Consider the following 53,660-nt stretch of genomic DNA (forward strand, 5'->3'; position numbering starts at 1 on the left):
CCCGCCGTAAAGGCGGAAGGCGCCGGCAGCAGCCCCACATGAAACGGATAAGCCCAGGACGGATAAGCCCAGGATAGTGGGCTAATCCAAAAACTTCACAAAGATCAGCTCCGAATCATCCAGATCAAGGTTCTCTATCTTGCCGCTGCGCTGGTACCCAAGCTGTTCCAACAATTGCCGCATCGGTGAATTGGACCTGTTGGTTGAAGTGAAGATCCTCTTGCTAGCGGTGCACGCTTCCAGGTGAGCAACGATTTGCCTGCCGGCCCCCGAACGCCGGTGAGCGTCCGAGACGACCACCAGCGAGATAAACCACTCCCCGAAAAAGCGCTTATCCAAGCAGCCGTAGCCGATGGGAACAAGGGGATCATCTGCCGCACAGGCCACCCAGCATTCGTGAGTAGCTACTGCCTGTTCGATTTGTACCCGGCGGCCAACTTCCTTGGCAGCTATGGGGTCCAGGCTCACCAACTGTTCAATATCGTTCAAGACAGCCTGGCGGATTTGCCATTTCATGCTTGCACCCCTTTGCTCAAGCCTGAATGTCTAACTGCATTCACCCATTCCCCGTGAGACTCACGCCGTAAAGAATCCCTCGGCATCAAGGCCGTCAGCGTTCAGCCAGCGCCGCGGATAACCCGCCGGGCCGAGGCTGTCCGGCGACATCGCGGCGGCCAGGTTGGCGGTCGCCTTGAACGCCACGCCGACGGAATAAACCGGCCAATCGCGCATCAGCAACGGCGCCATGCCGAACACCTGCACACCCTGTTCGCGCCGGGCAAGGCGAAACGAGGCATAGCCGAATGCACCGAGAATACCCGCATCTGCTGCCGGCCGCAGTCGCGGGTCATCGGCCTGGTCGATGCTGGCACCAGCGCAGAGCCCATAGCCAGCCCTCTCAAACGCGGAAATCAGCGATCCATCCGGGTGCTGTCCGTCCAGGCTGAAGGACGCCCAGTCGGACAGGCTGAACAGATGCCCCAGCGCTCCCGACGCATCGAACACCTCCAGTTGCCCGCGAATCCAGCGCACCGAGTAGGCCCGAGGGTGGCTCGGATCGAGGTCGCCGGCATTGTCGATCCGCCACTGGCGGTCCAGGTCAAGGGTGGGTGCGGCCCCCAGTGGATAACCCGCCTGGGCGAACAAGGGGGCTAGCCCGGCAATACCTTCGCAACCAAGCTCCTCCCACACCGATAACGGCAAGCTGAACAAGGGCACCCCCTGCTCCAGCGCAACACCGGCACCCACTAGCAGGGCACCTCCGAGGACGCTACCGCTGAAATCGACGCCCTGGATCTGTGCGCCCTCCAGGGACAGGCTACGCGCCGAGCCGTCCGCCAGTACGGTACAACCGGCGATCCGCGCATTCACCAGCACGCTGTCGCTCAGGTCGGCGCCGTTCAGAAAAGCCTGAGACAGATCCAGCGACACCAGCAGGCTGCCGGAGAGTACCGCCCCTTCCAGGTCGGCGTGATCGAGGGTGGCCCCGGCGCCACACCATTGCACACCACGCAGGTCGGCGCCGGCCAGGTGGGCACCGGATGCCCGGGTGCCAATGCAGATGGCCCGGTGCAAGACTGCCGGACGCCAGGGCTCAGAGCCGGCCTGATGAACCTTGGCATCCAGATGCGCCTGGCTCAGGTCGGCGGCGGAAAAATCCGCCGCGGTGAAGTTGGCATTGCTGCCCAGGATGTTTTTCAGCGAGCACTTGCGCAGGTTCGCCCGCAGTGCGAAGACATTCCTCAGGTCGGCGCCGTCCAGCATCGCGCCCTCCAGACAACAGCCCTCCAGGCGAGCATCGGTCAGCCGGGCCCCGGTAAGTTGCAGGCCGCTCAGGTCGGCCTGGCTGAAATCGCCAGCGCCGAGGTTGGCTTGGGTGCAGTCGAGGCGGGCCGACGGACTGCCGAGGATCGCCCCCCTGGCCCGGCAATGACTCAGGTCGATCTCCCGGGCACTGCGCGGCGCACCCCAGCCGGGTGCGCCAAGGGTCGCGCCAGAAAGGTTGGCGCGGTCCAGCAAGGCGCCGTCGAACAACACCCCGTTCAGCCGGGTACCACGCAGATCGGCATCGCCCAGCAGGCATTTGGACAAGTCCGCGCCTTGCAGGCTGGCACCGCTAAAGCGCGCGCCGGTGAAGTCCACCCCCACGGCGCTGGCGCCATCCAGCACGACATCGGTCAGGTCCACGCCACGGCCCTGCCCGCTGGCCACCAACGCTGCCAACGATGGCGTGACGATCACCGGTTCGAATCGCGACGCAGCGGTGTTGCCCCGGTTGGTGGTGAGGATCGCCTGTGCCGTTTGCGGGTAGAACACCACCGGTTTCCAGATATCCCCGACCTGCACTTCCCAGCCCTGCCCCAGGGGCTCGCCCGCCAGGCGCAGCGTTGCGGCGTCCGCCACTTCGCTGTTCAGGGTCAGGCAGCCCGCCGAGCCGGCGAACCCTATCCAGCGCTCGTCGAGGCGCAGGCGAAAACTGCTGTCGGGCAAGCGATAGACGCTGACAAGCCCGGGCTGCTCGACGTCGTCGCGCGCGATCATCGCCGGGAACCAACTATAGTCCTGGTCGCCACCCTGAAGCCCAAGGGCTGCCAGGCACTTCACCCCTGCGTGGAAGGTGAACTTGCCCATGAACTCGCCCAACGCTTGCGCCCTCACAGGTGCACCTTGGCCTTGATCGAGACGAAGCCCTGTTGGATGCTGAGTTCCGCCTCCTCGAAGACGAAGTGGAACATCTGCATCATCGGCAGGGGCACGCCTTCCCCGCCCATCCTGCGCAGGCAGTCATCGTATTGACTTTCCACCACGGTCCAGAGGATCTTGCCGAACGGCTGGCCAAGTTCCTCGTCAAGGTCCGGGACGGTGGTGCCGAGGAGCGTCGTAGTCGAACTGTTTTTCTGGTAGTCGAACTTCAGTGTCTGCGCCGTCGACGCCGAGGCAACGCCCAGGCGCAAGTTGGTCAGAAGGTCGATGCGGCTGACCGAGAACTCAAGCTTGGGCGGTGTCTGCTCGCCGGTATCGAGGAACACCGTGAACTGCAGTTTCTGGCGCATGACCATGCCGCTTTGCCTGGCACAGTTGACGATGTCGGCGATCAACGTCGGGCTCACTTTTTTCGTGGCCAGCGCGTTCTCCAGCGCCTTCTGCTCAAGATAGGAATAGCCGCGCAATTTCGACACGACGGGCATTGCGTCAGTGATGCCAGGGATCGTCGCAATTCGCACCAGCGTCGCATCGGTCATTTCCCAGACGCTCTGGAACTCCGTCGTAGGCGCATCAATAGAGACGATTTCGGCATACATGTCGGTGTTGTCGTACCTGCCCAGGGCCTCGACAGCAGCGGCATAGGTGACGCAGCGCAAGGCTTCCGGATTGGGGATGTTGCCCGTGGTCGCCGTGGTATGCAGCAATCCCGCCTTGAAACAGGCCCATTGCAGCCCATTGATGCTGTAGCTCGACACGTAGGTCTGCAGATAATTCGGGTCGGTTGCCTGCGGGATCGGTGGTAGCCCCAACGACGCGGGCACAAGCGCCGGATAGGCCTCGCCCTTGTAGAGGACCCGCCCGGTCACACCGACCTGCAATCCGTTGCGCCCTGCGCTCGTGTCAAAACCCAGGCCGGAATCGCCGAGACCGAACTCGAACAGAATGTCGTGCCCCAGGTTGCCACTGGATGGAATGCTGCGCAGCGACGCCGGCATGATCTGGTTGATCAGGGCAGAGAAGTCGAGCCCGGACACCGCTTCACGGGTGGTGGCGCTGACCTCGGTGGTGGTGCAGCCCTGGATCTCGTTGCGCACCACGCTGCTCGACGGAATATTCGCGCTGACCTCTCCCGGCGCCGCCACGCAGCGGTGCTCGACCACTTCATAGGTATTGCTCGCGGGGTTGAACTGGAAGGCGGCAGTGACCTGAACCTGCAAACCGGAAAAGCTCGGCGTATAGCCATAGGTGTGATCGATGTTGTGGGACTGGCACACCACCGACCCCGAGATGCTCTGGACGCACTCCTTGGACTTTCCGGTCTCGTGCCACTGGTACTGCGCGCTGAACCCGGAAGCGACGAACTCGAGTTTGAACTCACTGCCCGCCGGGGTGCCGGAAGCCAGCTGGGTGACCGAGTTGTAAACCGGATTGAACCCCTGCAAGTGCCCCGAGCTCAGTTGCACTTTGACATTGGAGTAGTCGGTGCCCATGCCCGAACCGGAGCCGTGGAAGCTGCCGACATCGATCAGCCGGTCCGGGACCGGCATCGAGCGGATCAGGTCCTGCAGGCGCGGGGACAGGAACTGCCGGCAAAAGAAGTCGATACCGACCTGGCCGATTGCGATGGTTAGAGTCTGCATGATGAATCCTCCGTGAACTCAGGCCTGGACCGCATAGACGTGGATGCTGTCGGCGACGCGATAGATGTGGTACGTCGCCGCGACGTCCTTGATACTCCAGGCGCCGTTGGGGTCGATGACGTCGATAAACGCACTGGGCGTCAGGTTGATCCCGTGCTTGTCGAACTGGATCTTCACTTCGCCGATGTTGTGTTCGTTGAGCCGCGGCTGCTGGCTGACCGGCATGTCGAACAGTGGCGGCGTTGGCATCCAGTGGCCGATGCCCGGCTGGGTAGTGCCGGAAGGTGACTTCAGCGTCTCGAACATCAGCCCGTAGACATTGCGCCACAGATCCACGGCCAGCTTCCCGGCAACCACGTTGTGCGGCGTGCGGGTCAGCGATGGGTCCGGCGAGCGGGAGAGGAAACTGCCGTCCGGTGCATGGATATCCAGCAGGTAGTCACTGGCCTGGCTGCCATCGCCGGTGTACGACAACACGTAGACGTAACCGCGCGCCTCGACCGCCATGTCCAGGTAGGTCACGTTCAGGCCGCGAGCGCCCTGCAACGGGAAATAGGACAGCGACCAGTACACCAGCGACTGCCGGGGCTGGGCCGTGGATGGCCGGATGCGCCAGGCCTGGCCGGTGCTGCCGTCGAGGATGTGCCATTCACTGCCTGGGGCGATCACCTCGACCCGGGCACGGCACGGACGCTGGTACACCGCCAGCACGCCATGGCGCAAGCGCACTTGCCAGCTTGATCCGCGTGGATCGTCGAGGGTCCACTCATGGCCCGGCTCGACCACGTGGATCTGCGCGCTAGCCGACCGATCGCCCATGGCTTGCGGGTCGTAGGCGAGAACCAGGCCATGCAGGTTCAAGGTCTTGAGCAACGGATCGCTCTCGGCAGCGAACGACGCCTCGTCCAGTTGCTTCACGAAACTGGTCGAAAGGGAGAACAGATAGCCTTGCTCCTGGTCGACCAAGGCCTGGATGAACGCCTCTGGGACAACGCCGTCATTGAGTGCCGCAGCAATGGCATTGCTGTCGATCGACAGCAATGGCTTGAACGGGGTGAAACCCGGAACCGCATTGCCCTTGGTGTCAAACGCCTGGACCCGATGGTTCTCGGTTTCCAGCACCAGGATCCGTCCGTCCGGCATCACCGAGATGGCTTTGGGGCCGCGCAACAGTCCCTGGCGAATACCCTCCCCGGCCACCATTGTCGCCATCGGTGCCTCGCTGTCGGGCGAACCTTGCGCCGGTAACGGCAGGAACATCAGCTTGCTGTCCTTCCACGACGCGGCCAGAACGATACCGTCAGGGTGGATGGCCAGGGCGTCGATCGTGTTCAACGGAAACTGTCCCCAGCTTTGCAGGCCCCGCTCCCCCAGGCCGAAGGTCGATGCACCGTCGCCCAATATCACCTTGCGCAGGTGCATGGCGCTGCCGCGCGGGTCGAGAATGAAATTGTCCTGCTCGATCCGCTCGTGCTGGTTGTTTGCCTGCGACCAGGCGATACCAGGCCGATTGCTCAGGCCGATATCGGCAACGATCAGGCGTGATTGCGGGTCTGCCAGTACTGACAGGTTCTGCAATACGTACTGCTGCGCATCGGACTTCGCTGCTGCGGTCGAGTCCGTCGGCAGATGCTGGCCCGACGCACGCCAGGCATAGCCGATCTGGTAGGCGCTGCTGTTCAGGCTGATGTCCACCAACTCGCAGAGCGTGCCGTCACTGCCACACGCCAGCGATGCATGGGTGGCTTGCGGTGGCGCACCTGCCTGCCAGACATAGCGCCCCCGCTCGACGGCGATACGCTCCTTGAACACGTACTGGGTGTCCGGGCTCAGCGGTACCAACTGCTCGACGATATTGTGTGCGCCCAGCTCCAGGGTGGTGCCGTGGTTGGCCTGGGCGGTCATCCAGTCGCTTTGCCAAGACCCGGCCAACCAGCCGTTGTCGCTGTACAGGCCGACCAATACACGGAACTGGCCGCCGGCCGGCACATCGTCGAAGCGCAGTGTCAGTGGGGTGCTGCTGGTGACCTGCGGCATGCTGCCGGTCAGCTTGTGATTGGTGCCGCCCTGGTATTCGAGATAAGCGACGTAATTGCTGGCCACCGCCGGCCATACCGCAGTTTGCGGATTGCCAGCCTCGCCATGGACGGGGTCCGGATGCAGGCTCAGGCTCACGTCGATCGCCCGGGATACCATCACCTTGACGCAGGACGGCGATGACAGCACTTCCCCCGTGGTCACCGCCATCTCCTCGATGCTCATCAGGGTCGCGGCGGTACGAAACACCCAGCCAATCGGCCCCAGGCACGAGCCGAGTACGCCAGTCGTGCACTTTCCGGCCAGCCACTTGCCAAGGGCCTCCATGCCTTTGCGCAGGATCAGGCCGACGATCACATTGGCGCACTTCACCATGACTGTGCGGGTACTGAGCACGGCGGACGCGGTGGCCAGGCCACCGCCGAGCATGGGCAGGCCAATGGCGAGGGCGGCCGCGGTGAGTTGACGGTCGTTGACGATCCGGTTGAATTCCCGATGGCCAGTAATGTAGCTGCCGCAGGCCATCAGCACGGTCGGCACCCCGTATTGCCAGAGGCCGGTCAGCAAGGCGCCGCTGGTGCTGAAGTCGTCGTCCCAATCACTGACCCCGAGGCTGGCGAAATACAGGCGCACGCCGGAGGCACTGCCCATGGGGATGTCCAGCGTGCTCGGCTGCGTATCGCATGGAATGCCCAGGATCGAGTTGGTCGCCGATATCGACTGCAGGCGTACCTTACCGCCCAGGGGCTGGCCGGTGGCATCGAGCAACTGGTAGCCGGCGACCAGGGTGCGCAGGTAGGTGTTGCTGACATCGATCGACAACTGGCTGTCATGGTCGATGTCGATCGACCCCGCGTCGACCAGGATGCCGTGATGCACCGTGCGCTCGTTGACGGTCCATCTGTAGCGGCTCTCACCGCCCCCAGCCGTTTCAGCGCGCACCGCGGCTTCATCCGCCGCACGTTCGCTGGCGGCGAAGGTCGTGCCGCTGCTCGCCGCCCAGGTCTTGTCCATCAAGCGCAAATCGTTTGCCGCCGAGCGGTTGGCGCCGGCCAAACCGGCGCCCAGATGGCCGTCAAGATCTTCGTGCACGCCATAGGTGTACAGCGCCTGGCCGGCCTCGATCTGGCCGGGGAGATCGTACTCGGCCACCAGCGCATTGCCGTCGGCATCCTGGCACGCCACGATGGGCGACCAGTCCTGGCCGAGGCTGCCAATCTGCGCCGCGAGCAATTGCATGCGGTTGTACTGCTCCGGATCGACCTCCGGGCTGGGCAGGATATGGTCGTTGAGCACGATCACGCTGGTGCTGGGCTGAATACTGGCCAGGCCGGGGTGATGTGACACCAGGGCGGCTGCGGTATCCAGCGGCGTGACCAGGGTCTGGGACTGGACCAGGGCATCCAGGCGAGCCGATTGCCCGTCGGGCAGCGAGCGTAGCCCCAGGTGGGCCAGGCGCGCGCAGTGAACCTTGGGCTTGCGCGCCACGGTATGCCGATGGAACGCTCGCACCTGCTGCAAAGGCTGCTGATAGCGCTCCAGGCGCTCTTGCCAGAACACCCGCAGATGATCCTCGGGGATGATCACGCACATCGCCACCACCTGCGGCAAATGCACGCCATCGCGCTCGGGGATGACCACCTGCAGGTAGCGTGAATCGGTGTCGGTGAAATGCGCCTTGTCGATTGCCGCGAAGTGGCTGAAGCGCTGCTGATGCTCGCTCGGCAACAGCGAAAGCGCGCCATGGGTCGTGCCAGCGGATTCGAGACTCTGTTCGCTATGGAGACTGAGTGGGTAGCGCGCGCTGCCGACACGAACTTCCAGCGTTTGCGTGCGCTCGACATGCCGCAGGTCGAAATGCAGATGCTTCATTGCCACCTCCTTGGTAGGGGGGCAGTCCCCCATGCGCTGTCCAAAATAGGCAACGCGAAGGCTTTTTGTCTGCATTGGGTTTCTGAGGGAATCTGAGCGCCATGCGGTGATGGTGCTGCGGGGTGATGCTGGGCGCGCCGCAAGCCCTAAAACGTGTGCATGATCATGCAGCAACAATCACATAGCGCACCGCGTTGTATTCGAACGCCGCTACTTCGCGCAGCCCCATGCCCCCGTGGGCCGTTCGTGACCCCTGGTTGTCCTCGCGGATAAAGGCCATGACAGCGGATTGATTCATATGTGTTCGCTGAGCATCAAACATTGCAGCCGCGATGCCGCGCCGACGAAAGTCCCGCCCGACGCAGATTGGGCCGTGCAGGTAGGCTCCGGGATTGGGATAGGCGCTGAGCATTGCCTGGATGATCGGTACATGGCCTTGCGCTTCGCGGGATGTGAAGGCAACGTAGCCGGCAACACACTCAGCGCTGCGCGCAACGATGATTGATTGGCATGAGATCGCCTGTGCAAACCACTCGCGCGAAAACCGCGCGGACAAACTACCGCCATTCTCTGGTTGATTTTCCTCCTGCACCCTGAGGATTCCGTCAACATCAACCAGGTTCGCCAAACCGATATCAAGGCCGGACAGCATTGCAGCCTCCGGAAGAACTGGCATGGCGTCTTTAACACTCTGGGTTTTATTCATGACGTGCGCCGCTTGGTACAGGAGGTCTCCTAGAATACCCTGCCTTGGACTGTGGTCAAACGCGTGGATATGGCGCACGCCAGCCTACTGCTTGGGCACACTAAAGTTGACATCAGCGAGCGTGGTAGAGGGTGTAAAGGGTACTTGCTCGTAGCCCTTGTATGGATGACTATCACGCTCCCCAGAAGGGCATGAGCCCTGAGCGGCATCTAAACAAGGACTTGAGATGGAGCGACCATATGATGACTTCCAGTACATAAACTCGCTCGTTAAAGAGTTTACGGGGCAACGAAAAGTAAGATCCGCGTTGCGTGTGATCCACGCCAATGACATCACCGGCTGGGAGGTCTGGTTCCAGGTCGAATTCGCCACATTCCTCGCCGAGCATGAAGATCAGCCCGAGTGGGTGCGCGAGGTCCGCTTCGAGTTTGACTATCGCCGAGAGAAATACAATTGGTACTTGAAGCCTGACTTCCTCATACGGAAAAAGGGTGCTGCGGTGAGTAAGTACATTGCACTCGAGATAAAACAGCATCGCCAACTGGGTAGCTGCATCTCGAACATGATTGCGGACTTGGCCAAGGTGAGAAAAATCAGAAAATCAGAAGTCGACCTGCGATCCTATTGGGCGCTGGGCATCTTTCAGGCAGATGAGCAAGACAACATCGAGAACACCATCAAAACCAAGCTCTTCGAGCATGGCCTGCCGGTGTTTCCGGGCTTGATGATCTACGACAAAATCGGCAATACCGGCTTCAGGTATGCGTTGCTACCGGGATTGGAATATCAGTGAACCGAAGCCTGCCACTACCTGCGCCGCGTATGGACAGCTACTCGCAGCAGGATTCTCTCAGGCGTGAGTCGTCCGCAAAGCGCTGGCCGGAGCCCGATTTCAAGCCCGAAGTAGACAAGCCAGCTGCCGCCTGGCTGTTCCTGTAGTTCAGTCAGGCAGGTGCACTCTGTTCAGCCATCAGCTTGTTGCAGGGCCTGCTGGGCAGCATGGCTTATGGATACCTGGAAGCGTAAGGCTGCTCCGCCTGAGCAAGCAGCATTACGCATTTTTTCGGCGTTGTGGCTTGACGTTCGCGCAGTTGCCCTTCAGTAGCGGAACTTGCCGCCATGAATGTCCTGCAGCACCTGCTCAGTCACGCGCACGTAGGTTTCGGTGCCCGGTAGCCAGGCGTAGACCGGGTCTTCGCCGGTTTGGCTGGGGTCGAAGGCTTCGCTCCTTAGCTTGGTTTTCTGGTATTTGAACGTGCCGGTGGTTTCCATGCAGGTCCTGATGCGCAGGAACATCGGCACCGCGTAATGGGGCATCTGGCTTTTGACGAAGCGTAGCAGGTCGCAAAAATCCAGATGCTCCAAGGGAGCCGATGGGGTGATGGCCGCCATCCCGGCGCGACCATTGGTGTTCTTGATTTCCACACCGTAGGCCACCGCTTCGGCGATGTGGGGGTGTTGCACCATGACGTTTTCGACTTCGGTGGTGGAGACGTTTTCGCCTTTCCAACGGAAGGTGTCCCCCAGGCGGTCGACGAATTGGGCGTGGCCAAAGCCGATATCGCGAATCAGGTCGCCGCTGTTGAAGTAACGATCACCCTTTTCGAAAACGTCGTACAACACCACCTTCTTGCTCTTCTCCGGATCGGTGTAACCGTCGAATGGGGAGTCGTCGTCGATCTTGGCCAGCAACAAGCCTTGGCCACCCTTGCCGACTTTTTGCATGAAACCGTTCGCGCCGCGCCGCGGCTCGCCGGTGTCGTGTTCGTACTCCACCAGCGACCAGGCGTTGATGGCAAAGCCAATGGTGTTTTCGAAGTTGAGGATGTTGGTAAAGCCGATGTTGCCGTCACTGGCGGCATAAAACTCGCACACCCGCTCGATGTTGAAGCGTCTCTTGAAATCGAGCCACACGCCCGGGCGCAGGCCGTTGCCAATCATTTTTACCACCGGGTTGTCGCCATCGTTGCCGGCTGGAGGCTGGTCGATCAGGTAGCGACACAATTCACCGACGTAGCAAATGGTGGTGGCCTGGAATTTGCGGGTGTCATTCCAGAACTGACTGGCGCTGAATTTGCGGCGGATGGCGAAACCCGAGGCGCCGGCCAATGCCGAGCCCCAGGTCACGCACAGCCCGGTGCCGTGATAGAGCGGCAAGGTGCAATAGACGATGTCATCGGGGCGCATATCCAGGGCGATCATGCCGAAGCTACCCCAGACTTTCATCCAGCGCCCGTGCTTGAACACCCCAGCCTTGGGCAAACCGGTGGTGCCGGAGGTGTAAATGTAGAAGCAGGCGTCGTCCAGGTAGACCTGCTGGGTGGTCGCCGGATTGACAGCGGAGTGCGCTTCGCTGACGCGGGTCAGGTTGATGTAACCCTCGGGCGCGACGCCCGCATCGCGAGTGGTGTCGGTGTCCGCCAGGAAGAACGTGCTCAGTTCATCGATGGCAACCTCGTTACGCACCGCGTCAAAGGATGGCACCAACTCTTCGCCGACGATAATCGCCGAGGGATTGACCAGGCTCAAGCTGTGGATCAGGACGTTGTTGGTCTGCGAGGTATTGAGCATGGCGCAGATACCGCCGATCTTGCTGACCGCCAGCACGCTGACCAGCAATTCCGGGCGATTTTCAATAAATATGCCGACCACATCGCCTTTTTTCAGGCCACGGGCAAGCAGGCAGTGGGCGAAACGGTTGGCCCACTGGTTGACCTGTTCATAACTGAAACGATTGTCCTGGTAGAGCAACGCCGGCCCTTGAGGGTTGCGCGCAACCGCCTGTTCGAAGGCCCACCCCAGGCCGCAGGGCTGATCGACCTTGAGCTTGGAAGCCCTGAGTCCCCTGGCGAGCCGAGGAATGGCCCGGGCGATCGAGGGGATTTTGCGCAGCATCATGCCCCAGGTAATCATGTCGCTATTGCTACTCATGTCACCTCCTAGTGAATTGACCGTGGCGCCAGGCAGTTGCACAAGCGCCACGACCAGCCGATCGTTTTTATTGTTGTGCACGCCCTGTAAAAAGTCCTCGCGCAGCGGGGTGCGCGAGGACGCCTGTTGCCAAGCCTCAGAATTCGTCAGCGACCGACTCGAGGATCTTGCCCATCAAGTAAACCGTGGTGCGTGCAACTTGCTTGACCGCCTCTTTTTCTTCGTCGGTGACGACCCAGCGGTCGATGGCTGCGTTGACTTGCTCGGAGTGTTTCTCGTCGATGATTGCGTGGGCGACAAAGAAGGTCAGTTGTTGGTCGGTCAGCTTGAGATGGTTCTTGCAGACATCCATCAATGGCTCGAGGTGCTCGTAGCAGTCCTCGGCCCAGAAGCTGTAGCCCAGCCGTGGAATGATGCCGCGGCACACAGAGACGAAATCCAGGTAGCCGTAGAACGCTTCTGTGGCCGGCAACATCGGCTTCTCGAACTCGGACTTGTCGACGCCAATGGCGATCAGGTCGTTGTACGCCATGTTTTCATGGCCCAGTTCTTCCAGCGCATGCTTCATCGCAAAACGCAGCAGGCCAACCTTTTTATGGTCCTGGTTCCAACACGCCACCGCCTGGTTGATCGCGTTGTTCTTGGTGTAGTGATACACCTGGACAATCGACTTGATGTAGAGGTCACGCTGCAACTCGGGGCGTTTCATCATCTGGAAAAAGCGGCCGACCTTGATCTTTTCCCATTCGGCATCACACACGGCTTTCAGCTCTTTGCGAAACGCGGTCACTTCAGTCATTTCATTCTCTTCCTTGGCAGATTGATAAACCATTCATGACACTTTTTATAATATCAAGCGAACACGGACTTACAGGCGCAGCAGGGACTTAATGATGTAGATGAACTTGGAGAAGAACCCCAGGCCTTCGATAGTGTCCCAGTGCTCCATCAGCACACCGTTTTCCACACGGTAGATATCGATCACCTTGTAATTCACGGTGAAGAACCTGTGTTTGGCCCAGTGCGTGGCATACAGGAAGACATAGTCGCCTTCGGCGCATACCCGCTCAATGCTGGTACCCGACGCGGGGAAGGTTTTGAAGAACTGCGTAAAGTAGGTCTTGAAGCCTTCGCGGCGCGGCGGAATGAATACGTTGTTGTGTTGTACATAATCTTCGGCAATCAACGTATCGGCGACCGCCAGTTCCCGCTGGCCAAACATGCGCTCGTAAAACTCGATGACCACTTCTTTGTTTCTGGCTTCCATCTTGGATCAACCTCAATGTTGTTGTCGTTGTTTTAGGATGCTCATCCCGCCAGTGACTGCCTCGCGGAACGGGCGGCCAAGGTGTAGCGAATCAAGTCATCAATGCTCTTCAGGTCTGCCGGGCAGCTTTGCAGGCCGAAGAAGGGCGTGACCGACGGCATCAGATCGCCTTTGTACAGGGCGTAGTAGTGATCACCGCGGGCCTTGATCTGGAAGAAGATGCCGTCCTGATCAAAGACGAAGCTGTCGAACTTCGGCGCCAGCCGTGGTTTTACGTAGGTGATGAAGGTTTTGTAGCCGCCTTCCAGGGCGACCAGCGAGGCGCCGGTCATCGCCAGTCCGTTGACCACGTTCTTGACCGGGGAATGCTTGTCGACAATAAGCCGCGAGAGTTCAACGCACTCATTCTCGTAATTGGGCCCGGAGAACTGCACCAGTTGTTCATGGCTGATGAACTCGCCCGACTCGTGAGGAAAAGGCGTAATACGCTGGGTGCCGATGATTTCACCATCATAATAAAAGGCAAACACGTAGGAACGCGGATCGTATTCATCCAGGCATACGCTGTCGTCGACCGCGTTACCAAACAACGTCTTGTAGTAAATTTTTCGTTGCCCATACAACCGGCTACGGGCACGAGACAGTTCGAGAAACTGCGCTGGCGTAACCACCTGCCTGACACTGACCTTGTCAGATTGGCACAACTCTTGAAGTACTGAATCATAGAAACTATAGATTGCCGAACCGACTGAATCGTCCTTTACCAACTGCATATTTACCGAAGACAAGGCGGCCTTATTACTTGCGAGTGACGGCATGAGAATTCCCTTCTTATTGTGACCTTTAGTATTAAACTCAGCCCAGCGCACAACCTAAGTTTCCGCAGCACAATACATAGCTTCGCCTCCTTGCGTAGATGCCTACAAGTTGATGATTTGCTTACTGCGCACAGCAAGGCACGCACCCCTCTTATCGCGGGCGTGCCTTTAAACCAAAGCGACTTGCAGTTAAACCGGTGGCAGCGAGGTCAAGGCTCGACGGATCTGCTCTGCGCGCTCGCCCAGTACTTGGGGCGTAGCGAGTGGAAGGTCCGCATGACCCAGGTTGAAACCATCACCGACAAAGCGCGCCAGTACATGCAGGTGGGCGTGGCCCACGGTCTGCCCGGCCACAGCGCCATCGCACAGCAGCAGGTTGATACCTTCGCAGGGGTGTTCATTGAGGCTCAGGCCGCTTTCACGCAGGGCGGCCGCCACCCGTTGACCCACACGCATCATGTGGCCACAGGTTTGAGGAGGGATATCACCCAGGCCGCTTGCGTGGGCCTTGGGAATGACCAGGACATGGCCAGGAGTAATCGGCTGGATGGAGAGAAAGGCCAGGCACTGCTCGTCTTCGTAGACAACGGCAGCCGGTGCTTCTTTCTTGGCGATTGCACAGAAAATGCAGTTCACGATTAGCTCCTTTTTTATAGTAAGTGCAAACCCGGTGGAGGCATGAAGATCCGGGTTGCTACAGCCTGCATTCCATTAGCAGTTGACCGCACAGCTTGAGGGTGAAATTACCCTTGGCATTTCACACCTGTACACGGGAGTTTTGAAATTTTTTGTATCTTAAGCTAAGAAAACACCTAATAAGTTGATTTAAATGAATTTTCCCAATGTTACTTTTTGTATCTTGTGGTGTGGGCTGCTGTAGTGGTCAACTGATCCCGGACACTGCGTTAAGTTTTTCCTCAGCGACCGCAGGCGGTAACCCATCGTTGAACTGATGCGGCCTTTGCCATGTGTACCGCTGCATCATGAACCGACCGATATCCTGCTGTGCCAGTGACCCGCTCATGTAGCCCATTGTCGGTATCCACTCCGTTTTCAGGCTACGAAACAAACGCTCCATCGGTGCATTGTCATGGCAGTTTCCGCGCCGGCTCATGCTTCGTTTAAAGCGGTAGCGCCACAGCCGTTGGTGGAAATCCCGGCTGCCATATTGGCTGCCCTGATCGCTGTGGAATAAAACATTCTGTGGGTGGCCCCGCTGGTCATATGCCATGTCCAGGGCCTTGATCACAAGGTCGGCATCAAAAAGCAATTATCTCGGTTTATCGTCATATCCATGTACTAGAAGAGGCTAGGAAGGTCTTTGTAGAGCCATCAAACCTTTGTAGTAAACCTTCGAGCGTACCGCGCAAGCTGTCGTACCGAACAAAAAACGGAGCAAGAATCATATTCCCGTTTGCATTAATGCGAGCTGCGCCCAACGATAATGCGACGTGCCTTACCGCTGCTGCATTTGCCATTCTGACTCCACCCGGCGTCGCAATATAAAATCCTAAGGCAGTGCTATCGACCAGATGATTAATAAGATCGTCGAAACTAGCGAGAACGTTGTTCCTCCATGCTCTTGTAGCGCCTCCTATCCTGCGTTGCTCTACACCGCCAGCAAAACCCGTACAGACAACCTTGCAAAGATGCCACTGTAATCGGCGAGAATAGCCACCAAACATGTGCGAGTGTTCGTCGGGCTCTGGGACTCCTACCCGCTGAGTAATCGGAGGGTTTGCACTATGGCCGAAGTCAACACCATCTAGCCCTTGCCACAATGTAGCCAATGTCGGATTGAAACTTCGCATCCTCATTTGCCAGTTAGCCCCACCCCCAAAAATTTGTTGCAAAGCCGTTTCGATCGCGCCAATGACGTCGCCAAAAATATGGTCACCTTGAATGGGTGCAAGGTTCGGAGCGCCAGCTGCGTTGGGGATAGCCGGCAATCCTGCACTTACTGGATTCTGGTAACTGCATCCTTGTATTAGAGGCATATTGTTGCTCCCAGTCGAAAACCTTCGCGCTCTATTGCACGCTCAAATCTCACAGACTCCAAGTATTCGTGATTGTTCTCGACCTGCCTCTCAGTGAGAGAGGCAGAATGCGCGGGCAACCCATGATCAAAATCCACGCGCTGATCCTCACCCCGCATATCCATCACTACATAAAAAAGGGTTTCAACTTCTGAAGCAGCTTCTGCGACCATCACTCAAATCCTTGCGAGTTGGTTCTTGAGGATGCTTTAGCGCGAAGCAAAATGCAAAACTGCCCCCATCTGCACACCCAGCTCAGCGCGATGGGGGTGGTGGAGCCGAAAACGAAAAGGCCTCGATCAGTGTCGAGGCCCTGAATAGGTGCGCACGTTTTTCCGTGCTGCCTGCCAAAGACCATCCCAGCGTCAACGCCCCAATGCATCGATCTCACCGTTCCTGTCTCGCACCACTCCACAAGCATGTGAGGTGAGAGTGCACGGGCTGCCGATGTTGATTCCGTACGTCGCACTACCGGCTATCGACGTCCAGGCCTTCCCGAGGGCTGTCCTGGTTACAGGTGAATTTCAGACGCAAAAAAACCCGTTCGAAAGCAGAGTTAGTGGAGCAAGTTGCCAAAGGCAAAATACCCAATATGGCGAAATGATGTCCCAGCCGTGCGGGAAGTCAATCGTGCTCCTCAAAGAATTTTTTCGCATTTTCTGAGCACTCTTTGAGCTGCTCTTCAATTCGTGGCATACCCCACTGGGCGCGTTGGTGAGAGCGCTTATACTTCGATCTAAGCAACTTTGAGATTAACAGGGCTTCATATCCAAAATACCCAACCAAATTAGCATCTGCTTCAACTGCATCTTCGGGGTCAAGGTAAACCTCCCATCGCGCACGAATCCCGTCCGAGCCAAGACTGATGTCGTTTTCGATCCAGGCAATTCTACAGGCGAGCTCCCGGTCAATTTTCGACAACCCATCCGGATCGATACTAAACTCTGGCTTCGCGCAGCCTGGATAAACCCCCTCTACCCTCCTGATCTCGCAACTCAGACCAGCTACTGTGGAATTCCCAGTAATTTCTCGCGCATTGCGCAGCTAGCGCATCAAGTTTTGAGATTAGATGAATCGCCTGCAGCTCAGCTTCGAAACGGCGCTGCTCCCGACTTTGCCAGCGATCCTTAAAAAAACCGATGACTGCGCTGACGACAGCAGCGACTTTGCAGACTTGCCGCCTTGATGCATATGGCCAGTGCGCACCAAAGAAGTCGACCCGGAAACGGTCCTGGTGCGCAAGCGCCGCCGGCCGAGCACCGCCGAACGCACCAAGCTGCGAATAATGGCGGAGGCTCTATGAGCAAGCGCAAGCTGCATAACATGCGTGCCCGACTAGAGCGATCATGTCGCGCCCTGCTCAGTACCAACCACGTTGCCGTGGTGAACATCGACCCCAGTGGCCGCCAGGGCATGATCAACTGGCAAAACTGCAAAAACATCCCGCCAGGACAGCGCATTGCTGACGCTGTTTGCGATATCGCCCACCGCTGGACCATCTACATCAGCGTGATGTGCCAAAAGGCCAATGGCGAGCAGTACTGCAAATCGGTCGAAATCGCGCCGCAGGGCAACTACCGGGCCGAACACCTCACTGACGTCATCGAGGAGACCTACGAAAGCCTGCGCACCGAATGCAATACGAACCACAGCGCCGCCGGCAACTGCACGTTCACTTGCCGCCTAGCGGACTGAAGGAGTTGGTGTATGGCGATGAGTCAGCAACAGCGCGACGAGAAACGCCGCTTGAAGGCTGCAAAGGTGCAGGAAGAAGACTTGCGCTTGAAGGTTCGACCTGGGACTAAGCGGGCCCTGCTGGAGCTGATGGCGTGGGCCGGGATCGAGGAACAGGGCGAGGCGATGACGCTGATGATTCATCACATGCATGGGCTGGGTCCTAGTGGTGCGCTGCCCCTGCTCGAACCGCCGCGCCACAAATACAAGGTATCGCAATCTGTGGCGCTGGAGTTCAGCCGCAAGAGCATGTTGATGATTCAGCATGACCCTGGCGACGAAGTTATTAGCCCCGTAACTAATCCAGCGCCCCATTGAGCACTTCGTAGATTATGCCCGTGGCAATCGCTACCAGAATCAGATCAGTACCGGCTTGCTGCCACTCGTAACCATCGTAACGCGGAAGATGGCCAAGAAGTCTTCCGTCGAGTTTTTTGGCTATGCCAGGCGGAAGTGGTTTTCCGCGCGCCAAGTTCTTCTGAATACCAGGCGGCAATGCAGGACCTGGGTTCCAATAGCTATGGTAACTACTCAACACGTTCAGAACGCTGCCTCGGTCAATGCTTGGACCGTGACCCCAGTCGTTCTGATCGGAGCCTTTCCCCTTGCCGCCACCACTTTGATTGCCGTTGCCTTGAGCGTTATGAGCATTACCTTTCCCGTTCCCCTGCCCTTTTCCATTGCCGGGATCTGCTAAGGCACCGACTGAGCCCGTAATTAGCACAATGCTGGTAAGTATTGAGACCAATGTTTTCGATTTGAGCATGTCCGTTCTCTCAGAAAGGGGCCCCCCCTCCAATGTAGACGACACCGCCTTCAAAAGTTCACCCACATGCCGCATCCGGGCACGGAGGGCGGCGCATGCATGGAGAAAGCCATGGCGAGGCGCCACCCGGCAACCAGTGCGTATGGCGAGGCTGAGTGGGCCTGGCCGCCAGTGTTCAGCGGAATGGTCGAGGCGACCGACCGCAAGACGGCGAAGGCATTGGTCGAGGATCAGTACGAACGCCAGTTCCCGTCGAGCGTGCTGCGCAAGGACATGGAAGCGCACGAGTATCTGCTGCACAGAGGTGTGCCAGGCGGCCGCGAAGTTCCGCGACCTTACAGAGTTCCGCCTGGCCAGCGAGGGTCGGTCGCCGCCGGCGATCTACCAGGTGCGCCAGAAGTCCAGCGGCCGCGTCTACGTCGGCCAGACCACCCAGCCGTTCACTCTGCGCTGGTGGCAGCACCTGATCCCCCCAACCGGTTGCAAGTTCCACGCAGCACTGAGTAGCAGCAACATCACCGACTGGGAGTTCTCGGTTATCGAGGTGATCGCCTATCCCGAAAATTGCACCAATCGAGCGGCCTACATCACTCAACGAGAAAGCCACTGGATCGAAGCCCTCGCAGCAGTAGACGCCGGGTTCAACACGGTTCGCCTTGCCGGCGTAGTTGATCAGGTCCAGGTACCGCTGCCTCTCGCAGACCTAGCCTGACCCTCCCGCGCTGCCCGCCAGAGTATTTCCATTTTCCGAAGCTCACAACTTGATCCCTATTTTGTGCGCCTTGCCTCGCGCCACGCTGCATATTTCATACGCCAATGTTCAAAGAATGGCTCTACGCAGCGGCGTCGACCTAAGTCAATCAGTGCCGCCTCCAGCGCCTCGGCCTTGGGCAATGTTTTCGCCACGTAAAGATGTGCATCGTGCTCGCGGGCCTGATCGCCATGCACGCCGTCATGGGTGACAGCGACCCGGTACGCCGTGATCGCCGGGTGCCTGAACGCCGTACCGCCCAGATGCGCATCGTGCGCCACGCGGAAGTCTTCGAACACCACGCTTGACCCCTTCCCTACCCTGAGGAGTTCATCATGCATGCAGCCATGCAGCTGCGCGTTGAGGGCCTTGCTGCCCTGCGCGCCCGTACTTGTCTCGCTACCGTCGACCTTTACGCCATGCTCGGCAAAGAGCCTCCAGCCGCTGCCGTGTGCTTCCAGGTCGTGATCAAGGGCAAGGCCTTCCATGTGGTCGAGCTGGCCACCGGCAAGACGCAGGGCTTTCGCTTCAGCCACCCCGAGGCGGTGACCTTCGCCAAGCAGTTGGAGCGCATCAAAGTGCGGAGCGCGGGGTTGCAGGCATGATCGGCGGCCCTATTCCAGATCCTCGGAGGCAGGTGATCGAGCAACTGAACGCAAGCGTTGACCAGTTCTTTGCGAGCGGCCGGCTGCCTGTCATTGGAGATCCGCCTACGTTCGAACCGCGCCGCGTGCGCCCGATAGCAGCTGATGCGCTGGCGGGCACAGGTAAGCAGGTGACGCCAAAGCCCGGCAGCCGCGCCGAGCTGAGCCTGGCCCGCGAGCTGGCCAAGTCGCTGAGCTTCGGCGAGGCCATTGAGGCAAGCGGCATTCCCCGCACGAGGCTGCTCCAGCTGTCGAAGGCGCACCTGATTACGTTCCAGGCCAGCAGCACCGAGCGAAGGGCGCGCGACGCCGCCAGGCAGAAGCGTGAAGCCCGAATCTCCGGCCACTGCGAACAACTCAGAGCGCTGGCGGGCACAGGCATTACTCGGCACGAAGCGGCGAAGCAGATCGGCATCAGCTACGAGTTGCTCGTTCGACTGCTCGATGATCACGGCATCAACCTCCCCGCTCGAGGAAGGCTGAAGTGACGCTAATTTCAAACCGATTCTTTTAAGGCTTGCGCCAGCAGCACATCAATCTGTAGCCCAGCGGATTCCAATACATGAGTAGAGCAGAGAGCACTCAAGTGATGCCGCGCGCGAAAAACGCACATCATATTTTGAGATAAATGGAGTTTCTACCTTTTGCACTGTGTGCAACGGAATAACAAAATTAAGGTGAACCCTGGCTTCGGAGGACATTAGTCTTCGCGTGGACTGGTTTCCGAAACAAGTCCTCTGAGGTTGTTGATTGCTACCTGTGCGGTCATCTCTGCCGCCGCAGCTTCGTTCTCAGCAATAAGCGTTCGTACCGACTCTTTGGCTTTCAGTCGAATAGTACGGATTGCAAGAAGCTGTGAGTCAAACGCCATTGCTTTTGCAATGATCTCTACAGCCGCCTGCTCAGGCGTGCGCCCTGCAACGGCCCATGCGGACACGGTCTCTGGAACATTTGCGGCAGGATATCCATCAGCTTTGAAAGCCACTGCATCAGCAAAGGCCTTGTTGTACTCCAATGCGCGCAACGGATCTCCAGCCGCCGTTTGCCTGGCCATGTCTGCCGCTCGGTCGATACCGGCACACAATTCTTCAGCTGTGAGTGGTTTGATGGGGCGCTCAATCAACACAGGAATTCCACGCTCATCATGGCTCAGTATCTTGTTTGCCCAAGGCCGTGAAAAGACGGTGAGGAAGACCTCATCAGTGATGGGCACGGCGTCACTTGGAATAACAGCATGCACTCCAGTGATGTATGTGCTGCCAGTGCTGCGGCTGTAATAACGCATCATTTAGGTATCCTCTCAATTGCCGATGGCGAGCCAACGAATGCCCGCATGGTTGACGCTGCCAACCACAACCTTCACTCCGACTGAAAACACTTCTTTGGTAAATGAGAAGCCGAAGGCAAACCCGTTGTCAGCAGATACGCCCGCATGATCGTGAGCACCAACCATCTGCCAACACGTGTTTGGAAACGCGACCGGAAAGTTGAATGTCCCCAGCCCTGATGTACCGGCTGCATTGTTCGTGACGCCGGCAATCCCCCACTGGACCGTCAATCCAAGTAGCCAGGTCGGGAAAATGAAGTAGCCATTCGGAGTGAAGCTGTAGGTGAACCCGAAGCGCATTTTCTTGGGTGTGACAATCGTCGAATCATCGGCACCCGCATTGACCTTGTCTTGAGTGGATACTCGTGCAATCCCGAGAATGGCCTCACTTGCTTGAACGACTCTCGCGTCGATTGTCCGTAACACGCTCCACGTGGTAGCAGGCTTTGTAGCATCCGGAGTTCCTATGTTCTCCGCATCACTCAGCGATGCTGGAAGAATTCCATATCCGCCCAACGTGGTTGATCTATCCGCTTTGCCAGCAAGTCGGGTCATCATAGAGGTCGCAAAGTTCGGGTCATTGCCGAGGGCTGCTGCTACCTCCTCAAGCTGGTTGAGCACCTCAGGGGCAGCTCCCACAACACGGGCGATGGCTCCATCCACTACTTGGCTGGTTTCGACCTTGGTGTAGGCGTCGGCAATACCGTATCCCGCTAGGGTTGCTGCCTTCGCTGCCTTGCCACTGAGGAAGATATTGATCTCCGACGTGGTGTAGGCATCAGTAATGCCGTAGCCCGCTAGGGTTGCTGCTTTCGCTGCCTTGCCACTGAGGAAGATATTGATCTCCGACGTGGTGTAGGCATCAACAATACCGTAGCCACCAAGGGTACTAGGTCGTCCTTTGATTTTTGACCAAAGGTCATCGGCTTCAAGCCGTGCTTTAAGGTATTGCGTTCGATTTGCCAGTTGCTTGGCTTGCTTGTTGTCGATTCCTTCTGGACCGCCCAACACAGGGTCGAACGTTTCCAGCTGATAGATGCCGGGCACCCATTCATTTGACTCTGGCAAGTCGGCCATTAGCTACTCCCATGATTGTATTGGCCATCACGGCGCGCAAGGCCGTTATGTCGGATGGCAACAGACTGATAATCGAGCGACACCAGGCGGCAACGCGCAGGCGCGACAGATAGAAAGAGACGACGCAGTAACGCGGCCTGGTCATTGGTGATTGAGCGTTCGAGGTAAACGCGATAAAGCGGCCATGAACCGGGGTCACCATGCACATGCGCCCCGTCCCGAAGGATTGAGCCATCACGCATCTGATTACCCAAACCTTCTTGCAACGTGATCTCGCCGAAGCCCAGCAGACGAATGACTTCGCGTATTGCCCAGGGCGTACCTTTGTAGCGATGCAGTTCGGCAGCATTCTTGATCAAGTTGCGCCTGGCGTCAGACGACTCGGCCAGTAGCCAGGCGGCTTCATCAAGCATTGAGAATTGATCGGCCAGCACGGGCAGCAGGTTGGGCTTAACCAGGTCAACCAGATACACCAACATCGCATTGAGATCGAGGTCGGCCAGATTCTCGTCAAGCAGCTCGAACAACTGAACGAAACGCTCGTCACCAGCCAGCGCCGGTGGCAGTTGGTGGTTAACCAAAGGCCACCCCCTCGTCACTTAGCTGGATCGATATGCAATTGGCCCACTCGTTACCCTGTAGCTCATATAAGGCGCTAGGGAGTTCCAGTTCAGCGCGATATACACCATAAACCTGCAGCGCGACGGTTAGTTGCTCCCGCACTAGGTCAAGGCCGAGTTTGGCACGGCGATCAGCTGCGAAGGCTTCCGCAGCCACTTGGGCTGCGGCCATGGACTCAGTTCGCTCTGCAGTAGCGTAGAAAGTGAGCTTCGCCTTGATGGTGTAGGCGACCTCGGTCGGCATCAGTGCGTGTACGGTGTCGCAAAGTGGCCGTACCTTCTCTCCACTGAGTCGGCTTTTGATCTGCTCAAGCAAGTCAGTGGACGGCAGACCGTGGGTTGTAAGTGGAAAGACGGCGACATGTCCATCAGGTTGCCCTTCATCGGGGCCATGCACCGCAACGTCGATAATGGACTGGTGCACGGCCAGGGCATGGTAGCGATAGGCACCACGGCTTCCAGCGTTGCTAAAAGCCTCTGGCGCCAGGATGATTCGTTCGCGGTAACGGTCATCGCCTTCATCTTCAACACCGTCAGCAGTCACTGTCGTGTTGCTAGCGACCAACCCGGCCAGAGGGGTGTTGCTGATAACGCTGATCTGCCCAATCGCCCAGCCATTGCCCTGGACTCCGGCAATCAGGCCGGTCGCTGCGACACTGACCTGCAGTTGTCCTGGTGCGATCACCGCATCCTGATCAGTCGTGAAGGTCAACTTACCGTCTTGGGTGCTGACGCGAGTACCTGCGGCAATCACCAACGGCTGGGATCGAGTGGTAGACATGCTGAATCGAAGCGTGCAACGCGCAGGCTGAGCCAGAAGTCGAGGAGTCGCTACCAGCTCACCCAGATAGTCGAGGGTGGGACCATTGGAAAAGCGCACTAGGAGCTGCTCGCCAGCACTCTGGATCGCCATCTGTAGACGAGATGTGGCGTATGCGACCTGGTCGATGAACAGCCGTTCTACCTGAGCGGGATATAAGGTCTTGCCGGACTTGAGTTCGTATCGAGCGATCAAGTCAGCCTCGGTGGCTGCTGGATCGATCTTCACGAATTCCGGTTTAGGCAGCTCGCGCATACGGCACCTCGGTCATTTGCTCAAGGCCATCAGCCACGCGCCACAGTACTTTTAGGGTGAGATGAGCCGCATCGATCTGCACTTGGACCTGGACCACCGACACGCGGGTTTCCCAGCGTCGAATAGCCTCTATCGTTTCGCGCACTAGGTATGGCGTGACGCGGTCATGCGGCCAGTCAATATAAAGGTGCAGGTCACTGCCGAATTCAGGCCGGTGCGCATCGCTGCCCTTGGGGGTGGCCAGGATGATCCGGATGGACTGGTCGATATCACGCATGCCCTCGACCACCTCGCCGGGTGTACCGAGGGCTGGTTGCCAGTGGGCGGCGGTGATGCTGGTGTAGGGAATGGGCGTGGTCATACGCCCATAATGAGAAAAGCCAGGCAGACCTGGCTTTTAATCGGGTTTAAAGAGCTCAGCGTTAGTGGGTGTGGTGGTTGGAGTTTCCTCCAGTATCCATGATGGTCCCGGTCGCATTGATGTTACCGTTCACCTGCAGGTTGCCGTCCAACGTAACCAGTGGGATCACCAAGTTCGCTGCAGGTGCCTTGACCACCACAGGCTCACCCGATTCAACTGTGACGTTCCGTGCGCACTTAACTAGCAATGCCCCGACGTTATCAAGCGTCATTACCCCAGCCGCTCGGTCGTAGCTCACCACCGTCCCGTCGCTGTAACGCACATAGTCGGTGTTTTCATCGACCACGGGCGGCGGCTCGGCGGTCGAGTAAATCCCGCCCAGGTACACACCACCTACGCCATCTTCATCGAGCAGCACCGCGACCTGCTCGTCGATCTCCGGCATCAACGGGCGCCGCTTCGTACCCTGGGAGTTGCGCTGCGGAACATTGAGCCAGAAGCTCTCGACCCCATCGCGATCATCCAGGCGCACACGGATGCGGCACGTCAGGTAGTCCACAGCACTGACCTCGCCATATTCCAGTTCAACGCCCATCAGGCTACTACCTCGCGCTGGGGGCCATAGTTGGACAAGGCCAGATCTGGCTGGACGTTCTTTTGGGTCATCAAAATCGAGGCTGATGCTACACGGCAGACCTCCTGGTCCACGGTGTAGCCACCGCTGCGGGTAACCCGGTGGTGTGCGGCGGTGATCAGGTAATTGCCGCCCATTTTGCCTGCAGCAACCAGGGTGACCACGTTGCCACTCACCAGTTCGGGGCGCCCCATGGCAGTCCAACCACCAGTGGTGCGCTCCCGATTGGATCTAGCCAGGTCGGCTTTGGCACGCGCCTTGGCCACCTCTTCCGAGGCGGCGCGCTTGCGTTGCTTCTTGGTGTCCGCACTGGTGGTTGACCTGCTGGCGCTGCTCGGCACTGCCACGGTTTCGCCGTTGACGATGTCGTAGGAGACCAGCTTCTTCTTTACCGGGTCCTTGTGTTTAACCTGGACTTTCTTAGGTACAGCGGTGATCTGGTCACGTACTCGCACGCTGGCCAGGTCCTTCAACACCAGACTGGCTACCGGTCTGCCCTTGGCCAAATCGCTGATGGCGTGGAACACCATGCGCCTGCCAGTGACTTTGAATGCATAGTCGTATTCACCAGCCAGGTTGCGCAGAAAGGTCAGGTCAGAGTCCTGTTGAGTGAGGCGATCAAGCTGGATCGGTTCAATCCGACCGACCAACTCCAGGCCCTGCCGTGCTGCGACCTGCTTGGCTACGGCGTCCAGCGTGGTGCTCTCATAAGCTCGGTGTTCTGTAGTGCGCAGGGCCGACTGAATGCCAGCGCCCAGGGCGCGGATATTCACCGTCGAAGGCGGTGCATTCAGTTCCACTTCATCTATTTCGAAGTTGCCCAGGGTACGCAGCGGTTGACCCTGCCAGCCCATCGACAGGGTCAACCTGTCACCATGTCCGGGGTACCAGGCGTCAATCCATTTGCTCTCGGTGTCCTCCAGCTCGATATCCAGGCTGTCGGCTTGTCCGGAGAGGAAGTCCGAGTAAGTCAACGACAGCAGGTGTTGGCTGATGTCATGGGTAATGTTCCGGTGCTGGTAGCTCAACACGAATCGTGCTTCGGGCACTTGCTGTGGGGTTAGCGCATCCATGGGGGCAGATCCTCAGTAGCGGCTACGGGTTCGAGCATGGGGATGGCCAGCGTCAAGCCTGCAGGCAAGGCACCCGTCAGCGGTACATGTGGGTTGGCCTGGACGATGGGCAAGTACCGGTGAGCATCGCCGTAATAACGCCAGGCCAATTGATCCCAGCGCTCGCCCTCGGTGGTGGTATGGGGAATGAACATCAGGCCCTCCGGGTCAGTACTTGAGCGGTCAGCCCAGCCAAACGGGTCCGCGCACCATCCATGGTGGTCAACGCTTGATCCAGTGACGCTCGTGAAGCGTCGAAGCGTTCGACGATGTTGCCCAGGTCAACGGGGTTGAGGCTGGCACGAGCACCGGTAACGCTGCCCAGCACGTCCTCGCCCAGTTTCGCGAGATCGGCACCGTCCTGAAACAGCCCAGCAGCTTTGGTCAGTCCCTGCAGCGGCGCAATGGCACGTTCTGTCACGCCCAGCAACTGCGGGACCTGGCCAAGAATCATTGAGGCATTGCCGCTCTTTACCTGGTCATAAAGATTCTTGCCCGCCTGCAGCACATTGGCCGCTGACTTGGCATGACCAATGAGCATCTGCGTGGTGCTGGGTGAAGGCAGAAACTTGGAGACTACTCGAGGCAGCTTGGAGGTGACGCTGGCGGTACCAGTGAGCGCTGGATTGAGCAACCCAGGCGTGGCCAACACCTTGCGAGTGAAAGCACCTGTGTACTCTCGCAAGCTGAGTTGCACGGTGGCGGATGTCAGCTGGCCGGTGGCCGACAGGCGTCGATGCTGCAGACTATTGTCCGCAATGACATACGGTCCTAGGTAGTCTCCATTGCCTAGAACCAATGCCAGCGGCTCGTGCTTACTCTTGGCTTCACGCAACGCCTGCCAACGTTTCTCAGGGTCGCCCAGCTTGGGGTGGAGTTCGATGCTCAGGTTGATCTCATCCAGCCCTTCGCCGATCCACTCTAACAGCGGCTTACCCTTGATACGCGCATGCTCGGCCCAATTTGCGGTGCCACGTTGCTCCATACCAGTGATACCACCCGCGACGGTGAATTCGATGTTGCCCAACAGCGCAAACATCAGGTGGTCCCCCCATTGGCAGGGCCGTAGCTGCGGCGTCGTTGATCGTGCTGGAACCGCTCCATGAAGCGTACGAACTCGTTGTAGCTACCTTTGAGAGCCTGATCGATCTGCTGAGATTGTACGCCTGCAGGCAATTCGATCTTTGGTGAGTAGTGCACGATCAGCTCACCAGCGGCAGCGGGTTGACCGGCACCTGGGGCGCCCATACGGCTGGCCACCGACACTGCATCTGGGCTTGGTGGCAGGCGTTGAGGTAACTGCGACATCGAGGGCGACAGGACATTCGGTGCGGCCAGGTCCACCGCTGTGGCTCCGGCTATACCCAAGGCTGCCTTGTGGACCAGGTCAGACTGGCCAGCGATACCAATTGCAGCCCCTTCACTGATGTTCGCACCGTAGCCGATGAAAACCCGACTCGGTGACTGGATGCCAAGCGTCTCGGTGAACCAACCCTTGATCGACGTGCCGACGCCGACAATCGACTCCTTTGCAGCCGTGAGGGCATTGCCGATGCCGTTGACCAGGCCACTGATGATCATCCCGCCGAACTCACTGAACTTCGCAGGAAGCTCAATTCCGAAGTAGCCCATGACCCCGCTGAAGGCACGATAGAACAAGCCCAAAGGCGAAAAGTTGGCGAGCAGGCCGAGGATGCCTGTCAGCCCGCCACTGAAGCCCGTTTTGATCTCAGCCCATAAGCCGCTGAAGAAGCCCTTGATCGGCTCCCAGTAGCGATAGATCAGGTAAGCGCTGAGCGCGATGCCGGTGACCAAGAGGCCAATGGGGTTCATCAGCAGAGCACGACCAAGCCAGAGCACCGCCTGGCCTGCCAGTTTCAACCCAAACAACAACGTACCGCCCAGGACTTTGCCGAGCATCAGGACACCGCGTGCGGCCATCATCAGGGGAGCGCCGAAGGCCATTGCCATGCCGCGCAGGAACAGGCCACTGTATCGCAATACCGTTACAAGTCCTGAGCCAATCCGGGTCAAACCAGTGATCAAGGGTGCGAACTTACCCATATGCCACATGGCACGCAGCAACGTCCATTTGGCAGACAAGCCTGTGATGGTAGTGGTCATGGCCACAATCGGGGACATCACCAGGTTGGCGCCGTAGGCCAGACCGATGAACGCCAGCTTGCCTGCAAGGAGGCCTGCTACCAGGCCGACGACACCTTTGATGATCGCAGGGTTTTCACCAGCCCAGGTCGAGAAGGACTGCATTACCGGTACCACTGCTTTGGCTACCTCGACCAAAGCAGGAATCAAAGCGTTGCCGATGGAGATCCCAACGTCCGATAAATTCACACCGATCTGTTTCAACTGTTCTTTGGGGCTTTCCATCCGCTTTTGCCAGTCTGCATCCAAACCGCCCTTGTCGGCAGCGTCGTTACTCCCTTGCTGGATACTGGCCAAATCCTTTTGATTTGCTAAAGCAGGCCGGATAAACGAGAGAACTTGTTGATCAGCAAATAGCTCACCCAACTTGTATGCTTCATCAAGACGAGCCAGCGCGGTCTGGCGCTCCTGGGCATCGGTTATGTCCAAAGCCTTCTGGTACTCGGCGGCAGCTGCAGGCGCCTTAATGCCGAGGTGTTTGGTCAGAATCTTAACCATTGCTTGCGCCGGAGAGAGCCCCTGGCTGACCAGGTTGCGCATGGCGTCCTGCAGATCGATTCCCGCGTTCTTGAATGCTTTAAGTGTCTCAGGGGCCGCCAGTTTGGAGAGGAAGTTCTTAAAGTTGTTGGCTGCCTCATCATTACTTCCCGCGCCACGTCGGGCGATCTGCAGGGAAGCACCGATTTCAGCAACAGCGCGCTCCCCCGTAATACCCAGAGCAGCAAATTGAGGGGTTAACTGCGGTAACCATTTGGCCATGTCTGCCAACTCGAACTGGCCACTTTTACCTGCAAAGGCGAGCATGTTCATGGACCGCTCAAGACCAGCCGCCCCGATACCAAGGTTGTCATTCAGCGCGATAGCTACAGAACCGAGATCCTTCATGCTCGCCCTGGTGGCTGTCGCGGTCTTGGCCATAACTGGCGCGTAAGCCTCAAGCTCTTTCGCGCTGGAGATACCTCCAGCAATTAGCTCAGCAGTACCACTAGCTACCTCGGTTTGGGTCTGGTTCCACTTCAACGCAGCGCCGCGCATGACATCGCTCAGTCGCGCTTCCTCTGCGTTATCAAAGCCGCCGGTGATGGCGATATCGTTGGTCTGGTCCTTGAAGTCGATGGCTGTGCGCATCGCCTGCACAACGGGAGCACCTACTACGGCGGCGGTGCCAACGGTCTCCATGGCTTGGCCACGTAGATCAGCGCGAGCATTCTTCAGCGTTTCACCACGGGCAATACTGGTGTTGAGACGCTCTTGCTTGAGTTTGAGTTGGTCGATGGAACGCCCGACCTGGTCGTACTGGCGGCGCATCCGCTCGATGCCGCTGCCACCACGAGCCAGCGCTGCCGACAGTTCGGTACCAATCAGCTTCTGCTTGGCGGTCAAACCATCCGTTGCCCGACCAAGTTGTTGCACGGTGGATTTCGCCGAACCGAAGGCGGCATGTAGGCTGCCCGATACGGCGGCGCCGATCTTCAATCCAACCAGGACTTCATTGGCCATAGTTTGCTACGCTGCAAGAATGTTTGAAAAAGTCGCTGTGCTCACCGCCAAAACCCTCTATGCACTGACCATTGGCGTCGGTGTGATCTGGCTCGCCTGGCTATGCTTGGCCAACCTACCGCTGTGGATGGCGGTGCTAATGTTCTGTTTGGGTTTGCCAGTGCTGGCCCTGGCAGCCACCCCCATTGCGGCAGGTGGTGCCTTGCTGGGTGGACTGGTCGCTGGTCTGCTCGCGGTTATCGCTGATTCAGTTTCTCGGCGGCCTCAACGCGGCGGTTGATCTCCCGCTCGCAGACTTCGCACCAGCGCCAGTACTCATCCATCGACAGCTTGCGGATCTCCGAGGGCTGCAGCCTCAGTACCAGCACCAGCGCTTCGTCCCAGGACTGCAGCGATGTCTCCGCCGCCAGCCATTTCCCGAAACACCTCGGTGACAATTCTAGAATCGGCGATATCGAGATCGCCCAAGTCTTCGACGGTCAACCCAGTCATTTTCGCGAACAGAAAATCTTCCTGAGCACCTTCGTTCTTGGGCGAGTAGTCGTGTGCGGAGGACAGATCCTTGCGCTTGAGACGCTTGATCGGCAGCGAGTCAATGTAGGTGCCAGCTGCGCTGGTGAAAGGGAACTTGAGGGGGATGCTGAGTTTGTCGGCCATCTGATGCTCCGGGTCGGTCGGTCTGAGCGTTTGCTCTGAGAGAGACCTGAGCATCGCACCTGGGCGTGGTGCTGACTTTTAATCGGGTTTAAAGAGAAGCCCCGCACGATGGCGGGGCTTCAGGAACAACGGGGTATCAGCAAGACCGGCAACACCGGCAGCGTGGTTTCTCTTGGTAACGGCCTGTGGCTAACGCCAGGCTCAACGCTTCCACCAGTACTTCCTTGGGGGTTTCCTCCAAGGTCTTCTCCCAGTAATGTCGTGCACGCATTAGGTCGCAAGCCCGGCGTACCTGCATATCAATGAAGCGCATGACATCCTCCATGCTCTGCGTTTTTTTCTCTTCATTCTCAGGAGTCAAGGACATGACTGTCTCCAATATTCAGCAATTTGATGAGATCACTGGCAGAGTACTCGGTACTCTTTATGAGAATTTTCCCGTACCCAAAAGCTTACGAATCAAACAATTCGTCGAGGATGGATTCATCTACGATGAACGGGTGCAAGTAGACGTACCCAGTGAAAGTGGAATGTTCTTCATGGCCTGCATTGATTGGTTAGCTGAAGCCGGATACCTGCGCTTCAGAAGCAAGGCACACAACGATGGGTTCGTTGAAGCAGTACTAACCGCCAAGGGTCTTGAGGTCTTGAAGGCTATTCCTGAAAGCCTCCAGACCGGCCCATCCTTGGGCGATCAACTCGTCGATGCCACCAAGAGCGGTGCAAAAAGCCTATTGGGCAGCATTGCCGGACAGGCCTTGTCCATCGGCGTGCATATGGCCAGCGCCAAGCTCGGCCTTTCCGGCTAAGTCACTGCCCGATGTTCTTCCGATACTTGGCCAACTGATCTTCACCGCCCACCTTGAAGATGTTGGCCAGGTAGTCCAGCAGCACCACCTCCTGACCATTGAGGATCTGCCGCACATAGGTGGCCGAGAACGGCGACTCAAACTTGCTCGGGTCGCGTGGCTTGTAGCTCCCTAGTTGGTACTCCTTGAACATGATGGTCATCATTGTGACCAGCGGGAACTCCTCGACCAGGCCGCCACTGTTAAAGACCTGGACATTCGAGCGACACTGCAGCTGAACAGTCTTGAATGGCGTGGCCAGGCGCTTGGTGGCGTCGTAGTACAGGCTGTTCCAGACGATCTTGCCTTCCAGCTTGTCGAAGCCGTCCGGCAGTTCGATCAGACCGACCATACCCAAGCCCTGGAAGTCGCTCATGACGGTCTTGACCGTGCCCAGGTCAATTTCTTCGCAACGACCAAAGAAGCTGTTGCCGTCCAGGTAGACCGCCGCGTTGGTAATACGGTGTGCGCTAAAGCCTGCCATTTACGCGGCCCCCAAGTTGACCAGGTATTCCCCGGTGATTTCGGTTTCAAAGGTGCCGCGTTCGAATGGCAGTGGCACCGTCAGCTTATAGTTGAACAACAGATGGCCCAGTTCGATCTCGGTCTGAGGATTGCGCGCCGGGTCATACCAGCACTCGGCGCCGATCAAAGCCTGGTCACCGATCAGCTTGCGCAGGAACTGGTTGACGCTCTCGACAATGCTGTCGATCAACGAGTCAGTGATCGGCATATCCACGAACTGCAGCGAGCTGTAGCGGATCGATTCGTCGATGATGTCCTTGGTACGGCGCACGTTCTCGAAGTTGCGCATGTGCGTCACCGTTGGCCATGCTGCTGTGCGGTTTCCCCACAGGCGCAGGCCGGTGCCGAACGAATTGAAAACGGTGGTGATGCCGTTTTCGTTGAGCAGGTTGACCTCGCTGCTGGCGTCGTCGATGCGAGCAGTCAACGGACGCTCCAAACCGATCACGCCCAGCAACTCCTTGTTGGAGCTGCTCCACCAGTAGCCGTTGTCGTTGTCGACCTTGGCGCGTAGCCCAGCGGCGCGGATCGACAGCGGCTGCAAGCGATCACCAGTGGCCTGGTCGTACACCTTCACATGGGGATAGCACAGACGAACACGGTCGCTGCTGGTGTTGAAGTTTATGGCGCCAGCCGGGCCACGACCAGCAATCACCTGCTGCACGGTGGTACCGATGGGCGCGTCGATGTAGGCCACGCCGCCCATTTTGATCGCCGATGCAATCAGCTCGACACTGACCGCATTGAGGGTACTGAAGCCAGGGGCGATGAAGATCTTCGGGAAGAACCCGAACTGGGTGTAGCTATCCTGGAACGCCAGCAACCCGCTTCGCTGACCAGCCAGCGAGACCGCCCCAATAATATCGACAGGGGTCACTTTGCTCGGGTCAGCATAGGTGTAGTCAACCTTGACCTGGCCATTGATCGGAATGCCGCCAGTGCTGATCCGCCGAATCCGGCCCGTGAGCATATCGGCACTGTAGTCAGTGCCAATGCTGTAGGTGACGCTGCCATCTTCGGACTTCACGGCCAGTACCTGCAGCGCCCCGTGGGTGAGCTGCAGCAGGTCATTGTCAGCAAAGAGTCCTGGCTGAGCCTCCAAACTGCTCTTATGCACGTCAGGATCGAGCACGTTGCAGACAAGCACGGTACCGGCGCCGAAGTCATAAATGCCGTCCAGGGCCTCGGGAATGCTGAAGCCAGGCAAGTGCGTGCCGAACTGGGCGCCGTCGATGTCATTCAGCGACAGGGTCAAGGTTTTCACCGGGCCGGTGGGTGCGGTGCCAATCAGGGCAATCACCGCTGACTTGACCACACGGATTGCACGGGGCCCGCGCTCGACCTCCAGGGTTTCAATGCCATGAAGATAGTTGGCGCTCATTTGCAGCTCTCCGCTTCGTATTTCTCCATACCCAAAGCCGTTATCCGGCAATGCACTGACTCACGGATAACCAGGCCAGCCTCGACCAGATAACCAAGGGCAAACTCACACTCTTGGGGATCATGTCCCAAGGTATGAGTCAGATCCCGGCTGTAGCCACCTGCACCAATCCGGGAAATCTGGCACTTGGAGTACAGTTCCGCCAACATGGCATGGCGAATGACATGTTGCCGATTGATAAAGGCGTGATCAGTCATTGGCTTTAACTCCTTTCTTAGCCGCACCTGGTGCAACTGCATCAGGCTTGGTGTCACTGGTGTCGACCGACACTGGGGTCAGGTGCCGGAGCTCCAGCAGTACCTGGGTGTATTCATGATCTGCGGGGAGATCAACCGGCTGGCCCGGCAGCAATTGCACATCCAGCAGTTTGCGATCAGGCCCGACCCTTAGCGATGCAGCGCTTTGCGGACCGGTGTAGCGATAGCGTGTGAGTGTCATGGAAAGCCCTCATGTTCAAAGGTGGCACTGGTAAGTCCTGGCTCATTGCCTGGCAGCACAACCTGAATCTGGGTGGCACGGACACTGAAGTCCTGGGCGTACTGCCAAACCCCATTCATATGCCCTATAAAATGCTCGGCAACAGGCCAGCAGGCTTTGTCGCAGTGCGGTGGAAACCAGCCCGCGAGGCAACCGCGCAAGCGGTCGAGGTAGCTGATGACCCCGTCCTTGCCATGGAGCTGGCGAAAAACCAGGGTCAGCCGGATCACCAGGTTGCGTTCCTGGAACACCGCATCAGTCGCTTCCGAGTGACCGAAGTGCGACTTGCCGTAGGCCATCAGAACCGCGCCCCGGGGATGGTTCAGCCGGTGCCCTTGGGGGTTCTCCGGAAACAGCTCGACCATCAGCTCCTTGCCGAAGGCTTCCTTGAGCCGCGCCAACATTGCATCCATCAGCTGCTCGGTCTGGGTCTTGTTGCTGACCATCAGTAGCCCTCCCAGCGACGATCATTGAACTGTTGGCGGCGCGAACGAACACGGATCTCTCCCGGTTCCGGCGCAGCCTGACCGCTGGGCATGCCCAGGGTGACCATGCCATCGCGGATGCTTTCCAGTAGCTTGATGGTGTCTCGGCGGCTGTCCTTGACGGCATCGGGCACGGGACTTTCCGGGCGGCGTTGATAAAGCCAGTGCCGCGTGAGGTACACCGCTGCATCGCGCAACACCGTTGGGACCGGATCGAGCGGCAAGTTGTAGCGACCGCGCAGGTAGCCATCGATCAGTTCCTCTGCCTGGCGTACACCGTCCTCGATCACTGCATCATCCGGCTGCAGAGCAGCCGGATCGTCATTGGAGAGCTGTATCAGGGTCAGCTCGGGGATGGCCTTGCCGATGTCGGCGCGAGTGCAGTAGCGCATGGTCTACCTCAGATGCCGCGAACGATGCGAACCACATCGCCTGACGCGGTGGCCGCGTCCATCGCGATACCGTTGCTAGCGCCGGTAGTAAGTTTGATGGCACGCGCATTCGCGTCCGATTCCACCTGGTCACCTGCAGCAAAAGCAGCGCCTGCAGTCACCAGGCAGATGCCTAGCACATTGACTGGAGCCACGTTGTCAGCCTCGGTATCCGCCGCAACTGGGCCAAGCGACTTGGCGCCTGCAGCGCACAAGCCCCCGTCAAAACCGGCAAAGCGGTAGCGCGGCAGATCGACCAGGGCGACCACCGAGGTGGTCAGTACGGGTTGTTGGGTTTTCATTGGTTACCGTCCTTTAGCCGTTACATGGCCGCATTTGAGCAAGCGCGTGGCGTCCGCATCGCTCAAGGCAATGTCATCGCCTTCTCGGTACAGATCGCCGTTATGCAATACGTCAGAGCGACCCGATACCGTGTAGCTACCCAGCTCTGGACCTGGACCTGGACCTGGTTCAGGCTCCGGCTTTGGTGTCGGCGAATCGCTCGGAGCGGATGCTGCAGCAGGTGCCACGGGCGCGCTCGAAGAAGCAGTTGCAAGGGCCTCGTCCTGCGGTTTCGATTCACCTGGGGTATCAGGTGCGGCTTTGTCTTTCGGTGTGGCTTTAGTAGTCATCTGGCACCTCAACCGTTGATGTCGGAGATGAGGTAGCCCGCATCGGCACCCACCACGACAGGCTTATAGATGTCGGTGTTACGCACGTAGCGCACCTTGCCGCCAGCCGCGTCGAAGGCATCGATCTCTGGCATACCCTTGCGACGCAGGGTGTAACCGAAGCTCGGTTCTTCGTAGTCGGACTTTTCACCGCCTGCAGGCTTGGCCACATAGGCCAATGTCATGTTGTCGGACCAGATGTCGGAGGTGTTGCTGCTGCCCGCAACCGCTTCGCCGATATGGATGTTCGGGACACCGAAGATCGCCTTGAGGTGTTCCAGGGTAATCAGCTTGCGCTCGTCACTGCCCAGGGCTGCCTGCAGCTTCGGGTGAAACTTCAGTGACAGGTAAACGGATGCCCCCATGGTCATGGTGTTGGGGCGAACACCGATTCGGCTACGCACCACTTCCTTGCCTTGTTCGACCACTGCAATCGGATCGCCGCCACCATTACTCCACTGGCTGGAGCCCGACAACGTGACCTTGGCGCCTGCCAGGTAGGTGTTGGGGTTCTGCGCCAACTTGGCGCAGCTGACTTCGCGACGCAGATCGATGGCGCCAACCACGCGGCGTGAGGCGCGTGACTCGGCATCGAACATCGATTCGTTCTTCTCGCGGTAGTCCACCGGGTAGGCCAGGTCATGTTCACGCAGGACCACATCGAGACCATCCAGGTCGTCCGGGTTCATCACGTTCGACTGCGCCCGGATTGCCCGTTCGGTGTCATAGACCTCGAACGCTTCCTTACCGAACAGCGGGATGGTGCCTGCTTCTTTGTCCATTTCGGCCACCGGGAACAGGGCTTCGCCGATGAACTGGGCATTGCGGTAGCCCCGCGCCAAGTTCGTCAGTACCGGGTCAACGACCCGCAAAATCTTCAGACGGTCAGCCATGATGGCTCCTTATTGGTTGATGAGCTGGCGTACAGCCGACTCGTAGGGAATGTTTTTGTCGGCGGCCAGCTGCGAAGCGCGGACATGCAAATCGAGACGGCCCGGATCGGTCTCCACCTCGGCGAATTCCAGTTCAGCGCCAGTGCGTGCACCGCTGGTCTGGCGCTCCTTGCTGGCCTGCTCGGCGAAGCTGATCTGTTTTGGCAGGTCGTTGAAGATGGCTTTGAGGCCTGTGGCGACAGGCTGACGGGCGTCACCCTCACCGAACTCCAGCGGCTTTTCGGTGCCCTCGGCGAAGTCCAGGACAGCGATCAGCGCAGCGCTGTGCTTGGGCAGCAAGCGACCAGCTGCGACCAGGTCTTCGGCAAATGCAACGTTGCCGCTGTGAATGGCGGCTTGCGCTCCCTGGCGTTTCTCATCCTTGTGCTGCTGAACCTCACGCTGCAGGCGAGCGTTGTCCGCCAACAGAGCGGCCTTTTCTTCTTCGGTCACAGGTGTGTCCTCGGTGGTGGGTGTTTGGGTTTTGGCGGGATCACTGAAGGCTGGGAATGGCTTGTCATCGCCACGTGCGGCATCGGAGATGGTGTCAATCGCCCAGGTCGGGATGACCTGGTCGGCGACCTCCTGACCGCGATCCCCGATTAGGAATTCGCGCAAGCGACGCCAAAGGCTGGCAGTGGTTTCATGCCCGAAGTCGCCGAAAGCAATGACGCCTTCCTCATCTTCAGCCAGCTCGATGGGACGCAAGCCTTTTACTGCTGGTGCTAGTGCGCCCAAAAAGCCGACATGACGGAGGTAGTACACACCAGGCACGGGGTTGCTTGGCGAGTCAGGGTGATAGAACGAAGCGGAGATCTTCTTGTAAGCCTTTTTGGCAATCAGCTCGGCGAAGGCTGGGTCAATCTGCTGAGGCTCTGCATTTAACCCATCTGCCGAGGCCGAGATCGATTTGACCCAACCGGCTGCAGGCGCATCGTGTTGAGGATGGCCGAGTACCAGCGGTGCTTCGTGCAAGGCCGGGTCATAGGCCAGAACGGTCGCGGCAATATCGCTTTCGGTGATGTTGAAACTTTCACCGCTCATGGCGGTGTGTTTGCCTGGCCTGAATATGTGAAGTGGTTTCATGGTCTGTGCGCAGGTTGTGGAGGTGATGCGCACAGACTGGGCGAATGTTCGGCCCATGACTTTTAATCGGGTTTAAAGAGTGAGCGGCGAGGAGAGTTGAGGCGTTTGCGTCAATGACGCTGGCGATGTCCGTGGGAAGTCGGACAGAAGGGATTTATAAAGCTTTATGGCAGTGGTCACTGACAACATTCGATGAACCACTGCCGTTGGCTTGCAGGAGCGCGTCAGCGGGCGCTACAGGCGAGCCGCCTTCGATAGGTGTTGCAGTGCCAGATCCAGGATCGCGTCCTCTGCTTCAGACTGCAGCTTGCCCTCAACGTCCATGGGCAGATAGGGGCGTCCTGGGATGTCGCCCCACAGGTGCGGGAAGTCAGCCTTCTTCCCACCGAAGTGCATCATCGCGGCATAGGGCTTGTTACTGCCGACCAGCGCGGAGCTGTCAGTGGCCTGGGTGGTGATTGAGGCTGCCAGACCAGCAGCACTGACCTGGAGCATCTGCCCCGGCCAAGTGCCAGATTGCTCCCGGCGTTCGGTGGTGACGCTGGACAATGACTCCCAGTCAGGCCGTCCTTGTTCTTCCAGGTTCTCTTCGGTCACGCTGGCCATCTCGGCAGCGATGCCTTTCATCAGGGGCGCCAGATCACCCACGGCCCATTCAACCTTGCGTAAGGTCTCCTGCAGCCGGGAGTGGTCGAGCTCGACAGTGATCATGTTAAACCTCGTCTAGGCCAGCAGCGGCCTGCTTGCGTTGGAGGGTGTCGGCAAACCCAGTACCTGGAGCATGGTTGAAGCCGGGGTCAGTGCGGAACGTGATGGGTTTGCCACCCTGGTCGGTGAGTCGTAGTCCGGTCACACCAGCGGTTCTGATTTCGCCCGTGCGCTTGTTGGTACCGATCTCAACCGTGTCATTGAAGCTAAGCCCCTGGCTGGAGATCACCGCCAGGCCACGACGTTTAACGGCGGCCTCAGTCAACGCCGTCACTCGACAACGGCAGTTGAAGCCGTTCGGTGGAAAGATCGATGACCAGATCGGGTCATCGTGACGGAACACCTTACCGTGCAGGGCGCGATGACTTGGTCTGGTCTTGCCATCCAGGATGGCCACGTACATCCAGTACGGGTGGGTGTCTGAGGTTTCCTCCATGCTGGCCTTGCGTCCGGCCATGTAGGCGCTCTGCAGGTTGGTCTGGTAGATCGTCTGCAAACGACGCGGACTGCCCAGCTGGACCAACTCACCGACACCCTGGCTGTCAACGATTACCTGCTTGCCCCACCAGCCCTGAGTTTCAAGGGTTGGCTGCAGCGCCTCAGTGAACTGCTTGAGGGTTTGGCCTTTCTGCAGGGCTGTTTCCAGGGCTTCACGGATATCCGAAAGCAGATCGAGGCGCATGGCCTTGGCCACGGTGAAAGACTGGTCGTGCGCCTGATCAAGCATCTCCTGCCAGTCCCAGGTGATCGCGTAGCCTTTGCCCTTGAGGTAGTCGATGGCTTTGGCGGGTTCAAGACCGAAGATGGCCTTGAGGTCGGCTGGGTTTGGTACTTTCGCCTTGGCTGCCATCTCAGCTCTCCTGATCCGCTACGGCGTTCAGGCGTCCCCAGACATCGGCAACAAACATCAAGCGGGCCAATAGTGCCTGCAGCGCTACCGCATCCAGGTCAGGGCTGGTCTCGGCCAACAGCCCCAACACTTCGACCTCATCGCGTCCCTGCTGCAGCGCGTCAATGACGGGACGCAAGGCCTCCATTGCCTGTTCCTGGAGCTGCTCTCCGGTGAGGCTATCGATGGCCTGGTCCAACGCGACCTGGTCGAGGATCGGACGCACCGTGGCTTCGGCAAACTCCGGATCAGTGGCGGCTGGTCCTTCGATGATGTCACCGTCCTGCAGGTTGTAGGTCCGTTTCCAATACGCCGGGGTGAACCGTACACCGGCCTCAGTCAGACCCCGGTCGCGCTCGGCCAACACCTTGTCGATCTCTTCCTGTTCCCACAATTCGTACACAGGTGCGGCGACCTGCTCACCGAAGTTGAGATCGACGACCAGGCGAATAGCCGCATTCAGCGTTGCAGCAACAATGCCTGCATCACCATCACGGATATCTTCGGTCACCTCTAGGCCAGCTGTCGCACTGGCACGGTTGGCATTGGCCTCGGTAGTCTGGTTCTGGCCGAGCATGGCGACGTTGATCTCGCTGCGGCAGTAGGTCAGCAGTTCGCGATAGACATCGGCGCTGGAGCTCTTGCCAGCGGCTTCCTTGATCTCAATGCTGGAGTCATCGGGGATCGCCGCCACCGCGTCCTGGACCATGGCTTCCAGGCTATCGAGCAGCAAGTTGGTCTCGGCATCGCTGGCACCGCGTGGATGTTTACCGATCACCCAGGGGCTGCCGTATTTCTCAGTGAACTGGACCCAGAACTTCAAGCCGCCCTTCATGAACATCACCGGCCAGAAGCACATCGACAGGTCGGCGAAGCCATAGGGGTTGTCATAAGAGGCGTCCTGCCGGGCGACGACAAAGCGCTGTGGGTCACATTGTTCACCAGCAATGCCCGCATCACGAGCGCGAAAGCGCAGCACGTTGTCCTGGTCATAGAGGAACCATTCGGCAGGCTTACCGAGCAGATCCTCTGGCACCAGACTCAACCCCACCGGCTTCCACATCAGTTCAACAGGCTGGTAGCCGAACAGCGGTGCGTTGAGCAGCTCGCGGATGATCCGGTCGAGATCGAGGTCGGCCAGCCAGTCACGAATGAACCGCTCGACCCGTACTGGTGCTGAGCCGCGTTTCAGGTCGCGTTCCAGGGCCAGCACTGCAGACTTGCGCCGACGGATGTTGCCGCCGACCAGGGCCGAGCTGCGCAGGTCACGATAGACCTTGATGTCCTTGCCCTGGGCCTTGAGGATCGGGTCCGGGTTCGGCAGGTACATGCCCAATGCCTGGGCATCGAAGCTGCGCCCACGGGAGGCAATATGGTCGGTGAGTCCCTTGTCGCGCCGGGGCTCGGCAAATCGAACGAATTCAGTGGGGCTGACCCACAATCCTTTGGTGCTCATGCGTACCCCTGAGTAATGCGAGAAGCCGCTCGGGGGCGGCGTGATTTGGCGGAGACCGGGCCGGAGGCAACCTCCAGCGTGGCGAAATGCGCGAGCACCCCGGCACCGGCAAAGTCGCCATGGCGATACAGGTCGGGGTCCTTAAGGTCTTGCGAGCGGGCTTTGACGATCATCGGGATGCCATCCACCAGTTCGATGCCACGCACGTCCTGTTGTAGGTTGTCGTCTTGGGGGATGGTGATGGTGCTGTCTTCAAAGAGCCCGACAAACTTCGGCATCCAGGCGCCGTACCAGGCACGGCTGAGCTTCACCTGCTGGATGCGGTTGTGGCCAAACTCATCGGCGGTTTCTTCGGCCAGCGTCTCGCCGTTGCCCGAAGCGTCCAGGGCGGCGCCGATGAAGCGCGGCAATCCACGCAAGGTATAGAACAGCACCAACTTTTGCTGACGGGCTGGCACGCGGTGCATCTCGATTACGAACGGCACATCGCGGTGACGGGCCTGGTCAACTGACATTGGACAGACGATGGAGAAGTCACGGTGACGGGCGTAGTCCATGCCCAGGAAGTGGCGCAGATCTGGATTAAGTTGCGTCACAACGGGCGCCAGATTGCGCGTAATCCACTCTTCGACATAGGCATCACGGCGGTACACCGGTTGCTGGGTGAAGTCATCCGGTAGTGCCAGACGCAACACTGGACGAGCAGGACGCATGGCATCTTCGATCCACACGCCCGGAATGCACACGCCATTGCCATCACGAGGCACTGCATCAAGCTCTTCGCGCATCTGTGCCTTGCGTGGGCCGTAGGCGTTGCGGATCTTCCTGTACCAGGCTTCCTTGCCCTCCGGCGTCGCGGGCTCGCCCTTCATGAAGCAGACGCGTTCGAACAGGCCGTTGGCCACGGCATCGTCAAAGGTCGCCCGATAGACCTGGGCGGCGTCGCCGTAGCGCTGGTCACGGATGTCGTTGACCATTTGGTTGAAGGCGTTGCTCTTGCCGTTGTGGGTGCTGATGATGACGATGCGGCCACCCCAGATCAGCAACGCGGTCGCGGCATCGAGCACCGCCGACACGTCACGGTGGAAGGCCGCTTCGTCGATGATCACCTTGCCCTGCAGGCCGCGCAGGTTGGCCGGGTTGCTCGACAGCGCGACAATCTTGAAGCCCGAGGCGTAGCGGATGCGGTAGGCATTGATCTGCCGGGTGTTACCTGACTCGTCCTGGTCCTCGAATAGGAACTCTTCGATCTGACTGGCACCGGAAGCTTGGGCCTCAGCGATCACCCGACTGAACTTGGCGCAGTAGCCAATGAACTCCAGGCCTTTTTCCTTGGTGTCGCCGACATAGAAAATGTCCATGCCGCCCGCGCTTTTGCGTGAGGCGGCAGTGATCACCGAGTCCAGGGCCTCGGCAAAAGTGATGCCGGTACGACGACCCTTTTCGCAGAGTTTGATCTGCGCCTGAATGCGCAGCCAGTCAACCTGGTGCGCCATGAGGATGCCTTCGGCAATCGGGTTGTAGCCCTCAGGGATCTGCCGAACGCTGTCCGGCAGCTCGTCCCACTCGACGACGCGCAGTGTGCTCGATGAGGGCTTGACCGCTGGCGCGCTCATTTGACCCCCAGGAACTTCTCGCGCCAGAACAGCGCCTGATCTTCGTTCATGCCGCCAGTCTGCACCGACTTCTCCAGCTCGGCGGCTTGCTCTGCCAGCAGCTGCTCGCGGGCAGCTTTGGCAATGGCCTGACGCTCTTTGACGCTGAGGGTGCGGGCCTCCATGGTGGCCTTGGCCGCACGGGCCAAGGTGGCTACCTCCTTGATGGTCACCTCGTCGTTTTCATGCGCACCCAAGGCAGCCTGATAGGTCAGGGTTGAGATTGCTTCGACCAGCAATACACCGGTCTTGTCGCTGGCATCTTCACCGAAAGCACCGACAAAGGCCTCAGCCTGCTCGCGGTGCTGCCGGGCTTTCTCGGTCAGTTGGTCGAAGCCCTGCTTGAAGCGCCCCAAGGCACTGCGGCTGGGAGCCTTCTCGTTGGGGAATCGCTCGCGAATGTCATCGAGCATGTCATCCAGGGTCATGCGATCTTCACGCAGAAGCTTCTGGATGTATGCCTTGACCATAGGAGGCAAGCGGCTGATGGAAGATTTACCCGCCATGGTCAGGCCCCCGGACGCTTGATGCCGGGCACACGGGCACGGCCTGCTGCGATGTCCTGGCCACGCTCGGTGAGGCTGGCCACCATCACTGGACCAATATCGTCCAACGACACCGCGCCTTGCTCAGACAACCATTGCAGCTCGGTCTTGACCTGATCACGGCTGACGCTATGACCGAAGTTGTCCAGGGCGGCGTTGAGCACGGAGCTATTGGCCCGGTAAGCAGGCATCTCCACCAACAGCCGCAAGATCACCAGGCGCATGTCCTGGCGCAGGAATTCAGCGTATTGGCTCATGCTTTTTCTCGCAGTAAGTAGTCATTGATCCGGTCCAGCGACCGGGCCAAAGGGCCAAGCGCTTCCTTGACCCCCATCAGTTCGGCACGCACTGCTTTCATGTCACCCAGCAAATCGGTGACGGCTGTTTGGTCCGGCAAGTGCCGTACATGTTCTTCCAGGGCAACGATACGTGTGCGCAGTTCCAGTAATTCCTGAGCGCTCGCTGCTTGGCGGCTGGTGAACCAGGAGTAAATCCCGATAACTGTCAGCACCACCCATTGCACGGCGCTGAAGCTGAAGTTGAGTTGATCCAGGTTCATCGCAATCCTCGCTTGGCCAGGTGCTCCAGGGTGGTCTTGCAATCGAAGCAGTGCTCGGTACCGGGCTCTGCCTGGCGGCGATCTTCAGGGATCGCCTCACCGCATTCATAGCAGCGATAGGCCGAAGGGCCCGAGCGTCGCTGTAGGCCACTGCTGTGAGCCTGCAACGCGGCTTCGGTGAAGTCGTTGTCATTGGCCAGATCCGCTACATCCATACGCTGTCAGTCCTTTTCTTGTAGATCGAGCAAGGCATTGAGCTGGGCAACGTTGTTGCGAGCCCACACCCCGTAGTCCTGGGCGTGAGCCAAGATGTCGGCGGGAGTGACGCCGCTTTCCAGTAGTTCGGCGTCAGTGCCGGGGGCAGCTTCGGACGTTGCTTGAGCAGGGTTGGCAGTGGCGCCTTGGGTTGTGGTTGGCACACCGAGGGCGGCGTTGTAGTCGCGCAGCCAGCCAGCAGTGAACACGCAATGAGGAATAGGCTGAGTCGCCGCACCAGGTGCAGGACGGTATTGGGTGGTGACATGGGGGATGCGCTCCTGCAGTTGCTGCAGCTCGGTTTGATGTTGCGCCTTGGCCTGGACCAACAAGGCGTCGGCGGCATTGGCACGGATGACCTGTGCCAATAACTGGTCCTGGCTCTGCTTTGCGTTGGCTTCTGCTTGCTCGGCGTTTCTAGCTTTCAGGTTTTCCAGCTTGGTGTCGCCGAGGGCTTGGGCCTGACGAAAACCCAGGCCGTAGCCAATCGAGCCACCAGCTGCTGCGCTCAACACGCAGGCGACCAACGCCCACGCCAACCCAATACTCAAGGGGGTAGAACTAAGCACGGCCATACTTGTGTCTCCGCTGATTGCGAGCCTTGCGTGCTCGCCGTTTGGCTGCCGCAATACCCGAGTGCTTGCGGCTTACCGGCATCCGGGTGGTGCAGGTCAACCAACTACCGGCGGCGACATTGGGTGCAACCAAGAACCTGAGCTTGGCCAGAAAGGAAGTCACTGCGGATAGGAGTACCCTCATGATTTCGAGTCCTGGTCGGGGCCCTGTTTGATCAGCCGCACCACGAATAGCAGCAGGCCCAGAGCGCTGTTGAGCGTTGCGTATGCCCTAGGAGGAAGCTCCGCTTGCCACATCGGCAGCAGCTCAAGTTGTGCGAAGCCGAACAGCGCGATCAGGATGCTGAGCTGTACGCTGTAGAGCTTGTAGCAACACCGCCAGTCGCAGATCGGCCTCATGCAGGCACCCCGAAAGATCGGCCATGGGTTGCCCCGCGCTCGATCCCTGCCAACTGCAGGCCATCGGCGATGATGGCTTCGCCGTACCAGAGACCACCTGGCAGCGGGCCTGGACCGTTCTCGTGACGAATAATGGCCAGCACCAGGGCGCGCATGGTGCCGAAGTCGTACACGTCCAGACGTTCGTCATCCGGCGTTACGCCCAGGGCACGAGCGACGGCCACGGCGTAAGCATCGGTATTGTTCTCAGAAGCTGGAGCCCAGCGTTCGATAATCTCCCGGACACTGTCGATGCGGCTGCCATCAGCGGCGCGGCGTTTGTCCTGGTAGGTGATCAAGACACGAGCGATGGCGCGGATGCCCCAGCGCGGGCTGCCGAATTGAACAAACGCGCTGTCGCCCTGCAGAGCGGACTGGCCTTGCCAACGCACACCGTTGGCGTGACGGATATTGCCGGGGTTGTAGTTGCGGATACCGCGTGGGGATTGTTTTTCGGGTCGCATGGGACGCCTCCTGATAAGGCGCCCTTGGTAGATTCAGGCGCCAGAATGCACACACCGCCATGATCGGCGGTGTGTGAGGAAGGCGCTTTTAATCGGGTTTAAAGAGATAACTACAAGCGGGATGATTTCAAGGTGGTCACTTGACCAATCCCATTGTGCGGTAGAGCCCACGAGCACCGGTCACCGCATCTGAATGGGTACTCCCCTCGATACGATTCACCGCATACAAAGCCATCACTTCGGAACAGTCCTGCTTGGCCTTTGCTCCCAAAAGGGCTGCGTTCACTCCTTCGACAATGTCCGTTGCCTCAGCGTACTGACCTTTTTCGCGGATATTCTTGGTGATGACCCATGCGGCGCTGGCAAGTTTTTCCTCATTCTCAAAATTGCAAACAGTCAGACCTCTGGTGAGTGCGGCCTGTGTCCGTTTCACTTCCTTGGAATCCTCGTCAACATCTTTATCTAGACTCAAAATAGTGAGCTTTTCCGCAATGGTCTGCGCATTTGCGGATAGGGAGAAAAGAGAAAGAAGAACAATAAACATGAGTTTCAAAAGACATCTCCTAAGTTGACAACCTGAGTTAAAGGTTACTTTTTTTACTGCTTTCCCTGCACGCAGAAGCTTCCGCTTCTAGCCTTTTGACTTTACTGTTGGCTACCTAAACCAGAATCTGTCGACAATGATGCCGAACATGAACAGCCAGAAAGCGTTCGACTTGTATGTGATCAGGAACTCGCGAAGCGGAAGCCGCAATGGCGGTTCTTGAGCAGGCTCAGGAGGAGACGGGTCCACCTGTAGAGGTTGCACCTGAAAGCCCTGGATAAACTCCAGGGCCCGTTGTAGGTCGGCACGCTGGAGATTATTGAGCTGGGTACGTCCAAAACTGATGTCGCAATAATTACTCAATTCGACTCTGGCGTCTTTCTCTTCGGCTGCTCGGAGGATCTTGCCTACAAGTCGTCGTCTATCGGCATCATCCATGAGCCGCTCCAAAAGACCATTGATCACACCTCGCGCCTCAATGAACTGACTCGACGGGATCTGATCGATGGACTTAACCGAAAGCTGAGCGTGAACAGCGCGCCACACATCGCGGGGGTCTGCGCCAAGTTCCTCACATCTAACTCGGAGCTCATGCAGCTCTGCTCGTTGAGCTAGTACCAAGGCCTTGGCCTCTGGCTTTCCGGGGACATGAATTTTGATATCCAGATTCTGGATATCTCCCGCAGCTACCTGCCCGACATGTCCACGAAACTCCTGACTCATGGGCTACTCCTTAGCTTTTTCGTTCCCGACATTGAATACAACACCAGCAGTGTTAGTAACTCCTCCTTCAACGGCCTGACCTACCGGGCCATGAAAGATTTGCTTCGCCTTTGCTGAGCCAGCAGTTACAGCAGCAATAGTTGCAGCCTTCACAGCCAAAGGTGCCGCTCTGAATCTGTCCAAGAGCTCCAACTCTTCTGGAGACAGCAATTCAGCCGAGCGACTACCGGTGACAATGAAGAGAACGTCTGCCCCCACCTTGGCTACCGCTTCCAGGTAATCAGCCCCCGGATATCGCTCACCTTGCTCGTATTTCAGTTGGGCGAGTTTCTTCACTCCCCCTATGGCACCGAACGCTGACTGGCTAAACCCTAGCCGTTCTCGCTCCTGCCTTAACCGATCGCCGATATTCAAAAGCATAACGCACCACTTGACAGGTATCTTTTTCAATACCATCATGATTACCACAAACACTCATTATCTTTGCATCACAGGAGCCACCACCATGGCCACCCATGCCAAAGCCCTAACCGCCGACCAGGTGAAAGAAAATTTTCGCCGGGCAGGCAAAACCATTACCGACTGGGCTACCGAAAACGGCTACACCCGCAATGAGGTGTACCGCGTTCTCAATGGCCAAGCCAAAGCCCACTACGGCAAAGCTCACGACATCGCCGTAAAGCTTGGTCTCAAAGCAACAGCAGCATTGGCAGCGTGAGGTCGGACATGCCGAACAACGACACCCCGTTTGCTTTGAGCTTAACCACTGCAGTCATAGGGACGCGCTACGTTCGCGAGCCTTCAGTTGCTGGTAGTCCGTCAACAACAGATCTGCCAACTCATTCAGAGTACGAGCCACTGTTGCGTGATTCGACACTGTTGGCTGAAGCCCCGCAGCATGAATCCGCAGACTTGCCTGCAGCCTCTGCTCATCCAGCATCCCCTGACGCTGAAGTGTCCCGGCCAGAATCATCACGCTGCGGGCAATGCCCTCAATGCGGCCAGCCAGTTCATCAAAATCCTGCGTGGTCATCGCTATGACTCCGGTTGTCAATTTACAGCAAAAGTTTGCACCGGCAGTAATCCTTTTGCCCATGTGCAAAACCGCAATTTGTTTGGAAACACTTCCGCAAGAGGTCTTCCAATGAGCCGCCGACGTTGGAAAGGCCTGCGCCCGACCTCGTTACGCCACGCGCTAGAGCTGTGCAAGGACTATGCACGGGAGAACCACAGCAAGGGTGTCGAGCGCATTGCCGATGAAATGGGGCTGGCAGATCACTGGGCGCTTTACAAGTGGCTGCAGAGTGGCCGCATGCCCGCCAACTTGATCCGGCCCTATGAGCAGGCCTGCCGCTGTGACTACGTCACCCGCTGGATAGCTGCAAGCGCCGGTCGGCTAACCATTGATATGCCAACCGGGCGCCACTGCCTAGCACAGGACATGCACGCGCTGCAGGAACTGTTGAACACAGCCGCGGGCAAATTGTTGGCGTTCTATGCCAAGAACAGCGAAGCCGACGAAACCTTGGCGGCTATTCAAGCGGCGATGGAGGGCTTGGCCTGGCACCAGGGCAATGTCAACCAGAGCCAACACCCACAACTCGAACTGGAGGGACAGCCATGAGCCGCACCGTCTCAGCTGCTGCACGTGTGTTGCGTGTGTTCAAGGCCCTCAAAGGCCACACCGTGACCGGGTTGAGCAATACCGAGTTAGCTCATTTGACTGGGGATAGCCCGAGCAACATCACCCGAGCGATGCAGACCCTTATCGAGGAAGGCCTGGCGGTGAAGCTGGATAACGGGCGCTTCGCCCACTCGGTTGGTGTGTTGCAGATCGCCCAGGCCCACGCCGAACACATGGCCCGCTTGCAGGGCCGGATGCAGGAAATCAACCAACGGATTGCCGCTGGCTCGATGAACTAAGGAGATTGATATGGCGCGTACAAAAGCAGCAGCACCAGCAGAGGTTGAACTGCCGGAGTTGGACGGAGAAATGCTCACTGCAAACCAGAACGCAATGGCATCCATGATGGCTGCACATAGCGAAGATCGTGACCTGGTCAACCAATTACTTGGGCAGGCACAGGCAGCTGGTGCATTTGAAGATTTTTCCCGGACCGTCCGGATTTCCAAACTGGCCTTCGTCAAGGAAAACAAGCTCTACAAGGCCGTCAAGGGAATGAAACTCCGGACCGGTCCGGAAGTTTTGAGTGGTACTTGGGACGAGTTCTGCCAGATCCTTGGGCGCTCTGTCGATCAGGTTGATGAAGACATTCGAAACCTTCGTCAGTTTGGTGAAATTGCGCTTGATTCAATGTCCCGCATGGGGATCGGCTATCGCGAAATGCGCCAGTACCGCCGACTGCCCGAGGATCAGAAATCGGCTTTGATCGAAGTCGCCAAGACCGGTGACAAGGAAGCCTTCGTTGATCTGGCTGAAGAGATCATTGCCAAGCACGCCAAGGAAAAGGAACAGCTGACCCAACGCCTCGACGAAACCAACGCCGACTATGAAGCCCAGTCGGAGGTCATGGCGAAGAAGACCACCGAGCTGGACAAGACCAAGCTGGAGCTGGAGAAAACCCGCAAGCGCATTCAGTCCTTGCCTGCCAATGAAGCGGTGAGCGAGCTGCGCCAAGAGGTTGCGGCGGTGGCCTATGAGGCTGAAGCCACCATCCTGGGCTCTCTTCGCGAGGGATTTTCGAAACTCGCGGAACACTCTATTTCCGGCGGTGAAGATCAGCGCCTGTTCAAGGCAGGGCTGATCCGCCAGCTCGAAACCATCCTGGCCGAAGTCCGCAGCGAGTTCCACTTGCCAGCGGACTTGGATGGCAATCCAGCTTGGCTAGAGCAGGCCTAAGTCATGACGCCCATCCAAACACAACTTCTGGTCCAGATCGCCCAGCGGGCAGCTGATGCTCCGCACGGTCAGCGCACTGCCGTGTACCAGGCAGGTGCGGTGGAACTGGGCGTGTCCGTACAAACCCTGCAACGCAAACTCAAGGAGGTCACTGTGAGCAAATCACGCAAGCGCCGCAGTGATGCGGGCAACAGTGCGTTGCCCCTGGATGAAGCTCGGCTGATCTCGGCGGTGTTGTTGGAGTCAATCCGAGCCAACAACAAGCAGCTCTCGACTATCGAACGGGCCGTCGAGCGCCTGCGCAGCAACAACATGGTCCTGGCTGGCCGATTTGATGAGGCGACTGGCGAGTTCCGCCCGTTAAGCAGCGGTGCCATTGCCCGCGCTCTGCGGGCCTACAAGCTCCATCCAGAGCAGTTGCTGCAAGACGCGCCAGCAGTATCGCTGGCCAGCAAGCACCCGAACCATGTCTGGCAGGTCGATGCGTCGATCTCCACGCAGTTCTATCTGGCCGATGACGGTGCCCAGGTGATGAACAAAGCGGAGTTCTACGACGGCAAGCCGGGCAACCTGAAGAAGATCGAACGCCAACGGCTGTGGCGCTACGTCGTCACCGACCATACCAGCGGCACGTTGTACCTGGAGTATGTACTGGGAGCCGAGTCTGCCGAGAACCTCTGTTCGGTGCTGATCAACGCCATGCAGAAGCGCCATGCCGCCGACCCGTTTCATGGCGTGCCATGGATGCTGATGACCGACCCCGGCGCGGCCATGACCAGCGGAATATTCCGCAACCTGTGCCGGGCGATGAGCATCGAACTGATCATCAACCAGGTTGGCAATGCCCGCGCCAAGGGTCAGGTCGAGCAGGCACACAACATTGTTGAGCGCGAGTTCGAGAGCGCTTTGAAGTTTCAGGCGGCTGAGAGCTTGGAACAGATCAACGACTGGGCCGGTAAGTGGATGCGCTACTACAACGCCACTTCCATCCACACGCGGACACGTCGCACCCGCTTTGGCGTCTGGCAGATGATCACTGCAGAGCAGCTGCGTCTGGCCCCCAGCGTTGAGGTTTGTCGTGATTTGGCCGTCAGCACGCCGGAGTACCGCAAGGTCAGCACCTTGTTGCAGGTGTCGTTCCGGGGCGCGCAGTTCGATGTCAGTTCAGTACCTGGTGTGATGGTCGGTGAAAAGCTGCTGATCACCCGTAACTGCTGGCGCGACCAGGACACCGCCATTGCGGTGCTGATCGGCGACGACGGCCGCGAGCACTATCACGTCATCGACAAGATCGATGTCGACCAATTCGGTTTTGCCGAGACTTCGGCCACCATCGGCGAGCAATACAAGAGTCACGCTGAAACCCCTGCGCAGCTGTCACGCAAGATCCTGGAGCAACTGGCCACAGGCACCACCAACAATGCTGATGCTGAGGCTGCACGTAAGGCCAAAGCTGTACCGTTCGGTGGCCTGATCGATCCGCACAAGCATGTTACCGACACCTTGCTGCCGTCCTACATGCCGCGTCGAGGCACCGACTTGAAGGTCGGGGTGCCAACCATCGAGCTTGCCCCTCTTTCCCATGTCGAAGCGGCCAAGGTGCTGCGCCCTCGACTGGCCAATCTCTGGTCGGCTGACACGTTCAGCTGGCTGCAGCAGCGGTACCCACAGGGAGTACCTCAAGAACAGCTCGACGCTATCGAAGCCGAGCTTAAGCGACCTATGGAAGTCATGCGCACACCGCTGAGCCTGGTACGGGCAGCGGCTGGAGGTGAGTGATGTTGAAGTTAAAGCAAGTACTGCAAGACGTTGGCCAACGCCAAGCCGCCTTGGCCGAGTCACTGAAACTGAGTTCAGCAACGGTCGCTCAGTTGCTGAACCACAGTCAGTGGCCGCGCAGCCTGGACCGGGCTGAGCTGCAGGCACAGATCTGTGTGTTCCTGGTCGATGCCGGTGCCAATGATGCCGATGTTGCCAACGCCTTTGATGAAGTGGATCTGCCGTGCGCCAACACGACAGATCCGGCCCTTTCGCAAGAGCCGTCCGGGGAGGACGAACCTATGTTACTGCCAAAGCAAACCCTGCTGCCAACCACCCGCAAGGTATTCAGCCTGTTCCGCGATCCGTTCGATGAGCTTCAGAGCGCCCAGGACATGTGGGTCAGCCCGGACATCCGCTATGTCCGCGAGGTGATGTATCAGACTGCCCGCCATGGTGGTTTCCTGGCCGTCGAAGGTGAATCGGGTGCAGGCAAGAGCACTCTGCGCCGTGATCTGGTCAATCGAATCGCCGAGAACAATGACCCGGTGATCATCATCGAGCCCTATGTTCTGGCCTCGGAAGACAACGACACCAAGGGCAAATCGCTGAAAAGCACGCACATTGCTGAGTCGATGATGGCAGCGGTGGCGCCCTTGGAGAAAGCAAAAAGCAGCCCTGAGGCACGTTTCGCCCAGCTGCACCGAGCGCTCAAGGAATCCCACGCGGCAGGCTATCGCCACTGCCTGGTGATCGAGGAAGCGCATAGCCTGCCGATCCCCACCCTCAAGCACCTCAAGCGCATCCTCGAACTGGAAATCGGCTTCACCAAGCTGGTCAGCATCATCATGATCGGCCAGCCGGAACTCGGCGTGAAGCTTAGCGAGCGTAACGCTGATGTACGGGAAGTGGTCCAGCGTTGCGAGCGCGTAACCCTGACACCGGTTGATGGCAACCGTCTCGAAGAGTTCCTGAAGTTCCGCTTCGAGCGGGCAGGCAAGGCGTTGACCGAGGTGATTGATGCTTCGGGCATTCAAGCGATTGCTGCTCGGCTTTCCCAGCAAACCCGCAGTGGTGGTCGGGATAAGCAAGTCTCGCTGTTGTATCCACTTGCCATTGGCAACCTGATGACCGCTGCAATGAATCTGGCTGCTCAACTGGGTGTGCCGGTTATCAATGCCGATGTCGTGAAGGGGGTATGACATGCCTGCCTTAAATGTCTTTCACCCCCAAGGGGATGCGTCGATGAGCATTCTGGCCGATGAGTTTCCGATCAAGCTTTGTGCATTCAACGAACTGACCCGCGACATGCGCGATGCCGGTGTCACCGTCGAGCGCCTGGAGTTTGCTGACAACAAGATCTTTATCAGCCCGTTGTGCGTGGATCTGATGTCGCGCCGCTTCGGACATGAATTGCGTGGGGTGCGCTATGCCACGGTTGGCCGTCGCACGCGGAACACTGTGACGATCAGAGGCGTGGATGTGATCTGGCTCAGCATGGCAAAGGAACAGGACCAATGATCGCTGCAAGCTCGTACAACCTCGGTGTCGCAGCAATTACTGTCGCCTTGATAAGCGCAGCTACGGCTCTGGAACTGCACAACAAACCGAGCTCAGGGCTGTGGCTACTGGTCGTGCTGTTGGTTGTATTCGCCGACTTGAAAAAAAGCGAAGCGCCGAAATCAAAGCGCCTCACTTCTGAAGCCCAGCCAAAAAGTACCATCCACAAGGAAGCCAATCATGACTGATGCCCGACACAATGTGGTACCTGAAGGTTTCTGGCAGGACGCCCAAGGTCGTCTGGTGCCTGAAAGCATGGTCAAGCCTATAGACCAGGAACGGGACCGCCTGGTTAAACATCTGGTAAACCGTGCCAGCGAACTCAGCACTAAGTTGGCTGACTTTAAGGCAGTGGCCTTCGGTGATATCGAAGCCTTCGTTGAACTCAGCGCAGAGCAGTACAGCGCCAAGGTCGGTGGCAAGAAGGGCAACGTAACGCTGTACAGCTATGACGGTCTCTTCAAGATTCAACGTGCGGTGCAGGAGTCCATCGTGTTCGATGAGCGCCTGCAGGCTGCTCGTGCCCTGATCGACGATTGCTTGCGTGATTGGACCCAGGGCGCTCGGCCTGAGGTCGTCACGCTGGTTAACGATGCGTTCCGCACTGACACCAAGGGTGAGATACGCACCGCCCGTGTGCTTGCCTTGCGCCGCTTGGAGATTCGCGACGAGCGTTGGCAGCGGGCGATGACTGCCATCGGCGAGGCCTGCCAGGTCATTGGCTCGAAGTCGTACATCCGTGTTTACGAACGGATCGGCGACTCTGACCAGTACAAGGCCATCAGCCTCGACATCGCGGGGGTATGACATGGACGACAACCGCATTCTCGACAAGATCAAAAAATGCCTGGAGATGGCCAAGTCCAAGACCAGCAACCCCAACGAGGCCGAAATCGCATTGCGCCAGGCGTGCAAGCTGATGGATCTGTACAGCCTGGAAATGGGGGATGTCATGGCCAGCAGGGCAGGTGAGGCCTCAGTCCCCGCAGGGTCTGACGGCTCGCCTCCTGCTTGGCGGGTGCGCCTTGCCCAGGTGTGCGCGGATGCTTTCGGCACTCGCTTCATCATCGCCACCAGTTGGCTTGCCGCTGCTCGCTTTATCTATGTGGGGTGCGCGGCGGCACCTGAGCTTTCCGGCTATGCGTACCAGGTGCTGGAACGGCAACTGCAAAAGGCTCGACGTGAATATCTGAAAACCCAAAAACGCTGCAAGCGCTCTACCAAGGTGGCGCGTGGTGATGCGTTCGCCAATGCCTGGATCGATGCTGTGTGGAGCAAGATTGAGGCGTTCGCAGGTGTAGAGGATCACATCGCTGAAGCTATCGCTGCCTATATGGAGAA

General features: G+C 58.5%; 65 protein-coding genes and 2 pseudogenes (1 of these 67 running past the window's edge). 19 read left to right on the top strand and 48 right to left on the bottom strand.

The genetic code is table 11. The annotated features are described in order from the left end of the window. Window positions 1–81 precede the first annotated feature (81 nt). From M5G11_RS20445 to M5G11_RS20465, 5 genes are all read right to left on the bottom strand, one after another. Window positions 82–516, bottom strand: coding sequence for a GNAT family N-acetyltransferase (locus tag M5G11_RS20445; RefSeq protein WP_273910098.1), 435 nt, complete (start codon window positions 514–516; stop codon window positions 82–84). 60 nt (window positions 517–576) lie between these two features. Beyond that, window positions 577–2,658, bottom strand: a complete 2,082-nt coding sequence (locus tag M5G11_RS20450) for a pentapeptide repeat-containing protein (RefSeq protein WP_273910099.1) — start codon at window positions 2,656–2,658, stop codon at window positions 577–579. Further along, window positions 2,655–4,346, bottom strand: a complete 1,692-nt coding sequence (locus M5G11_RS20455) for a hypothetical protein (RefSeq protein WP_273910100.1) — start codon at window positions 4,344–4,346, stop codon at window positions 2,655–2,657. The genes M5G11_RS20450 and M5G11_RS20455 overlap by 4 nt, the downstream gene beginning before the upstream one ends. 18 nt (window positions 4,347–4,364) lie before the next feature. Next, the gene (locus M5G11_RS20460; RefSeq protein ID WP_273910101.1) at window positions 4,365–8,255 is read right to left on the bottom strand and encodes an NHL repeat-containing protein; all 3,891 of its coding nucleotides are present in this window, start codon (window positions 8,253–8,255) and stop codon (window positions 4,365–4,367) included. Window positions 8,256–8,418: 163 nt separating this feature from the next. Further along, window positions 8,419–8,961, bottom strand: coding sequence for a GNAT family N-acetyltransferase (locus M5G11_RS20465; protein WP_273910102.1), 543 nt, complete (start codon window positions 8,959–8,961; stop codon window positions 8,419–8,421). 226 nt (window positions 8,962–9,187) lie between these two features. Here M5G11_RS20465 and M5G11_RS20470 point away from each other — a divergent pair, with 226 nt between their 5' ends. Beyond that, complete coding sequence (locus tag M5G11_RS20470; RefSeq protein WP_273910103.1) at window positions 9,188–9,754, top strand: hypothetical protein; 567 nt, start codon at window positions 9,188–9,190, stop codon at window positions 9,752–9,754. A gap of 305 nt (window positions 9,755–10,059) precedes the next feature. Here M5G11_RS20470 and M5G11_RS20475 read toward each other — a convergent pair whose 3' ends face one another. The 8 genes and pseudogenes from M5G11_RS20475 to M5G11_RS20510 all read right to left on the bottom strand — a co-directional run bounded on the left by M5G11_RS20475 (window position 10,060) and on the right by M5G11_RS20510 (window position 16,934). Then, the gene (locus M5G11_RS20475; RefSeq protein ID WP_273910104.1) at window positions 10,060–11,892 is read right to left on the bottom strand and encodes a long-chain-acyl-CoA synthetase; all 1,833 of its coding nucleotides are present in this window, start codon (window positions 11,890–11,892) and stop codon (window positions 10,060–10,062) included. A gap of 136 nt (window positions 11,893–12,028) precedes the next feature. Next, window positions 12,029–12,691, bottom strand: coding sequence for an iron-containing redox enzyme family protein (locus tag M5G11_RS20480; RefSeq protein ID WP_273910105.1), 663 nt, complete (start codon window positions 12,689–12,691; stop codon window positions 12,029–12,031). Between the two features lie 69 nt (window positions 12,692–12,760). After that, window positions 12,761–13,159: a nuclear transport factor 2 family protein gene (locus tag M5G11_RS20485; RefSeq protein ID WP_273910106.1), complete on the bottom strand. Its 399-nt coding sequence runs from the start codon at window positions 13,157–13,159 to the stop codon at window positions 12,761–12,763. A gap of 41 nt (window positions 13,160–13,200) precedes the next feature. Continuing rightward, a complete protein-coding gene (locus M5G11_RS20490; RefSeq protein WP_273910107.1) occupies window positions 13,201–13,977 on the bottom strand; it encodes an N-acyl amino acid synthase FeeM domain-containing protein in 777 nt (258 codons plus the stop codon). A 189-nt stretch (window positions 13,978–14,166) separates the two neighbouring features. Further along, window positions 14,167–14,613 (bottom strand): HIT family protein, encoded by a 447-nt coding sequence (locus M5G11_RS20495; protein WP_273910108.1) that lies wholly within the window; start codon window positions 14,611–14,613, stop codon window positions 14,167–14,169. Window positions 14,614–14,860: 247 nt separating this feature from the next. Then, window positions 14,861–15,238, bottom strand: a pseudogene (locus M5G11_RS20500) (DDE-type integrase/transposase/recombinase); the annotation flags it as partial. A 25-nt stretch (window positions 15,239–15,263) separates the two neighbouring features. Then, window positions 15,264–15,974 carry a hypothetical protein gene (locus M5G11_RS20505; RefSeq protein WP_273910109.1) on the bottom strand — a complete coding sequence of 237 codons (711 nt, stop codon included), beginning with the start codon at window positions 15,972–15,974 and terminating at the stop codon, window positions 15,264–15,266. Window positions 15,975–16,637: 663 nt separating this feature from the next. Further along, window positions 16,638–16,934, bottom strand: a complete 297-nt coding sequence (locus M5G11_RS20510) for a hypothetical protein (protein ID WP_273910110.1) — start codon at window positions 16,932–16,934, stop codon at window positions 16,638–16,640. Between the two features lie 378 nt (window positions 16,935–17,312). Here M5G11_RS20510 and M5G11_RS20515 point away from each other — a divergent pair, with 378 nt between their 5' ends. Together M5G11_RS20515 and M5G11_RS20520 are read left to right on the top strand one after the other, a co-directional pair. Next, on the top strand, window positions 17,313–17,708 hold the full coding sequence (locus M5G11_RS20515; RefSeq protein ID WP_273910111.1) for a hypothetical protein: 396 nt from the start codon (window positions 17,313–17,315) through the stop codon (window positions 17,706–17,708). A gap of 12 nt (window positions 17,709–17,720) precedes the next feature. Beyond that, on the top strand, window positions 17,721–18,065 hold the full coding sequence (locus tag M5G11_RS20520) for a hypothetical protein (RefSeq protein ID WP_273910112.1): 345 nt from the start codon (window positions 17,721–17,723) through the stop codon (window positions 18,063–18,065). Here the strand turns inward: M5G11_RS20520 and M5G11_RS20525 are convergent. Beyond that, a complete protein-coding gene (locus tag M5G11_RS20525) occupies window positions 18,046–18,513 on the bottom strand; it encodes an anti-virulence regulator CigR family protein (protein WP_273910113.1) in 468 nt (155 codons plus the stop codon). The genes M5G11_RS20520 and M5G11_RS20525 overlap by 20 nt on opposite strands. 304 nt (window positions 18,514–18,817) lie before the next feature. Between M5G11_RS20525 and M5G11_RS20530 the strand changes: the two genes are divergently transcribed. The 4 genes and pseudogenes from M5G11_RS20530 to M5G11_RS20545 all read left to right on the top strand — a co-directional run bounded on the left by M5G11_RS20530 (window position 18,818) and on the right by M5G11_RS20545 (window position 20,396). Beyond that, entirely contained in the window at window positions 18,818–19,225 is a 408-nt protein-coding gene (locus M5G11_RS20530; protein ID WP_273910114.1) for a GIY-YIG nuclease family protein, read from the top strand. A gap of 200 nt (window positions 19,226–19,425) precedes the next feature. Next, a pseudogene (locus tag M5G11_RS20535) lies at window positions 19,426–19,572 on the top strand (helix-turn-helix transcriptional regulator); the annotation flags it as partial. 27 nt (window positions 19,573–19,599) lie between these two features. Further along, window positions 19,600–19,869, top strand: a complete 270-nt coding sequence (locus tag M5G11_RS20540; RefSeq protein ID WP_273910115.1) for a hypothetical protein — start codon at window positions 19,600–19,602, stop codon at window positions 19,867–19,869. A 32-nt stretch (window positions 19,870–19,901) separates the two neighbouring features. Continuing rightward, entirely contained in the window at window positions 19,902–20,396 is a 495-nt protein-coding gene (locus tag M5G11_RS20545) for a hypothetical protein (RefSeq protein WP_273910116.1), read from the top strand. Window positions 20,397–20,608: 212 nt separating this feature from the next. On the opposite strand, the gene M5G11_RS20550 is transcribed toward M5G11_RS20545, so the two are convergent. The 10 genes from M5G11_RS20550 to M5G11_RS20595 form a co-directional block, all read right to left on the bottom strand. After that, entirely contained in the window at window positions 20,609–21,196 is a 588-nt protein-coding gene (locus M5G11_RS20550) for a phage tail protein (protein WP_273910118.1), read from the bottom strand. Window positions 21,197–21,208: 12 nt separating this feature from the next. Continuing rightward, window positions 21,209–22,312, bottom strand: coding sequence for a gp53-like domain-containing protein (locus M5G11_RS20555; protein WP_273910119.1), 1,104 nt, complete (start codon window positions 22,310–22,312; stop codon window positions 21,209–21,211). Then, window positions 22,312–22,893 carry a phage tail protein gene (locus M5G11_RS20560; protein ID WP_273910120.1) on the bottom strand — a complete coding sequence of 194 codons (582 nt, stop codon included), beginning with the start codon at window positions 22,891–22,893 and terminating at the stop codon, window positions 22,312–22,314. The genes M5G11_RS20555 and M5G11_RS20560 overlap by 1 nt, the downstream gene beginning before the upstream one ends. After that, window positions 22,886–24,007, bottom strand: a complete 1,122-nt coding sequence (locus tag M5G11_RS20565; protein ID WP_273910121.1) for a baseplate assembly protein — start codon at window positions 24,005–24,007, stop codon at window positions 22,886–22,888. Before M5G11_RS20565 ends, M5G11_RS20560 begins: the two co-directional genes overlap by 8 nt. Further along, on the bottom strand, window positions 23,991–24,368 hold the full coding sequence (locus tag M5G11_RS20570; RefSeq protein WP_273910122.1) for a GPW/gp25 family protein: 378 nt from the start codon (window positions 24,366–24,368) through the stop codon (window positions 23,991–23,993). Before M5G11_RS20570 ends, M5G11_RS20565 begins: the two co-directional genes overlap by 17 nt. Window positions 24,369–24,429: 61 nt before the next feature. Beyond that, window positions 24,430–24,963: a phage baseplate assembly protein V gene (locus M5G11_RS20575; RefSeq protein WP_273910123.1), complete on the bottom strand. Its 534-nt coding sequence runs from the start codon at window positions 24,961–24,963 to the stop codon at window positions 24,430–24,432. Further along, complete coding sequence (locus M5G11_RS20580) at window positions 24,963–26,075, bottom strand: phage late control D family protein (protein ID WP_273910124.1); 1,113 nt, start codon at window positions 26,073–26,075, stop codon at window positions 24,963–24,965. The genes M5G11_RS20575 and M5G11_RS20580 overlap by 1 nt, the downstream gene beginning before the upstream one ends. Further along, window positions 26,063–26,269: a tail protein X gene (locus M5G11_RS20585; protein WP_273910125.1), complete on the bottom strand. Its 207-nt coding sequence runs from the start codon at window positions 26,267–26,269 to the stop codon at window positions 26,063–26,065. Before M5G11_RS20585 ends, M5G11_RS20580 begins: the two co-directional genes overlap by 13 nt. Beyond that, window positions 26,269–27,153, bottom strand: coding sequence for a phage tail protein (locus M5G11_RS20590; protein ID WP_273910126.1), 885 nt, complete (start codon window positions 27,151–27,153; stop codon window positions 26,269–26,271). Before M5G11_RS20590 ends, M5G11_RS20585 begins: the two co-directional genes overlap by 1 nt. Continuing rightward, complete coding sequence (locus M5G11_RS20595; protein ID WP_273910127.1) at window positions 27,153–29,777, bottom strand: phage tail tape measure protein; 2,625 nt, start codon at window positions 29,775–29,777, stop codon at window positions 27,153–27,155. The genes M5G11_RS20590 and M5G11_RS20595 overlap by 1 nt, the downstream gene beginning before the upstream one ends. Window positions 29,778–29,796: 19 nt before the next feature. On the opposite strand from M5G11_RS20595, the gene M5G11_RS20600 reads away from it, so the two are divergent. Continuing rightward, window positions 29,797–30,057, top strand: coding sequence for a hypothetical protein (locus tag M5G11_RS20600; protein ID WP_273910128.1), 261 nt, complete (start codon window positions 29,797–29,799; stop codon window positions 30,055–30,057). Between the two features lie 35 nt (window positions 30,058–30,092). Here the strand turns inward: M5G11_RS20600 and M5G11_RS20605 are convergent, their stop codons facing one another. Then, a complete protein-coding gene (locus M5G11_RS20605) occupies window positions 30,093–30,434 on the bottom strand; it encodes a phage tail assembly protein (protein WP_273910130.1) in 342 nt (113 codons plus the stop codon). Between the two features lie 365 nt (window positions 30,435–30,799). Between M5G11_RS20605 and M5G11_RS20610 the strand changes: the two genes are divergently transcribed. Next, on the top strand, window positions 30,800–31,243 hold the full coding sequence (locus M5G11_RS20610) for a hypothetical protein (RefSeq protein ID WP_273910131.1): 444 nt from the start codon (window positions 30,800–30,802) through the stop codon (window positions 31,241–31,243). 1 nt (window position 31,244) lies between these two features. Here M5G11_RS20610 and M5G11_RS20615 read toward each other — a convergent pair whose 3' ends face one another. From M5G11_RS20615 to M5G11_RS20725, 23 genes are all read right to left on the bottom strand, one after another. After that, window positions 31,245–31,766, bottom strand: a complete 522-nt coding sequence (locus M5G11_RS20615) for a phage major tail tube protein (protein ID WP_273910133.1) — start codon at window positions 31,764–31,766, stop codon at window positions 31,245–31,247. After that, window positions 31,767–33,188 (bottom strand): phage tail sheath subtilisin-like domain-containing protein, encoded by a 1,422-nt coding sequence (locus M5G11_RS20620; protein ID WP_273910134.1) that lies wholly within the window; start codon window positions 33,186–33,188, stop codon window positions 31,767–31,769. Then, complete coding sequence (locus M5G11_RS20625; RefSeq protein ID WP_273910135.1) at window positions 33,185–33,445, bottom strand: hypothetical protein; 261 nt, start codon at window positions 33,443–33,445, stop codon at window positions 33,185–33,187. The genes M5G11_RS20620 and M5G11_RS20625 overlap by 4 nt, the downstream gene beginning before the upstream one ends. Next, a complete protein-coding gene (locus tag M5G11_RS20630) occupies window positions 33,438–33,686 on the bottom strand; it encodes a hypothetical protein (RefSeq protein ID WP_273910136.1) in 249 nt (82 codons plus the stop codon). Before M5G11_RS20630 ends, M5G11_RS20625 begins: the two co-directional genes overlap by 8 nt. Continuing rightward, window positions 33,683–34,171: a Gp37 family protein gene (locus tag M5G11_RS20635; protein WP_273910137.1), complete on the bottom strand. Its 489-nt coding sequence runs from the start codon at window positions 34,169–34,171 to the stop codon at window positions 33,683–33,685. The genes M5G11_RS20630 and M5G11_RS20635 overlap by 4 nt, the downstream gene beginning before the upstream one ends. Next, entirely contained in the window at window positions 34,171–34,602 is a 432-nt protein-coding gene (locus tag M5G11_RS20640; RefSeq protein ID WP_273910138.1) for a gp436 family protein, read from the bottom strand. Before M5G11_RS20640 ends, M5G11_RS20635 begins: the two co-directional genes overlap by 1 nt. A gap of 8 nt (window positions 34,603–34,610) precedes the next feature. After that, window positions 34,611–34,943, bottom strand: coding sequence for a DUF2190 family protein (locus M5G11_RS20645; RefSeq protein ID WP_273910139.1), 333 nt, complete (start codon window positions 34,941–34,943; stop codon window positions 34,611–34,613). A 338-nt stretch (window positions 34,944–35,281) separates the two neighbouring features. After that, window positions 35,282–36,205 (bottom strand): major capsid protein, encoded by a 924-nt coding sequence (locus M5G11_RS20650; protein ID WP_273910140.1) that lies wholly within the window; start codon window positions 36,203–36,205, stop codon window positions 35,282–35,284. 9 nt (window positions 36,206–36,214) lie between these two features. Then, complete coding sequence (locus M5G11_RS20655; protein ID WP_273910141.1) at window positions 36,215–37,387, bottom strand: phage protease; 1,173 nt, start codon at window positions 37,385–37,387, stop codon at window positions 36,215–36,217. A 177-nt stretch (window positions 37,388–37,564) separates the two neighbouring features. Beyond that, on the bottom strand, window positions 37,565–38,041 hold the full coding sequence (locus M5G11_RS20660) for a phage virion morphogenesis protein (RefSeq protein WP_273910142.1): 477 nt from the start codon (window positions 38,039–38,041) through the stop codon (window positions 37,565–37,567). Between the two features lies 1 nt (window position 38,042). After that, on the bottom strand, window positions 38,043–38,888 hold the full coding sequence (locus tag M5G11_RS20665; protein ID WP_273910143.1) for a phage head morphogenesis protein: 846 nt from the start codon (window positions 38,886–38,888) through the stop codon (window positions 38,043–38,045). 1 nt (window position 38,889) lies between these two features. Further along, window positions 38,890–40,383 carry a phage portal protein family protein gene (locus tag M5G11_RS20670; protein WP_273910144.1) on the bottom strand — a complete coding sequence of 498 codons (1,494 nt, stop codon included), beginning with the start codon at window positions 40,381–40,383 and terminating at the stop codon, window positions 38,890–38,892. Beyond that, window positions 40,380–41,999 carry a hypothetical protein gene (locus M5G11_RS20675; RefSeq protein WP_273910145.1) on the bottom strand — a complete coding sequence of 540 codons (1,620 nt, stop codon included), beginning with the start codon at window positions 41,997–41,999 and terminating at the stop codon, window positions 40,380–40,382. Before M5G11_RS20675 ends, M5G11_RS20670 begins: the two co-directional genes overlap by 4 nt. Continuing rightward, window positions 41,996–42,544, bottom strand: coding sequence for a phage protein Gp27 family protein (locus tag M5G11_RS20680; protein WP_273910146.1), 549 nt, complete (start codon window positions 42,542–42,544; stop codon window positions 41,996–41,998). The genes M5G11_RS20675 and M5G11_RS20680 overlap by 4 nt, the downstream gene beginning before the upstream one ends. 2 nt (window positions 42,545–42,546) lie before the next feature. After that, window positions 42,547–42,840 carry a VpaChn25_0724 family phage protein gene (locus tag M5G11_RS20685; RefSeq protein WP_273910147.1) on the bottom strand — a complete coding sequence of 98 codons (294 nt, stop codon included), beginning with the start codon at window positions 42,838–42,840 and terminating at the stop codon, window positions 42,547–42,549. Then, window positions 42,837–43,142 (bottom strand): DUF2730 domain-containing protein, encoded by a 306-nt coding sequence (locus M5G11_RS20690; protein WP_273910148.1) that lies wholly within the window; start codon window positions 43,140–43,142, stop codon window positions 42,837–42,839. Before M5G11_RS20690 ends, M5G11_RS20685 begins: the two co-directional genes overlap by 4 nt. Continuing rightward, complete coding sequence (locus M5G11_RS20695; RefSeq protein ID WP_273910149.1) at window positions 43,139–43,357, bottom strand: TraR/DksA C4-type zinc finger protein; 219 nt, start codon at window positions 43,355–43,357, stop codon at window positions 43,139–43,141. Before M5G11_RS20695 ends, M5G11_RS20690 begins: the two co-directional genes overlap by 4 nt. A 6-nt stretch (window positions 43,358–43,363) precedes the next feature. Then, on the bottom strand, window positions 43,364–43,972 hold the full coding sequence (locus tag M5G11_RS20700) for a lysis protein (protein WP_273910150.1): 609 nt from the start codon (window positions 43,970–43,972) through the stop codon (window positions 43,364–43,366). Window positions 43,973–44,152: 180 nt separating this feature from the next. Then, window positions 44,153–44,371: a DUF7940 domain-containing protein gene (locus tag M5G11_RS20705; protein ID WP_273910152.1), complete on the bottom strand. Its 219-nt coding sequence runs from the start codon at window positions 44,369–44,371 to the stop codon at window positions 44,153–44,155. Then, on the bottom strand, window positions 44,368–44,874 hold the full coding sequence (locus M5G11_RS20710) for a structural protein (RefSeq protein WP_273910153.1): 507 nt from the start codon (window positions 44,872–44,874) through the stop codon (window positions 44,368–44,370). The genes M5G11_RS20705 and M5G11_RS20710 overlap by 4 nt, the downstream gene beginning before the upstream one ends. Before the next feature lie 136 nt (window positions 44,875–45,010). Further along, window positions 45,011–45,427 carry a hypothetical protein gene (locus M5G11_RS20715; protein ID WP_273910154.1) on the bottom strand — a complete coding sequence of 139 codons (417 nt, stop codon included), beginning with the start codon at window positions 45,425–45,427 and terminating at the stop codon, window positions 45,011–45,013. 102 nt (window positions 45,428–45,529) lie between these two features. Beyond that, complete coding sequence (locus tag M5G11_RS20720; protein WP_273910155.1) at window positions 45,530–46,141, bottom strand: hypothetical protein; 612 nt, start codon at window positions 46,139–46,141, stop codon at window positions 45,530–45,532. Between the two features lie 3 nt (window positions 46,142–46,144). Next, window positions 46,145–46,615, bottom strand: a complete 471-nt coding sequence (locus M5G11_RS20725) for a helix-turn-helix domain-containing protein (protein WP_273910156.1) — start codon at window positions 46,613–46,615, stop codon at window positions 46,145–46,147. Window positions 46,616–46,646: 31 nt separating this feature from the next. Between M5G11_RS20725 and M5G11_RS20730 the strand changes: the two genes are divergently transcribed. The 10 genes from M5G11_RS20730 to M5G11_RS20775 form a co-directional block, all read left to right on the top strand. Continuing rightward, window positions 46,647–46,859 carry a DNA-binding protein gene (locus tag M5G11_RS20730; RefSeq protein ID WP_273910157.1) on the top strand — a complete coding sequence of 71 codons (213 nt, stop codon included), beginning with the start codon at window positions 46,647–46,649 and terminating at the stop codon, window positions 46,857–46,859. A 180-nt stretch (window positions 46,860–47,039) separates the two neighbouring features. Next, window positions 47,040–47,765, top strand: coding sequence for a hypothetical protein (locus tag M5G11_RS20735; RefSeq protein ID WP_273910158.1), 726 nt, complete (start codon window positions 47,040–47,042; stop codon window positions 47,763–47,765). Next, entirely contained in the window at window positions 47,762–48,064 is a 303-nt protein-coding gene (locus M5G11_RS20740; RefSeq protein WP_273910159.1) for a helix-turn-helix domain-containing protein, read from the top strand. Before M5G11_RS20735 ends, M5G11_RS20740 begins: the two co-directional genes overlap by 4 nt. Window positions 48,065–48,074: 10 nt before the next feature. Then, window positions 48,075–49,001 carry a hypothetical protein gene (locus M5G11_RS20745; protein ID WP_273910160.1) on the top strand — a complete coding sequence of 309 codons (927 nt, stop codon included), beginning with the start codon at window positions 48,075–48,077 and terminating at the stop codon, window positions 48,999–49,001. A gap of 3 nt (window positions 49,002–49,004) precedes the next feature. After that, window positions 49,005–50,780, top strand: coding sequence for an integrase (locus tag M5G11_RS20750; protein ID WP_273910161.1), 1,776 nt, complete (start codon window positions 49,005–49,007; stop codon window positions 50,778–50,780). After that, window positions 50,780–51,961 carry an ExeA family protein gene (locus M5G11_RS20755; protein ID WP_273910163.1) on the top strand — a complete coding sequence of 394 codons (1,182 nt, stop codon included), beginning with the start codon at window positions 50,780–50,782 and terminating at the stop codon, window positions 51,959–51,961. The genes M5G11_RS20750 and M5G11_RS20755 overlap by 1 nt, the downstream gene beginning before the upstream one ends. Before the next feature lie 43 nt (window positions 51,962–52,004). Next, complete coding sequence (locus tag M5G11_RS20760) at window positions 52,005–52,280, top strand: hypothetical protein (protein ID WP_273910164.1); 276 nt, start codon at window positions 52,005–52,007, stop codon at window positions 52,278–52,280. Continuing rightward, the gene (locus M5G11_RS20765; RefSeq protein WP_273910166.1) at window positions 52,277–52,507 is read left to right on the top strand and encodes a hypothetical protein; all 231 of its coding nucleotides are present in this window, start codon (window positions 52,277–52,279) and stop codon (window positions 52,505–52,507) included. Before M5G11_RS20760 ends, M5G11_RS20765 begins: the two co-directional genes overlap by 4 nt. After that, complete coding sequence (locus M5G11_RS20770) at window positions 52,500–53,126, top strand: DUF3164 family protein (protein ID WP_273910168.1); 627 nt, start codon at window positions 52,500–52,502, stop codon at window positions 53,124–53,126. The genes M5G11_RS20765 and M5G11_RS20770 overlap by 8 nt, the downstream gene beginning before the upstream one ends. A 1-nt stretch (window position 53,127) precedes the next feature. Beyond that, on the top strand, window positions 53,128–53,660 hold the 5' portion of the coding sequence (locus M5G11_RS20775) for a DUF2786 domain-containing protein (RefSeq protein WP_273910170.1). 157 nt of this gene lie beyond the right edge of the window; only the first 533 of its 690 coding nucleotides appear in the window; its start codon is at window positions 53,128–53,130; its stop codon lies off the right edge, out of view.

The organism is Pseudomonas fontis, assembly GCF_028656955.1.
In the GTDB taxonomy this organism is placed as follows: domain Bacteria; phylum Pseudomonadota; class Gammaproteobacteria; order Pseudomonadales; family Pseudomonadaceae; genus Aquipseudomonas; species Aquipseudomonas fontis.

Coding starts and splice junctions, on each gene's coding strand:
- M5G11_RS20445 (WP_273910098.1), bottom strand. CDS start 516: ATGAAATGGCAAATCCGCCAGGCTGTCTTGAACGATATTGAACAGTTG.
- M5G11_RS20455 (WP_273910100.1), bottom strand. CDS start 4,346: ATGCAGACTCTAACCATCGCAATCGGCCAGGTCGGTATCGACTTCTTT.
- M5G11_RS20460 (WP_273910101.1), bottom strand. CDS start 8,255: ATGAAGCATCTGCATTTCGACCTGCGGCATGTCGAGCGCACGCAAACG.
- M5G11_RS20465 (WP_273910102.1), bottom strand. CDS start 8,961: ATGAATAAAACCCAGAGTGTTAAAGACGCCATGCCAGTTCTTCCGGAG.
- M5G11_RS20470 (WP_273910103.1), top strand. CDS start 9,188: ATGGAGCGACCATATGATGACTTCCAGTACATAAACTCGCTCGTTAAA.
- M5G11_RS20475 (WP_273910104.1), bottom strand. CDS start 11,892: ATGAGTAGCAATAGCGACATGATTACCTGGGGCATGATGCTGCGCAAA.
- M5G11_RS20480 (WP_273910105.1), bottom strand. CDS start 12,691: ATGACTGAAGTGACCGCGTTTCGCAAAGAGCTGAAAGCCGTGTGTGAT.
- M5G11_RS20485 (WP_273910106.1), bottom strand. CDS start 13,159: ATGGAAGCCAGAAACAAAGAAGTGGTCATCGAGTTTTACGAGCGCATG.
- M5G11_RS20490 (WP_273910107.1), bottom strand. CDS start 13,977: ATGCCGTCACTCGCAAGTAATAAGGCCGCCTTGTCTTCGGTAAATATG.
- M5G11_RS20505 (WP_273910109.1), bottom strand. CDS start 15,974: ATGCCTCTAATACAAGGATGCAGTTACCAGAATCCAGTAAGTGCAGGA.
- M5G11_RS20515 (WP_273910111.1), top strand. CDS start 17,313: ATGAGCAAGCGCAAGCTGCATAACATGCGTGCCCGACTAGAGCGATCA.
- M5G11_RS20520 (WP_273910112.1), top strand. CDS start 17,721: ATGGCGATGAGTCAGCAACAGCGCGACGAGAAACGCCGCTTGAAGGCT.
- M5G11_RS20525 (WP_273910113.1), bottom strand. CDS start 18,513: ATGCTCAAATCGAAAACATTGGTCTCAATACTTACCAGCATTGTGCTA.
- M5G11_RS20540 (WP_273910115.1), top strand. CDS start 19,600: ATGCATGCAGCCATGCAGCTGCGCGTTGAGGGCCTTGCTGCCCTGCGC.
- M5G11_RS20550 (WP_273910118.1), bottom strand. CDS start 21,196: ATGATGCGTTATTACAGCCGCAGCACTGGCAGCACATACATCACTGGA.
- M5G11_RS20555 (WP_273910119.1), bottom strand. CDS start 22,312: ATGGCCGACTTGCCAGAGTCAAATGAATGGGTGCCCGGCATCTATCAG.
- M5G11_RS20565 (WP_273910121.1), bottom strand. CDS start 24,007: ATGCGCGAGCTGCCTAAACCGGAATTCGTGAAGATCGATCCAGCAGCC.
- M5G11_RS20570 (WP_273910122.1), bottom strand. CDS start 24,368: ATGACCACGCCCATTCCCTACACCAGCATCACCGCCGCCCACTGGCAA.
- M5G11_RS20575 (WP_273910123.1), bottom strand. CDS start 24,963: ATGGGCGTTGAACTGGAATATGGCGAGGTCAGTGCTGTGGACTACCTG.
- M5G11_RS20580 (WP_273910124.1), bottom strand. CDS start 26,075: ATGGATGCGCTAACCCCACAGCAAGTGCCCGAAGCACGATTCGTGTTG.
- M5G11_RS20585 (WP_273910125.1), bottom strand. CDS start 26,269: ATGTTCATTCCCCATACCACCACCGAGGGCGAGCGCTGGGATCAATTG.
- M5G11_RS20590 (WP_273910126.1), bottom strand. CDS start 27,153: ATGTTTGCGCTGTTGGGCAACATCGAATTCACCGTCGCGGGTGGTATC.
- M5G11_RS20595 (WP_273910127.1), bottom strand. CDS start 29,777: ATGGCCAATGAAGTCCTGGTTGGATTGAAGATCGGCGCCGCCGTATCG.
- M5G11_RS20600 (WP_273910128.1), top strand. CDS start 29,797: ATGTTTGAAAAAGTCGCTGTGCTCACCGCCAAAACCCTCTATGCACTG.
- M5G11_RS20605 (WP_273910130.1), bottom strand. CDS start 30,434: ATGGCCGACAAACTCAGCATCCCCCTCAAGTTCCCTTTCACCAGCGCA.
- M5G11_RS20610 (WP_273910131.1), top strand. CDS start 30,800: ATGACTGTCTCCAATATTCAGCAATTTGATGAGATCACTGGCAGAGTA.
- M5G11_RS20615 (WP_273910133.1), bottom strand. CDS start 31,766: ATGGCAGGCTTTAGCGCACACCGTATTACCAACGCGGCGGTCTACCTG.
- M5G11_RS20620 (WP_273910134.1), bottom strand. CDS start 33,188: ATGAGCGCCAACTATCTTCATGGCATTGAAACCCTGGAGGTCGAGCGC.
- M5G11_RS20625 (WP_273910135.1), bottom strand. CDS start 33,445: ATGACTGATCACGCCTTTATCAATCGGCAACATGTCATTCGCCATGCC.
- M5G11_RS20630 (WP_273910136.1), bottom strand. CDS start 33,686: ATGACACTCACACGCTATCGCTACACCGGTCCGCAAAGCGCTGCATCG.
- M5G11_RS20635 (WP_273910137.1), bottom strand. CDS start 34,171: ATGGTCAGCAACAAGACCCAGACCGAGCAGCTGATGGATGCAATGTTG.
- M5G11_RS20640 (WP_273910138.1), bottom strand. CDS start 34,602: ATGCGCTACTGCACTCGCGCCGACATCGGCAAGGCCATCCCCGAGCTG.
- M5G11_RS20645 (WP_273910139.1), bottom strand. CDS start 34,943: ATGAAAACCCAACAACCCGTACTGACCACCTCGGTGGTCGCCCTGGTC.
- M5G11_RS20650 (WP_273910140.1), bottom strand. CDS start 36,205: ATGGCTGACCGTCTGAAGATTTTGCGGGTCGTTGACCCGGTACTGACG.
- M5G11_RS20655 (WP_273910141.1), bottom strand. CDS start 37,387: ATGGGCCGAACATTCGCCCAGTCTGTGCGCATCACCTCCACAACCTGC.
- M5G11_RS20660 (WP_273910142.1), bottom strand. CDS start 38,041: ATGATCACTGTCGAGCTCGACCACTCCCGGCTGCAGGAGACCTTACGC.
- M5G11_RS20665 (WP_273910143.1), bottom strand. CDS start 38,888: ATGGCAGCCAAGGCGAAAGTACCAAACCCAGCCGACCTCAAGGCCATC.
- M5G11_RS20670 (WP_273910144.1), bottom strand. CDS start 40,383: ATGAGCACCAAAGGATTGTGGGTCAGCCCCACTGAATTCGTTCGATTT.
- M5G11_RS20675 (WP_273910145.1), bottom strand. CDS start 41,999: ATGAGCGCGCCAGCGGTCAAGCCCTCATCGAGCACACTGCGCGTCGTC.
- M5G11_RS20680 (WP_273910146.1), bottom strand. CDS start 42,544: ATGGCGGGTAAATCTTCCATCAGCCGCTTGCCTCCTATGGTCAAGGCA.
- M5G11_RS20685 (WP_273910147.1), bottom strand. CDS start 42,840: ATGAGCCAATACGCTGAATTCCTGCGCCAGGACATGCGCCTGGTGATC.
- M5G11_RS20690 (WP_273910148.1), bottom strand. CDS start 43,142: ATGAACCTGGATCAACTCAACTTCAGCTTCAGCGCCGTGCAATGGGTG.
- M5G11_RS20695 (WP_273910149.1), bottom strand. CDS start 43,357: ATGGATGTAGCGGATCTGGCCAATGACAACGACTTCACCGAAGCCGCG.
- M5G11_RS20700 (WP_273910150.1), bottom strand. CDS start 43,972: ATGGCCGTGCTTAGTTCTACCCCCTTGAGTATTGGGTTGGCGTGGGCG.
- M5G11_RS20705 (WP_273910152.1), bottom strand. CDS start 44,371: ATGAGGCCGATCTGCGACTGGCGGTGTTGCTACAAGCTCTACAGCGTA.
- M5G11_RS20710 (WP_273910153.1), bottom strand. CDS start 44,874: ATGCGACCCGAAAAACAATCCCCACGCGGTATCCGCAACTACAACCCC.
- M5G11_RS20720 (WP_273910155.1), bottom strand. CDS start 46,141: ATGAGTCAGGAGTTTCGTGGACATGTCGGGCAGGTAGCTGCGGGAGAT.
- M5G11_RS20730 (WP_273910157.1), top strand. CDS start 46,647: ATGGCCACCCATGCCAAAGCCCTAACCGCCGACCAGGTGAAAGAAAAT.
- M5G11_RS20735 (WP_273910158.1), top strand. CDS start 47,040: ATGAATCCGCAGACTTGCCTGCAGCCTCTGCTCATCCAGCATCCCCTG.
- M5G11_RS20740 (WP_273910159.1), top strand. CDS start 47,762: ATGAGCCGCACCGTCTCAGCTGCTGCACGTGTGTTGCGTGTGTTCAAG.
- M5G11_RS20745 (WP_273910160.1), top strand. CDS start 48,075: ATGGCGCGTACAAAAGCAGCAGCACCAGCAGAGGTTGAACTGCCGGAG.
- M5G11_RS20750 (WP_273910161.1), top strand. CDS start 49,005: ATGACGCCCATCCAAACACAACTTCTGGTCCAGATCGCCCAGCGGGCA.
- M5G11_RS20755 (WP_273910163.1), top strand. CDS start 50,780: ATGTTGAAGTTAAAGCAAGTACTGCAAGACGTTGGCCAACGCCAAGCC.
- M5G11_RS20760 (WP_273910164.1), top strand. CDS start 52,005: ATGAGCATTCTGGCCGATGAGTTTCCGATCAAGCTTTGTGCATTCAAC.
- M5G11_RS20765 (WP_273910166.1), top strand. CDS start 52,277: ATGATCGCTGCAAGCTCGTACAACCTCGGTGTCGCAGCAATTACTGTC.
- M5G11_RS20770 (WP_273910168.1), top strand. CDS start 52,500: ATGACTGATGCCCGACACAATGTGGTACCTGAAGGTTTCTGGCAGGAC.